This is a genomic window from Acetivibrio mesophilus (assembly GCF_004102745.1).
Taxonomy (GTDB): Bacteria; Bacillota; Clostridia; order Acetivibrionales; family Acetivibrionaceae; genus Hungateiclostridium; species Hungateiclostridium mesophilum.
This window is the reverse complement of sequence record NZ_RLII01000004.1, coordinates 1-57,671: the sequence shown is the minus strand read 5'-3', so window position 1 is coordinate 57,671 and position 57,671 is coordinate 1. Positions and strand designations below refer to the sequence as shown.

The following is a 57,671-nucleotide window of genomic DNA, read 5'->3' as shown; positions in this document are numbered from 1 at the left end:
TTCATCTGGTTCTTCTTTCTTTCATAGTCACCGATAGAATGAGTAATATTTCCCATTTCGTCATTGCTCTGTCTGTAGCGGACGAAACCTTCGGCTTTCTTGCCGTCAAGATGATTCCATCCCTTATTTATATGGATATAAAGATCCTGATATATGTCATCGTAATGCATGTTGTATGGAACATTGATGTCAACTCCTCCAAAAAGGTCTACAATTTGAGCGAAACCTTCGGTGTTTACCCTAACATAATCATGAACTTCAATATCAAAAATTTCTTTAATCAGTGCTGCTAGAAAATTCATTGAGTATGCACCGAATTTTCCATCATATTTCATATAGGGACCTATATTATAGGCGCAATTAATTTTATAAAAGTCCGGGTCGTTTACTTTATTGTTTGCTTCTAAGTAGTGTTTAACTTTGGCATTATAGTCTATGTATAAGTCACGGGGAATCATTATTATTTTTAGCTTCTGGTTTTTTTTATCAATACTTAATATACCTATAGTGTCGTACAGACCTGACAATTTGTCCTGACCGATAAACAATATATTCCTGCTGTTATTATCAACTAGGTTCTCCGGGTATTTCATACCGTTCGTAAGTCCCTGCATTTTACTTATATCAATTTCATCGTCAGATTTACCATACACATCGTCGGATACCGAAAAGTCAATAGGCTTAAAGCTTGAGACAGGAGGATATATAATATCATTGTCTACCTCAGAACTATCGTTGCCATCACTTAGAACATATCTGCCTAGAAGAAATATCAGTACCCCTATGAATAAAAAACTGCTCAGCCAAATAAGCAAGGTTTTTTTAAAAGTTAAATTCTTTTTCTTAGAAAAAATCTTTTTTTGCGCCATTACAAAAACCCCTTAATAATTAACTGTATTACTGTTTTTTTAACAATGATTTATATGCACTACTTATATTTTAGTATACATTTAATTGTAACACATAATTAAGTACAGGGGGGAGAAAAAATTTTTTTTTTAAGAGAGATTTAAAATATTTGTAATATTAAGATGTTAAAATTGTAAAATTTTGCAAAGGGGTATTTGTCGAATTGCAGAAGTTTCGTTACGGTTTAAAGAGTTGCTTTAATTTCTGGAATTGTGATAGAATTAGTATTGTTACATACTAATTACACTTTAATTAAGGAGGTACCAAATGAAGAGTCTTAAAAACACAAAAACAATGGAAAATCTTATGAAAGCATTTGCCGGGGAATCTCAAGCACGTACAAGGTACAACTTCTATGCTTCTGTTGCCAATAAGGAAGGTTATAAGCAGATTGAGGCTATTTTTATTGAAACTGCCGATAATGAAAAGGAGCATGCAAAAAGATTCTACAAATTTCTTCTTGAAGGTTTAGAAGGTGAACTGCCTGCTTCAATTATGATAAACGCAGATTATCCTGTAGCTCAAGGAAATACTTTAGAAAACCTCAAGGCAGCAGCAGAAGGAGAGAATGAAGAGTGGACAAAGCTTTATCCTGAGTTTGCAAAGGTTGCAAAGGAGGAAGGCTTTGATGAAATAGCGGCAGCTTTCAGGAAGATAGCTGAAGTTGAAGAAAGACATGAAGCAAGGTATAAGAAACTCGCAGAAAACATTGAAAATAATAAGGTATTTAATAAAGACGAAAAAGTTTACTGGAAATGTAGAAACTGCGGTTATGTACATGAAGGAAACAATGCACCGGAAAAATGTCCGGCATGTATTCATCCAAAAGCATATTTTGAGTTGTTGGCGGAAAATTACTAATAAATATATAGCAATTGTCACAAAAAAGAAGTAAATTTAGGAATTTACCTGAATTTACTTCTTTTTTATTTAGCCTCTTTAATTTCACTGTAATTGCTGTCGAACATGCAATCCCCAATATATTATCTGCCTCTTCTAAGTGATCTGGGTTTACCCAGAATCTCTGAGAAAACTATTCCACGCAGTATGTCACTCTCTGTAATCTCAGAGAAATCAAGATTGTGAGTGTCGGAAAGTGTAGGTTGATGAGAAGGCTCTGTTGTTATGATTCTATTCTTTTGGGATTTGGCATTACCTTTCGAACCCAAGGAACCTTTCCGGCCATGAGAGCCTTCAAAACTCACTTCACCTTCAGGGCTGAGGTAGTTTAAAGAGCCCTGACCTTCGCCTTCGGGGCTGAGGTAGTTAAATGAACCTTGGCCCTCACCTTCAAAGCTTGAACTGCCATTAGGGTTGAGACCTCCACTTGTAGCAGGTCTGCCATTTGGGCTTGGTTTTCCTCCTGTACCCAAATTGTAAGGAGGTCTTTGAACAGGCCTCATCACATTTCTATTGGGATTTCTGTTTGCTGGGTTGTACTGCTGCGTTTTACCGCTATTCAAATTTTGAGATGATTCTTCAAGCAGTTCCAGTATAGTTAACAATAAATTACTCATAATTTAAACAGCTCCTTTTTATTAGGCCCAGACCGCAAGATAGTGATTAAACTTAGGGTTGTTTTTTCTCAATTGAAGGACCATCCTGCTTGCCTATTTTTGAAATGCTGTCTCTCATCTGGGTGTCTGCTATTACGTTTTGCATATTGTAGTAATCAAGAACCCCAAGTTTTCCCTCGCGAAGAGCTGCAGCCATCGCTTTTGGCACTTCCGCTTCTGCTTCTACAACCTTAGCTCTCATTTCCTGTACCATAGCTTTCATTTCCTGCTCTTTTGCAACAGCCATAGCTCTTCTTTCCTCAGCTTTTGCCTGAGCAATACGCTTATCTGCTTCTGCCTGATCTGTCTGAAGCTGAGCACCGATATTTCTTCCAACATCAATATCTGCAATATCAATAGAAAGTATTTCAAAAGCAGTACCTGCGTCAAGACCTTTGCTTAGCACTGTTTTGGATATGGCATCAGGGTTCTCGAGAACCTGTTTGTGGTCTATTGAGGAACCAACTGTTGTAACAACACCTTCACCGACACGGGCAATGATGGTCTGTTCACCGGCACCTCCGACAAGACGGTCAATATTTGCTCTAACAGTAACCCTAGCTTTTGCTCGAAGCTCGATACCGTCTTTTGCTATTGCTGCGATAACCGGTGTTTCAATTACTCTCGGATTAACGCTCATTTGAACAGCCTCAAGAACATTTCTTCCTGCTAGGTCAATAGCAGCAGCCCTTTCAAATTCCAGAGGAATATTAGCTCTTTGAGCGGCAATAAGAGCGTTTACAACTCTATCCACATTACCGCCTGCAAGATAGTGGGCTTCAAGCTTATTGATTGACACATTGATACCTGCTTTTGTAGCTTTAATTAATGGGTTTACAACTCTAGAAGGAACAACTCTTCTAAGACGCATTCCTACGAGAGTGAATATATTTACCCTGACGTTTGCAGCGAAGGCTGAAATCCAAAGTCCTACCGGAAAGACTGCAAAGAATAATGAGATAAATACAATTACAGCACCTACAATAAGAATAAAAGCTATACCATCCATAACAAAACTCTCCCTTCATATCTTTATAATAATATTGCTACATTATATAACTCTAAGAGATATATAACAAGGCAAAACAAGATTAATACACTAATCGATTTTACTTACTACTATACGGCGTCCTTCGACTTTAACAATTTTCACTTTAGAGCCTTTATCAATAAAATCGAACTCTGACACAACATCAATCTTTACTCCGTCGAACTCTGCAGTACCTGCCGGGCGAAGGACTGTTAAAGCTACACCTTTCTTGCCAAGAAAACCGCTTAGATCTTCGGTTCCCTCAAAGCCGCTTTCCTTTTCTAATGAATCGCTAAGTACCAGTGTTTTTGAAAGTCGTCCTTTGGTGGCAGAACGAAGTATTATTGCTAGGGCAATACCTAGTACAACAAGAATTATAGCCAGCATGATTAGGACATCTGTGAGTGTTTCGGCCGTTACCAGAATACCTAAAAAAAGAAAAATTATACCTGTAATACCGGGTGCACCGAAACCTGGGAAAAACATTTCAATTATGACTAGAGTAAATCCTAGTATAAAGAAGATTGCTGCCCAGATATCAATGTTGTAAATAAAATCAAACAATTGGAAAACCCCCTTCCTCTTAATTAAGAGTAATATTGATTTGATTGTAACTTGCTTTTGGCAATAAAACCAATAAGCGAATAAGCACATTTTACTTTATATATAATTAATATTATATACCATAGCGAACATTTATCACAATAATATTCTTGGTTATTTCTTTTTACTTAGGATAAAAAAAGCAGATGGAAAACCACCTGCTTTAATAAAATAAATATGGCTTTTATTTCACTTCAACAACCCATCCGAAGGTATCTTCTTTCTTGCCGCTTTGAATACCTGTGATAGTGTCGTAAACCATCATGGATGTTTCTCCGATTTTTCCATCATTTATTTTTATAACATTATCATTCCAGGACAATTCGCCGATAGGTGAAATTACTGCAGCAGTTCCGGTTCCGAAAGCTTCTTTGAGAGTTCCTGCCGCATGGGCATCGTAAATTTCTTGTATGGTTATTCTTCTTTCAGTTACTTTTATGCCGGATGCCCTAAGAAGTTCAATTGTAGATTGACGGGTTATTCCTGCCAAAATACTGCCTTCTAAGGAAGGGGTGATAACCTCATCATTAATTTTAAAGAATACATTCATGGTACCGACTTCTTCAATGTACTTTTTCTCAACTCCATCAAGCCATAGTACTTGGGTATAACCTTTTTCCTTTGCTTCAACCTGTGCTATAAGGCTTGCGGCGTAGTTGCCCGGAGTCTTCGAATAACCTATACCTCCCTTTACGGCACGGACATAATTAGTTTCAACATATATTTTTACTGGATTAATTCCTTCTTTATAATAAGCTCCTACTGGAGAAAGAATGATAATGAACTTGTATGTTGATGACGGTTTTACCCCAAGGAATGGGTCGGTAGAAATAATAAACGGACGTATATAAAGAGAAGTTCCTTCAGCCTCGGGAATCCAATCTTTATCAACACTTACAAGAGTTTTGCAGGCCTCAACGGCTAGATCAACGTCTATATGAGGTATGCATAGCCTGTCATTTGAAATATTAATCCTCTCCATATTCTTTCTGGGCCTGAAAAGAAGAATTTTTCCTTCCGGTGTTTTGTAAGCTTTTAAGCCTTCAAAGACTGCCTGTCCATAATGGAATACCATTGTACTCGGGTCCATGGAAAGAGGTCCGTAAGGAACAATTCTCGGATCGTGCCAGCCTTTTCCTTCTGTATAATCCATTATAAACATATGATCAGTAAAGATTTGGCCAAAGCCCAATTTATTCTGGTCAGGTTTGCTTTTTGGATTTTGTGTTTTTTGAATACTAATTTGATAGGACATATTTATTAACCCCTTTCAATAATAACATTAAAATAAAATATTTGGAATAATGAATATTCCAATATTACTTTGCGCATATGATATACTGAACTGATTCTTTAATCCGGAATCTTATTCTATTATGCTACTTTTTTAACTAAAAATCCAGTACTTTTAAGTATTGAGGGAAAAATAATTGACCATAACGCAACGTTTTTATTGATATGCTGTTACATTATTGCTATTATAGTTATAGCTTATTGATTGATATGTTTATCATATTTTTATAAATTGTATAATGACTTGGAGGAGAAAAATGCTGGAAAAATTTTATCCTAATTTACAGGCACACAGAGTACATGATATTGATCTGGATTTCTTAATTAAAAACAATATTAAAGGACTCATTCTTGATATAGACAATACGCTCGTACCTGATCATGTGGAAGAGGCAGACGAAAATACAATAGCTTGGATTAACAAAGTTAAAAAAATGGGATTTAAGGTTTGTATTGTGTCAAATGCTTCAGAAAAGCGTGTAGTCAAATTTAATAATAAGCTTAAGGTTGATATCATCCATAGGGCTTCAAAGCCCAACAGCAAGTCATTTCTAAAGGCTATGGAAATAATGAATACCAAAGCTTCAGAAACAGCTGTAATTGGAGACCAGATTTTTACCGATATATATGGGGGAAACAAGGTTAATATGTTTACCATACTGGTTAGTCCAATAGATAAAAGAGAGTATTTTTTTGTTAGATTAAAAAGAATACCTGAAAAATTTGTTCTTGCGAAAATGAAAAATAAAAGACAAACATAAGTAAAAAATAAGCAGAGTGATAAGAGAGGATAAACTATGGATATCGATGTTAGGGTAACAGGAAAAACACGATTATTAGGACTTGTTGGAAATCCGGTTGAGCATTCCATTTCACCCGAGCTTCATAATTCATTGAGCACGCTCCTTGGGCTGGATATTGTCTATATACCTCTGGGGGTCCAGAAGGCTGACCTTGAGACAGTCGTGAAGGCGCTAAAGTCTTTGGATTTTGTGGGTTTCAACGTTACAATCCCTTACAAGAGGGATATAATGAAGTATATTGATGAAAATACAAAGGAAGCCATACTGATGGGAGCGGTAAATACGGTAAAGAAGATTGAGGGCCGTCTTTATGGCTATAATACTGATGCTGAAGGTTTTTTGAGGTCATTTAAAGAAGAAGCGGGGGCGGGCTTTAAGGGCAAAAAGGTTGTGCTAATAGGGGCAGGAGGAGTGGCTAGGGCAATTGCTGTTAAAATTGCCAGCGAAGGTGCAGAAAAAATCAGTCTTGTAAACCGCACCACCGAAAGGTCCATTGAACTTGCCGACGTCGTGAATGAAAATGTAAAAGAGATCGTTCAGGTGTATAATTTTGAAGACAGAACCTTCAGAATGGCTTTTGAGGAAAGCGATATTATTATTAACACTACTTCGGTGGGGATGTCTCCAAAAAATCGGGAAACCCCGATTAAATTCAGTGAATGCTTCAATAAAAATCAAATTGTGTATGATGTTATTTACAATCCGATAAAAACCAAATTTCTCAAGGACGCAGAAAAAATGGGTGCAAAGACCATTAACGGACTTGGGATGCTTTTCTATCAAGGGATAAGTGCCTATGAAATCTGGACAGGTGTCAAGTTCACCGAGGATAAACTCAAAGATATTTATGATTCTTTTAAAAAACACCTAAAGGTTAAGTCATCCAAATGATTGAGCGGACATAAGCAATTATTTGTCTACATAAAGTCTCGAGGATTAGAGTCCAAGGGGGAATTTTATGCAAAGGCAGGAGAGAAAGAGGCTTGGCGACCTTTTGATGGAAGCTGGGCTTATTTCAAAAGAACAACTGGATAGTGCTCTGAAACTTCAGAAAACTACCGGCAAAAAGCTTGGATTTCTGTTGGCTTCTGAAGGAATTGTAGCTCAGGAGGATATAATGCGGGTTTTGGAGAGTAAGATGGGTATTTCCCGTGTAGTACTGGAGGAATACAGCATTGACTCTGCCGCTTGCGACTTAATTCCCGAAAAGCTTGCCAGAAGGTACGAGCTGATTCCAATATCCCAGCAAGATGGTATCCTTACAGTTGCCATGAGTGATCCTTTAAATATGTTTGCCATTGACGATATTGAAGTATATACAGGTATGGAGGTTGTGCCTGTAATTGATTCGGTCTCGTCAATAAAGAATGCCATAGAAAAGTATTACGCAATACAGCATGTCTTAGAGGAGCCTATAAAAGAAAAAGGAATTTCATTCAAAATTGCGGATGAAACAATAGAACTCGAAAGTATTGAGGCAGATAATGAACCGGTGGCAAAACTTGTAGATTCCATAATAGAGCAGGCGATAAGAAGCCAATCAAGCGATATACATATTGAACCATCGTCTAATATCCTAAAAGTCAGGTTTAGAACCGATGGACAGATGCATGAAGCCATCAGAACCGAAATGGATATGCTAAGTGGCATTGCAGCAAGGATAAAGGCCATCTGTGGCATGAATATAAACGAAAAAAAGGCCCCGCAAGATGGAAGGGGTGCTGTAAGTCTTGACGGAAAGGATTATTATCTTAAGGTATCGATTCTTCCCACTGTTTTTGGAGAGAAAATAGCAATACGTATTGTAGAAAAAAGGGTTTCTGTTATTCCTAAAGACCAGCTTGGCTTTACTCAAAAAGACCTTGTAAGATTTGAAAAAATGATCAAAAGCCCTCAGGGCATGGTTTTGGTAGCAGGTCCGGCAGGAAGCGGAAAAACTACAACTTTGTATACCGCTATAAATGAGATTAACAGTCCGAATATTCATATAATTACTATTGAAGATACTGTTGAGTCCATCATTGAAGGATTAAACCAGGTACAGGTTAACAGCAATACGGGTTTAACCTATGCCAAGGGGCTTAGATCAATTTTAAGGCAAGGACCGGATGTAATCATGATTGGTGAGATAAGAGACGCTGAAGCGGCCCAAATTGCTGTAAAAGCTGCTATCGAGGGACATCTCGTGTTGGGGGCTCTTAATGCCGATGATCCTAAGGATGCGGTAATAAGGCTGATGGAGATGGGCATAGAACCGTTTTTTATTGCATCTTCACTGGTCGGAATAATATCTCAAAGACTTGTACGAAGAATTTGCTCTAACTGCAAGAAGAAGCATATTGCAACGGATGAGGAGCTTTCTCTTCTGGAGCTTGATATTCCTGTAGAGCTGTATTCGGGCAGTGGATGTGCAGAATGCTCAGGCACCGGATACAAAGGTAGAGTGGGCGTTTTTGAGATAATGGATGCAAGCAAGAGTTTTAGGGAGATTATAAAGGGTAGCTGCACAGAGGCAGAATTAAAGGAGCTTTCTACTTTGAAGAGCATGAAGACTTTGAAGGAGAATGCAAAGATACTTGTCCTTGAAGGGACAACTACTGTTGAAGAAATGACAAGAATATTGTTTTCTGCAGAAGATATATAAAATACTTTAAAATTGTCTTATCTTACTATATAATAAATATATTAAAATTATATAAATATAAAATACAAAAGAGGAATATAAAATGAATACACTTACTTTATTTGAACAGGGAATTTTGTACGAAACGGGATTCATGGCTTTTTTCTACATTTTAGCAGCTCTTGTCGGGCTACTAATCGGTTCATTTCTAAATGTTTGTATTTATAGAATACCAAATAATGAATCTATTGTTATGCCCCCGTCCCACTGTATGAAATGTGGGCACAGGCTTACTGTGTTGGATCTTGTGCCTGTTTTTAGTTATGTATTTTTAAGGGGCAGATGCAGACACTGCGGCGAAAAGATTTCTCCGAGATATGCTCTGGTTGAAATGATGACGTCCGTTGTTTATGTGCTTTTGTTTCACAAGTATGGGCTGTCTGTGGACTTTTTGGCATCGGCTTATCTTATGTCCATACTCTTAGTTGTCTTCTTTATTGATTTGGATCATATGATTATTCCCAACCAGCTTGTAATAGCAGCTCTAATCGGTGGGATTCCTATTTTTATCTATAATATTTTCAGACCTATTGAGATTTATGGGGATCGCAACTGGTGGAATCCACTATTGGGGGCGCTTATAGGATTTGGCTTTCTGCTATTGATAGCAATTTTAGGCTATATAGTTTACAAAACCGATGAGGCAATGGGTGGCGGTGATATCAAGCTGTTTGCGCCAATAGGCCTTTTCCTCGGTTGGAAGATGACTATTATGTCGCTGTTTATATCCTTTGTCACGGCCGGAGTTATTAGCATTATATTGCTGTTGCTCAAAAAGAAAGATAGAAAGAGTACGTTTGTTTTTGGTCCCTTTATTGTAATTGGCACTTTTGCGACCTACCTTTTTGGATGGGAATTTTTTAACTGGTATATAGGTACTTTGCAAATGTATTAATAAAAACAGCTTATTAGAACAGCAATAGAGCGAAATCAGGCATCATAAAAAAGACTAAAATTATTGTCTGCTTGTCCGATATTTATTATGAAATGAAGCTTGAAAGGTGCGTTTTTAACATTTCGAAGACTTAAAATATACCCTATTGAAAAGCATTATATAGTGCCAAAACAACAAATTGAGGGAGGAAATCAAAATGACTCAAATAAAGAATTATATGGAAGAGATAGTTTTTTCGCTGATGAAGGAAGTGCTTGCTGACATTAATGTATGCAGCTGCGAAAAGTGTAAAATGGATATAGCCGCTATTGCACTCAATGATTTGCCTCCAAAATACATTGTGAGTGATAAAGGGGAGCTATATTCAAAAGTGAATTCTCTAAAACAGCAGTTTGAAGTAGATGTGATTTCTGCCGTAACTAAGGCGGCGGTGATGGTAAAGAGAAATCCAAGGCACGATTGAGTTAGCCAAATTTATACTCATATTATGAAATATACTATAAAATAATTGAGGAAAAAATGAATATTGGTTTTAAAACAGTAAATCATTAGTTATAATAATATTATGCTTTGATCTATAGATTGGAGCATAATATTTTTTATGGGTGATTATTATTGATAAGATTTGGACCTTCCGGCAATTCTGAGAGCTTCTATAAAGAAGGGCACAAATCCTCTGTTGAAATGCCGGCATGGCTTTGTGAAAAGGGTCTTGATGCATACGAGTATCAGTGCAACAGAGGTGTAAATATTAGTAAGGATATGGCTCAAAAAATCGGGGAAGAGGCACAAAAAAGCAATATATTTTTGAGCATCCATGCTCCTTATTATATAAATATGGCAAGCCCCGAAGAGGAAAAGAGGATTAACTCCAAAAGATATATAATTGAGTGTATGACGGTTGCAAAATGGATGGGCGCTAGGAGGATAGTGGTCCACACGGGCTCGTATAGCAAGGTTGATAAAAAATGGGCGCTTGAAACATCCGCCAGATTGTTTGATGAGGTATTAAGAGAGGCAGATAATCTTGGGCTTGGAAGTATAATGATTTGTCCGGAGGTTTTAGGAAAGAACAACCAGATTGGCTCTTTGGAGGAAATAATTGGAATATGCAAAGCAAATGAAAGGCTTTCTCCGACAATTGACTTTGCCCATATTCATGCAAGAGGACAGGGAAGTCTTAACTCTGCCGAGGATTTTGAAAGGGTGATAAATACTCTTGAAAACTCTTTGGGAGTGGAAAGAGTAAGGGAGCTTCACTGCCACTTCAGCAGGGTTGAATTTACTAAAGGTGGTGAGAAGAAGCATTGGAATATTGACGATACACAGTTTGGTCCCGAATTTGAATACCTGGCCGAAGTGATTCTGAAAAAGGGAATGAAGCCGGTTATTATTTGCGAGTCAAGGGCCAATATGGCTGAAGATGCCTTAAAGCTTAAGAAAATATATAATCAAATTGCAAAGGGGATGCAAAATGAAAAAAGTACTTGTGATTAACGGCCCTAACTTAAATCTTTTGGGGACTAGGGAAAAGGATATTTACGGTGAGGAAACATTAGAGGACATCGCTATAAAAATGAATACCGAAGCAATAAAATTAAATGTGGATTTAAGCTTTATTCAGACTAATCACGAGGGTGAGATAATTGACAAGATACATGAGGCAAAGGGAAGGATTGATACTATAATAATTAATCCCGGAGCGTATACTCACTACAGCATTGCTATAAGAGATGCCATAAAAGCTGTTGAAATTCCTGCAATTGAGCTCCATCTGTCAAACATACATGCAAGGGAAGAGTTTAGAAGTAAGTCGGTAATTGCTCCTGTGTGTGTCGGGCAGATCTGTGGATTTGGAAGTTTGGGCTACATACTTGCACTTAATGCTGCTGTAATGATATAGTATGTTTTTTTTAAAGCGTGCGAACTGTATTAGGAAAGGTGATTTTATGCAAAATCAGATAGAAAACAGACTTCACAGATTTAGATTAAAGCTGAAAGAAAAGGAAATTGATGCTGCGATAATTACAAAAAATGCAAATTATTTTTATCTTTCGGGATTTACGGGGACTTTTGCGTACCTTGTGATTACCCAAAAAGATGCTGTACTGGTGACGGATTTTAGATACAGGGAACAGGCCAAAAGTCAGGCTCCTCTTTTTGAAATAATGGAGTACAGTGATAGTATTTATTCTTTGCTAAATAAGATAGTAAAGTCAAAAGGCATAGAAATACTTGGATTTGAGGAAGACTATATAACATATAAAAAGTTCAAAGAGTTTGAGGAAAAGCTTTCAGTAAAAGAGTTTAAGCCCCTTGAAGGCATAGTGGATCTGCTGAGGATGAAGAAGGATCCAAAGGAGCTGGACATTATTAAAAGAGCTGTAAAAATTGCAGATGATGCTTTCGAACATGTGCTAAGTTTTATAAAACCCGGGCTAAAAGAGATTGAAATAGCTGCGGAGCTGGAGTATTTTATGAAAAAGGCAGGGGCAAAGGGCACATCTTTTGATACTATAGTTGCATCAGGAAAGCGCTCGGCACTTCCCCATGGAGTTGCCACGGAAAAGGTGATTCGGCTGGGAGATGCTGTAACGATGGATTTTGGAGCGGTATTTGAAGGCTATTGCTCGGATATGACAAGAACGGTTTTTGTCGGAAGACCTAAGGAAGAGCTTTCAAAAATATATTATACTGTTCTAACTGCCCAAAAAGCGGCCTTAGAAGGTGCCGTCAGGGGACTTGAAGGCAAAAAAATTGATTCTATAGCAAGAGAAATAATTAGTAAGAATGGTTTTGGATATAATTTTGGTCATGGATTGGGCCATGGAGTTGGGATCGAAATCCATGAAGAACCAAGATTATCACCTTCGGGTAACATAATAATGGATGACGGAATGGTTGTTACAGTTGAGCCCGGTATTTATGTCGAAGGTCTTGGTGGTGTTAGAATTGAGGATATGATAGTGATTAATGGAAATAACCCGGATGTGTTAACATCATCAAAAAAGGAAATGATAGTATTGTAAGAACATAAAGCTTATATTTTTACTATAAAAGAAAATTTTATCTTGAAATAGTTGCGATTTTAATTTAATATTAACTATAGGTTTGTAATAATAGATTTATTATGAGAATAGTAAAAATATGCATAAGTTGGAATAAAGCTCAATTATACTGATATAAGTATTCATAGGGCCTGTGACTTATGTTATATAAAGAAATATTTTTGGAGGGATTTTAAATGATTTCAGCTGGCGATTTTAGAAATGGAGCAACTTTTGAGCTCGATGGACAGATATTTCAAGTTGTTGAGTTCCAGCACGTTAAACCAGGTAAGGGAGCTGCTTTTGTTAGGACTAAATTAAAAAACATAGTGACAGGTGCTACTGTTGAAAGAACTTTTAACCCAACTGACAAGATGCCAAAAGCGCATATTGAAAGAAAGGACATGCAATATTTATATAACGATGGAGACCTGTATTATTTCATGGATGTTGAAACCTTTGAGCAAACACCGTTAGGACAGGATAAGATCGGTGATGCACTTAAGTTTGTAAAAGAGAATGTGGTTGTAAAAATTCTTTCTCATAAAGGTAATGTTTTTGGAATAGAGCCTCCAAACTTTGTTGAGCTTGAAGTAACCGAAACAGAACCTGGCTTTAAGGGTGATACGGCTACTGGTGCAACAAAGCCTGCTACTGTTGAGACGGGAGCTTCTATCAAGGTTCCGCTGTTTGTTAACGTAGGTGACGTTATAAGAATTGACACCAGAACCGGAGAGTATATGGAAAGAGTATAGTGGTTATAATATACTAGGGTTGGAAGTAAAGACAATGCAAGAGGTCACTTCCAACTTAATTTGTATTGAAGGCAGACCTCGGTATATTTTTGCTTTTAAAGTATACAGGTTAATTAAATATAACATACGGGAGGTATTTTATGAGCTTCATAAAGGAAAGAGTCTCATATTTAAAGGGACTTGCAGAGGGTATGAAAATCGATGATTCAGCTAATGAAGGAAAGCTTTTAAGGGCAATGATTGAAGTACTTGATGATATTGCATTGGCTGTAGAAGATATCGAAGAAGTTCAGGAGCAGTTGGAAGAACAGGTTGATAGCATTGATGAGGATTTGGAAGAGTTTGCGAGAATCTTATTTGATGAGGAAGAAGATGATGACGATGACGTTATTGCTCAGATAGAGTGCCCTCATTGCAACGAAGTATTTGATCTTACTGAGGATATGATAAGTTGTGATTGCGATACATTTGATTGCCCTCATTGCAATCAAGAAATAGCTTTCGAATGGGATTGCGATTGTGAAGATTGTGCTCATGAGGAAGAAGACAAATAATAGATTTCAGTTTACTTATAAAAAGAATGGACATGGAAATTTTTATTCCGTGTCCATTCTTTTTATTTGGTCTCTTGGAGTGAAATGAAAGAGGCATAAGGGAAAGGACTTGATGTCCCGAGCTTTTTTGTCATAAAATTGGACAAATCCTAATATTAATAAATAAGAGGCAGAATTAATTGAATAGGAATTGATATGTTTCATATATTACAAGCGTTAGTAGGAGTTATGTGAAAGCAGGGGGGCTTTTATGGTTACAAAAGAAAATTGGGTTTTTAGTGTTGAGGAAGTACAGAGCTTTGAGAAGGACATATTAAGAATGATATGTCCGCAGATAAGAGAGGTCTTAAAAAGGATTGCAGTGACAGAATTGATGACCGCAGAAGAGATAAGGCTTAGGGCAAATAAGCCTTTGATGGTCCAAAGCAAAATGGGAAGTTTTTTTGTTAATCTGGACGGCAAACTTACAACAAGCAGGATAAATCTGTTTTATGTAAGCCAGGAACAGATAATAAAGACCCTGGAGCTTATAAGCGAGAACTCGATTTATGCTTTTCAGGATGAAATAAGGAACGGGTTTTTGACTATAAGGGGAGGCCATAGAGTAGGTATTGCCGGACGCGTTGTGTTAAATGGAGATATCATAAAAAACATTAAGGATGTTTCCGGACTAAATATAAGAATAGCCAGGGAAGTAAACGGATGCTCCTCAAAAGTTCTGAAATATATCATCAGCAATGAAAAGCATGTATACAACACTTTAATTGTATCTCCCCCCCAATGTGGGAAAACAACCTTGTTGAGAGACATAACGAGGGTTATTAGTGATGGTATTGACGAAATTGGTTTTAAGGGACTTAAGGTAGGAGTTATAGATGAACGATCGGAAATTGCAGCATGTTATAAGGGAGTGCCTCAGAACAGGGTCGGAACAAGGACGGATGTACTCGATGCATGTCCTAAGCAAATTGGAATGATAATGATGCTACGCTCCATGTCGCCCGATGTGATAGTAACGGATGAAATAGGAAGCAAGGGGGATAAGGATGCTTTAAGTCAGGTACTAAATGCAGGGGTAAAGGTAATATCCACAGCGCACGGATACAATATTTCCGAATTAAAGAGCCGGAAGGAGGTCTTGAGCCTAATGGACGAAAATATGTTTGAAAGATATATAGTCTTGAGTGCGAGAAAGGGCCCCGGGACGGTTGAAGAGATAATTGACGGAACCAATATGAGTATTTTATACAAAGGAGAATAAATATGTTGCTTAAAATCATTGGGAGTTTGATTGTTCTTGTATCGAGTACTCTCTTAGGATATATGTACTCGAGGCGATGCTCTAAAAGACCCGGGGAACTAAGAACCCTGCAAGGGTTTCTTCAGATATTTGAGAATGAAATAAGCTTTATGTCTAATGTTCTCAAGGATGCTTTCTTAAAAATATACATGTATGACGATAGTGGTGTTTCGGCTTTTTTCAAGGGAACGGTGGATGCTCTTGAGAACGAGGCAGGGCTTAATGCCAGTGAAGCCTGGACCAAGGCTGTGAAGGAAAATATAAAAAATACATCCTTAAATAGTGAAGATGAGGAAATAATTATTTCCTTTGGGAAAATGCTCGGAAGCTCCGATGTTGAGGGACAGATAAAAAACATTAGGCTTACGATTAATCAGTTGAAGCTTCAGGAGCAAAAGGCAGAAGAGCTGAGAATAAAGAATGAAGCCATGTACAGAAATTTGGGGATACTCGGTGGTTTGGCAATAATCATTATATTGTTCTAATTTTGAAGTGGTTGTGAATATACTTGTACTATAAGAGGCAAACTTGATTCCAATTTGGGAGAGGGTCGCTTATAAAAGTAAAATACGGAGGAGAAAAACAGATATGAATATAGATTTGATTTTTAGAATAGCGGCAATAGGAATTTTGGTATCTGTTTTGAATGCATTGCTAAACAAATCCGGAAGAGAAGAACAGGCCATGATGACTACTTTGGCAGGATTGGTTGTAGTCTTAATGATGATAGTTAAGGAAATAGCGAATCTGTTTGATACAGTAAAAACGCTATTTCAGTTTTAAGACTTCTTAGAGGCGGATGATAAAAATGGAAATATTTCAGATTATCGGCTTGGCCTTGGTTGCTACAATAATTGCTTTGCTCCTTAAATCCCACAGGCCCGAGATGGCATTGCAAATCAGTCTGGTTACGGGAATAATTATATTTCTGGTTATACTGGGGAAGATTACAGCTGTTGTGGACTTATTAAATAGCTATGCCGAAAGAGTGAACATTGATATGGTTTATATCAATACCCTTTTGAAAATTGTGGGTATTGCCTATATCGCTGAATTCGGTGCTGAGGTATGCAGGGATGCGGGAGAGGGGGCAATTGCATCCAAAGTAGAGCTGGCAGGAAAAGTAATTATTGTTGTTATGGCAGTACCCATAATAACCTCGCTTTTAGATCTCATAATCAGTGTTATGCCTTAAAGAAAGTAAACAAGCTCCTTAAGGATATTTATATTTGTTGGCTTTCTTTGTGGAAAGTTGCACTTATTAGAATTATGTGAATGGGGAAAAGGTGTATGAAAAACAAAAGATATTATACGAAATGCATTTTACTATTCATCCTGTTTATTGTATTGACATGTGCATATTCTAACCCTTTGCCGGTATATGCCAATAACGAAGGTGAAGTAAACGTTCAGGACGAGAATATAGAGGACAGAATTATTGATGAACAGATTGAGATGGATGAAATTGGTTCCATTGAGAAAGAGCTTCAAAAGTATAAGGATGAAAATATTGATGAAATCATGCCGGGCTACGATCCGGAGAAGATAATCCGGGATGTGGCTAAGGGGCGGTTTGAATTTGATGTACCGAATACGGCGAACAGGATTTTAGGCTATCTCTTTGAAGAGATTTATTTGAACATGGACATATTGATAAAACTTATAGTTTTGGTAGCGCTGTGCGCAGTCCTTAATAATCTTCAGACATCTTTTTTAAATAAGGGTGTGGGAGAGCTAGCTTTTTATGTGTGCTATATAGTGCTGGTATCCATCCTATTAATAAGCTTCAGCTCTGTGGTAAAGGCTGGAACAGAAATAATAGACCGAATGGTAAACTTTATGTATTCATCGATACCGGTTTTGATAACACTGATTATATCATCTGGAAATATTTCATCGGGAGGTGTATTGCAGCCGGTACTCATAATGATAGTACAGGTTAGTGCCACAATAATAAAGAATTTACTAATACCTCTTATCATACTGTCCACCGTTATATCCATAGTGGACAATATATCCGATAAGGTTCAGATATCAAGACTCGCTGGTTTCTTAAAACATGTAACGCAATGGACTTTAGGGCTTATTCTTACGCTCTTTGTGGCAATTGTCTCGATTCAAGGCTCTTTGGGAGCGGTTGTTGATGGAGTAACAAGCAAAACTGCAAAATTTGCTATAAGTGCATTTATTCCTGTGGCAGGAAAATATTTGGCTGATGCTGCTGACGCAGTAATTGGCTGTACTCTTCTGATTAAGAATGCCGTGGGAGTGGCGATTATGATAGGAATTATAGTAATATGCCTTCTACCGTTGGTGAAAATGCTTGCAATCATCCTCTTATATAGAATGACCTGTGTACTTTTGGAGCCTTTGGCAGAAGGGCGAATTATAAAGTGTATAAGTGATGTTACCAATTCCATGACCTATATTTTAGGGATTGCAGCTTCTGTGGCATTTATGTTTCTAATAACCGTTACAGCCCTAATATTGGCTAGCAACATCAGTACAATGATAAGATAATTTGAATTATTTTTCTAATATACGGAGGAAAAAATGATAGACTTTTTAAAAAACTGGGTTCTAAATGTCGTGACTCTTGTAGTATTCATTATGTTGATAGAGATGTTGATACCTTCGGGCAAAACAAAAAAGATTGTAAATCTGGTTACCGGATTTATTCTGGTAATCGGTCTTATAAATCCACTTCTAAAATTGGTTGGAAGTGGAATTGCCCTTGGTGAATTTCAGATGGCGGGCAGTAATTACATAGATAAGAAGGAGGTGATGATAAACAGTGAGGTCTTGGAGGAAAAGCAAATAAGGCAGATAACAAATGTATATAGAGAAAAGATTATAGCGCAACTCAAGTCAATAACACAGAATATTGAAGGAATAAAAGATGCAAAGGCCGATATCATAATCAATGAAGACTATACATCCGAGAGGTTTGGAGAAGTGAAAAAGGTTTATTTGTATCTGTCTTTGGAAGATGAGGACGAAGGAATAAAACGTGTTTTAAGTGTAAAGAAGGTGGAAATTGACCTTGGTCAATCCGAGGATATTGAACAGCAACACGAAAAACAGCTTGATGAGAAAATAAGATTTGAGCTGGAAGATAAAGTAGCCAGGCTTTTGAATGTACAAAAAGAGGATATTGTGATTTCTCTTGAAGAGGATTAAGGAGGATAAAATGGGCAAAATAAAAGAAACTATAGATCGTCTTAAGAGCATGTTGGATAAAGATAAAAACAGTAAATGGGGCGAAAATCTGGTCATACTTATTATAATTGGTGTGATTATAATAATCGCCGGAGGAACTCTGTTTGGTGGTAATAATAAGAAAAAAGACGAGAGCAACGTCATAAATAGTGAAGGTTTGGGAGATACTCAGGAAGTTTTAAATGTGGATGTCAGTGATGGGAAATCTGAGATGGAAAAAGATATAGAAAATATACTGGCTAAAATTCACGGCGTGGGTAAAGTCACTGTAATGATCACTTATGCGTCGGGAAAAGAGATAGTTCCTTATACCAATACGAGGAGAAATGACAACAGTACAGATGAGAAGGACAGTTCGGGAGGTACACGAAAGGCTGTTCAAAGCAGTTATGAAAGCAGTGTTGTGTATGAGGAGAGTGATAAAGGTGTAAAAAAGCCCATTATTGCAAAGGAGCTTATGCCGGAGGTGAAAGGTGTACTGATAGTTGCGGAAGGTGCATCGGATGCAACAGTGAGAGAGAATCTTATAAACTCGGTCAAAGTTTTGTTGGATATTCCTATTCACAAGATACAGGTTGTGGAAGGGGGAAAATAAATTTATCAAATGCGATTTATATAGATATAAAATCCTTGGAAATATAATATATATTTACTAAAAAACAGTTTACTATAAATCATATGCCATAAAGGGGGATTATTAATGATGGTTTTAAAGAGAAAACAAATTGTTGTATTGTCTTTGGTTCTTATGATTGTTGTAGCAGGATATTTACAGTACAGCTACAATAAAAGCGGTGTGTCTGTAAGTGACTCGGATGACATAGCGGTGAGTCAATCTGATGATGAAACCGCACGTTTGGGGGAAGCATTATATGTTGATAACACAATGGTTTTGGAAGAGGAAAAAAAGGAGGAAAAGAAGCAGGATAAGAAGGAAGATAGAAAAGAGGAAAACAACAAGGATAAGAATAAACAGGAAAACAAGGCGGTTCAGGCTTCAAAGGAAGCAAATGAGTTTTTTGCACAGGCGAAGATGGATAAGGATGTAACAAGGGCAAGAGACAAGGAGGAATTAGAAAAGATTACTAATGATTCGAATGCCACAGAAGATCAAAAATCTCAGGCTTATGAGCAAATGTTGAAGATTCTGGACAATTCCGATAGGGAAATGAGAATTGAAACATTGATAAAAAATAAAGGGTTTAGTGATGTGGTAGTATTCTTTGGGGATGATGGCAGCGTAGATGTGGTGGTAAAAGCTCCGAGTATTTCATCGGTAGACGTGGCACAAATTGCAGAAATAGCTTCACGGCAGGCTGGAGTGGATATAGCTGATGTTCATGTAACCAGTAAGTTCTAAAAATTTGTGTTTCCCAAAGTTGATAATATAATTTCATGGTGTTATAATATTTGATGTTGGCAAAACCTAACGGTTAAATTGCAGCAAAGGAGGTATGTATAAAGTGGACGATTTGAGCCAGAGTAGCTTGAGTGACAGAGGGACACTAAAAATTTCAGAAGAGGTTGTTGCTATTATTGCCGGCATTGCTGCAATGGAGGTTCCGGGAGTTGCTGGCATGAGCGGCGGAATTGCCGGTGGAATTGCTGAGATGCTGGGGAGAAAGAACCTATCTAAGGGAGTAAAGGTTGAAGTTGGAGATAAGGAAGCTGCAATAGATTTATATATAATTGTTGAATACGGGTGCAGAATACCGGATGTATCATGGAATATACAGGAAAAGGTCAAAAAGGCCATTGAGACCATGACTGGTCTTGATGTAATTGAGGTGAACATCCATATTCAAGGGGTAAATATTGAAAAGGAACATAAGAAGGATACGGACGAGGAACAGGTTAGGGTAAGATAGGTATATTGGAAATAAGTATTGGAAAAAATTAAATTAATAACCCGTGAGGGTTTATTTTTTTGGTAAAATGAAATATAATGTATATGTGATTTTGTGTTTGGATTAGCATACCAGTAAAATGTATAATTTGAATTAAAATATGTAATTTGAATTATGAATAGGTAACAGAAGACAAAACAAGAGAGGTGATTAGTGGTATATGAATATTATTTTCAGGTGTTTGCTGGCATTCTATGCATTTTGCCTGACGGTCATTTCGCTTATAACCATGATTGTTACATTAAGGCCCGAAATGCTTGACGGTGCCTTGGCGTTTCTTATGACAAATATTTTGGCCGATCGGGGTTTGACGGTTTTGCTCTTTATTATTGAGCTTATCTTTTTTGGCCTCAGTCTCATGTTTCTATTATCGGGAGTAAAAAGTGACAAGGATAAAAAATCTATCAGCAAATATAATAATGTTGGAGAGATAAGAATATCATTAAATACAATTGAAAGCATAGCCCTTGCTGCTTCAAGAAAGCTTGGAGGTGTTAAGGATAACAAGGCCTATGTGACAAAGCACGGGGATAATGTTGTGATATGTATAAAGACAATAGTGATGCCCGATATAAATATTCCCGCTCTTCTTGAGGATATTCAGCTGAAGGTTAAAAAGTCTGTTGAAGAAACTACTGGTATTGGAGTAAGTGAAGTAAAGGTATCGGTGGAAAATACATATATCGGTTATAGGTCCAGAGTTGAGTGATGGAGGTTTTTTTATGACAAATAAAGAGAAAGTGATTGAGTTTTACAAATCCCATTATGGGGAGATAAATGGAGCACTCACGGGCTTTATTTTAGCCGTTTGTATTTTAATTATAGGTTTCTTCCAGACGGCATTTATTGCAATATGTGTTGGGATAGGTTATTATATTGGGAAAAAGATTTCACAGGACAAGGATTATATAAAAAATCTTCTAGACAGGATTTTGCCGCCGGGTACATACAGATAACTATGAAATAAACTGCACAGGAATTTTTAGGAGGAAAGAATTAATGGGAAGAAGAGCATCCAGGGAAATTGCCATGAAGCTTTTATATCAGCTTGAAATACAGAAAGATTCAAAGGAAGAACAGGTAAGTAACACCCTGGAACAACACGATTTAAATGATAAAGACAGGGAGTACACTCTGGATATTGTGGACGGAGTTTTTGATAATCGAGAGGAGATAGACAGGACCATTGAAAAGTATTCAAAAGGATGGAGACTGTCGAGGATTTCTAAAGTAGATTTAGCAATTTTAAGACTTGGTATATATGAGATATGCTATAGAAAAGATATACCGTTTACCGTGTCCATAAATGAGGCTGTGGAGCTGGCGAAAAATTATAGCGGGGAAGAAAGCGGTTCCTTTGTAAACGGGATTTTAGGAAAGGTTGCTAAAGTAAAATTATTGCCTGTAGACGGAAATGAAGATAATGGGTAATAAGATAAAGGATAGTATTTTAAGAATAATGTTTAAGGTGGAAATCCATGGGGGAACTTCCGGGCAACAATTGCGAGAATATATTAACAGTTTCAGCGGTTAACAAGTATATCAAAGAGAGCATGTCAAGGGATCTGATCCTGTCAAATCTCTGGGTTAGGGGAGAAATATCAAATTTTAAGAATCATTCCTCGGGACATATGTATTTTACGCTTAAGGATGAGAACTGTTTACTTAAATGTGTAATGTTTAGAACGCATAACTTACATCTTAGATTTATGCCCGAAAATGGCATGAAGGTAATAATAAAGGGCTATATTTCGGTGTTTGAAAGGGATGGGCAGTATCAGCTTTATGCAGAGGAAATGCAAAACGATGGAATAGGAAATCTTTATATTGCTTTTGAACAGCTAAAGACGAAGCTTTCAAGTGAGGGTCTCTTTGACCCGGCATATAAGAAAAAGATTCCGTTTATGCCAAGATCGATAGGAGTGGTCACGTCTGCTACCGGCTCGGTTATCAGAGATATTATGAATGTTTTGGACAGACGGTTCTATAATTCATGTATAAAGATATTTCCCGTCCGGGTTCAGGGGGAATCTGCTTCTTTAGAAATAAGCCATGCGATAAATAAATTAAATGAAATTGGCGGTGTGGAGGTCATTATTCTCGCTAGAGGCGGAGGGTCTTTAGAAGAATTATGGCCGTTTAATGAAGAAATAGTGGCAAGAAGCATATTTAATTCTGCCATACCGATAATATCGGCCGTAGGTCATGAGACGGATTATACAATTGCGGATTTCGTTGCAGATTTGAGGGCACCTACTCCTTCGGCAGCTGCAGAGCTGGTAATGCCTGAAAAACTGGCTATTATTAATAGGATAAGGGAGCTTAATCTGAGGCTCGTAAGTTCATTATTGAGAAATGTCAAGCATAAAAGGGAAACACTCGTAAAGTTGGCTGATTCTGCAGCTTTTAGACAGCCCTATGATAGAATATATCAGGAAAGAATGAAGCTTGATGTTTTGAACAGGGATTTGAAAAAGAGCATGCTTACTACGCATGAAAGGGCAAAAGCGAAGCTTGGATTTTTGATAGGAAAGCTTGACGCATTAAGTCCGCTTACTATATTATCAAGAGGGTATGGGATTATAAAGTCCGAAAAAGACGGTACCCTTGTAAAATCCGTTAACGACGTTGATGTTGGCACGGAAGTTGAAGTAAGTATAGAAGATGGCAGGCTTTACTGTACGGTAATGAATAAGACATCATATAAATAAATTTTCGCCTGAAAGAAAGGCAGGTAAAGGTAATGAAAAAAGGTTTTGAAGAATCGTTAAAAGAGCTTGAGTCAATAGTGAAACAGCTCGAAAGAGGGGAGTTACCCTTAGACGAATCTATTGAAATGTTTCAAAAGGGTATTACTCTTTCAAAAGATCTTAGCAAAATGCTTGATGATATGGAAAAGAGAGTGTCTATCTTGATAGAGGATGAAAATGGGATGATAAAGGAAGAAAATTTTATAGGGGCGGGTGACGATAAGAGTGGACTTTAAACAGCAGCTTGATAAATATGTTGATAAAATAAATGAATATCTTGATAGGTGTATTACGGAAAAAGAACTTCCTGAGAAGCCTTTATACAGCGCAATGAAATATAGCATCATGGCAGGAGGAAAGCGACTTCGGCCGGTTCTATCCCTTGCAGTCTGCGATATGCTGGATGGAAACGTGGAAGAAGTGCTTCCTTTTGCATGTGCTGTTGAGATGATTCATACATATTCTCTGATACATGATGACCTTCCGGCCATGGACAACGATGATTTCAGGAGAGGGAGACCTACAAACCATAAGGTATATGGGGAGGCATTGGCAATACTTGCCGGTGACGGGCTTTTAAACCTGGCGTTTGAGACAATGCTGGAGAGTATAATAAAAAGCGGCGATAAGGAGCAAGCGGCAAGGGCAGCAGGGGTAATTGCAACGGCTTCCGGATCAAAGGGCATGATTTCCGGGCAGGTTATTGACCTTGAGTCGGAAGGAAAGCAGGTGGATACAGACATTCTTAATCGTATGCATAGATTCAAAACCGGAGCACTGATAAAAGCACCGGTGGTTTCAGCGGCGATCCTGTGTAAAGCAGAGGCAGACGATATAGAAAAACTGGATAGCTTTGCTGAAAACTTAGGTCTCGCATTTCAGATTAAGGATGACATACTGGATGTAGAAGGTAATACTGAGAAGCTTGGCAAGAAGGTTGGCAGCGATGCTGACAATAATAAATCTACATATGTCAGCCTATATGGATTGGAAAGATCAAAGGAAATACTATCGGATGTTACCAAGAAAGCTATTGCTTCTCTTGAAAAATTCGGAGAAAAAGCAGTTTTTCTTAAAAGTCTTGCAGATTATCTGCTAGTGAGAGAAAATTGATACCATTATTAGTTAATTAGTTGGCGGGGGTGTGCCAGTGACAATAGTATATAGTATCTTGTCTAACAAGACGATTACTGTGCCCGTATTTGCATGGTTTATAGCACAATTTTTAAAGGTAATTAATGTTATTGTTGTTGAAAGGAAATTGGATTTTACCAGATTTATCGGTTCCGGTGGCATGCCGAGTTCACATTCATCATTTATTGTTTCTCTTTCAACAGTGGTTGGCAAAATCAATGGAGTAAGTTCCGTAGAATTTGGAATATCTGTGGCGGTGGCTGCAATTGTTATGTATGATGCTGCAGGAGTTAGAAGAGCTGCCGGAAAGCAGGCAAAGGTATTGAATAAGCTTATATTTTCCCAAAAAGAGGAAGATAGGAAGAATTTCGATGAAAACCTAAAAGAGCTTATAGGGCATTCGCCATTTGAGGTCTTTATGGGGGCTTTGCTTGGTATACTGATGGGGCTTTGTTTCGCATAAGCGAGCATAAGTAAAATATTTAACGTATAATTAGATATGAGTAAAGTAAAAGCCTTAATTAATGTTATTGCAATGTTTTTAACTGAATGTGATTCTTTAAACGTTTGTTTTTATGTGATATAATTTTAAACCATGGGAGCTTAAATGCAACCGAGAAAAAGTTAATAAAAATGCTAATAAAACAGGGTGGTGCAGTATTCTAGTCAGTACTGCCGGTTCTGAAGACGGGCCTAAAAATCCGTTTAAGGGCACATCGATGAAGTTCCTGGTGCTGGCTTGTTACGCCCAGTAGTGGGCTGGTGCTGGGAGTTAAGGTTTAGGGGCGATCCGCAATGGCATGCGGGCGTTGACCCCTCTACCGTGGAGACCCTACCTTGTGGAAGTAAGGTACACTGTAAACATAATAACCTTGTTTATGTGTAAACCCTTCTACGAGCCGGGAGTAAACCTGTTATGCGATACCGATCAAAGGTGTTGTGAACAGAGTAGCCTGCCTTGAGTGGGATTGGTGGATAATGGTCAGGTGTAGAAGTATTGGCCAATACATATACACTATAGCAGTTTGAAACCAATTTTGCAAAAGAGGCTAGGAATCGGATAGACTGTTGGGGAAAACCCCTAGACTGTTCGATAACGAGTTATGCTGGGGATTGCAGTGTGGACTAAGTGGTAATCAGGCCCCGCTTTCTATGAAGAAGCGGCTGAAGGTTTAAAGGGAAACCGCTGATTTGGCGACATTCAGTACCTTCTGTGGAAATCATGCCTGACCTAAGCCGCAAAATTTACTCAGTATATATCCACCCTGTGTTATAGTATATTAATGGATTTGAATTTTTTTGCTTTTACTTATTTTACGTCTTTAGGAGGAAGACTTTAAGTGGATGATAATTATAGACATCCTTTAAATGAGAAAAAAATGAAGTTTCGCTCCAATGTTTTGGGCACAAAAAACGGAAATACCCGATGGGTTGTACTTATAACAATATGCGCTTTTTTATTGTCTTCAAGTCTTTCATTTGTATCATCAAGTTTGCTTGAGGATGTTAATATTTTTTTTTCAATTTTGATCGTACTTATTATCGTTTTAATCGGAATTGTTTTTGATATTATCGGAATTGCAGTAACATCAGCGGATGAATCTCCGTTTCATGCTATGGCTTCAAGAAGATATTATGGTGCAAAGCAGGCCATAAGGCTAATAAGAAATGCAAACAAGGTATCGAGTGTTTGCAATGATGTAGTGGGAGATATATGTGGAGTAATAAGCGGTACTGCAAGTGCATTTATAGTTTTTAAGGTCGCACGGTCAGCCAGCGGAATTGCTGTTACTTTGGTGGAATTAAGCTTTGCAGGCTTTGTTGCAGCTCTTACTATAGGCGGAAAAGCTATTGGAAAAACTATTGCTATTGAGAATAGTAACTATATTGTTTATAAAGTCGGTGTTGTTGCAAAGTTTGTAATGGATAGACTCGGTTTTGGCAAGAAAAAAAAGAAGAAATCATGAAAATATGCTATTATAAGAAAAGAAAGCATATCATGGCTAAAAATATATTGGCTAAAGAATAAAATGGAAATAACAAAGGAAATAGATTGAAAGAGAGTTGATTCCAGGTTGGAATATATATTGGATAATATTAATTCATCTGATGATATAAAAAAACTGAATTTAGAGCAGATAAAGGAGCTCGGAAATGAGATTAGGTCTTTTCTTATTGAAAAGGTCTCGAAAACGGGTGGACATCTTGCTTCCAACTTGGGAGTTGTAGAGTTGACGCTCGCGCTTCATAGGGTATTTAACACTCCGGAGGATAAAATTATATGGGATGTAGGACATCAATCCTATGTTCATAAGATTATTACCGGCAGGAAGGATAAATTTGATACTATAAGAAAGCTTGGGGGTCTATCCGGTTTTCCGAAGTCAATGGAGAGTGAACACGATGCCTTTAATACGGGACATAGCAGCACTTCCATATCTGCAGCCTTAGGTATTGCAAAAGCAAGGGATCTTAAGAAGGAGAAGCATTCGGTTATTGCTGTTATCGGGGACGGTGCTCTTACCGGGGGAATGGCTTTTGAAGCATTAAATGATGCCGGAAGTTCACCGAATAATCTTATTGTTGTATTGAATGATAATGAAATGTCAATCTCCAGGAATGTAGGGGGGCTATCCTGCTATTTGAGCAAGATTCGAACAGAGCCGTTCTACTTCAAAGTTAAGGAAGATATCGACATTATTTTAAACAAAATACCGGCAATAGGAAAAAGCGCTGTCAAAGCTCTTGACAGGGTAAAAGGTACAATAAAATATATGATAATGCCGGGGATATTGTTTGAGGAATTGGGATTTAAGTATTTGGGGCCAATTGACGGACATAATATTGCGGAGCTGGAAAATGTCCTTACGAGGGCAAAAAACACCAAAGGTCCTGTATTGGTGCATGTGTGTACCCAAAAGGGAAGGGGCTATACCTACGCTGAAGAAAACCCTGCTGTTTTTCATGGTATCTCACCCTTTGAGATTGAGACGGGAGAGGTCATCGCCCACAAGGTTCCGGGGTATTCAGATGCGTTTGGAAGGGAAATTGTCAGAATTGCTCAGAAGGATGAAAGGGTTGTTGCCCTTACAGCGGCAATGCCCCATGGGACAGGCCTTGACAAGTTCTCAAAGACATTTCCTGAAAGGTTTTTTGATGTGGGCATAGCCGAACAGCATGCGGTAACCTTTGGTGCCGGACTTGCTAAGAATGGGATGATTCCGGTTATAGCTCTCTATTCATCTTTTCTCCAGAGGGCTTATGATCAGGTGGTGCATGATGTGGCTCTTCAAAATTTGCATGTGGTTTTTGCGATAGACAGAGCTGGAATAGTCGGTGAGGATGGGGAGACCCATCAAGGTATTTATGATATATCTTTCTTGAGGCATATTCCCAATATGGCTGTTGTTGCACCTTGTGATTATAATGAATTGGCCAAGATCCTTGAGTATGCTGTGTTGGAGCATGACGGTCCGATAGCGATAAGGTATCCGAGAGGTGCGGGAGCAGAAAAGCTTTTTGATACACCTGATGTAAAGTTGGGACAATCCCTTCTTATAGGAGAAGGCGGTGATGTTACTATCGCGGCCGTGGGCAATAAGGTGGGGGTAGCTCTGGAAGTCGCCGAAAAGCTTAAAAAGGTGGGTTTGTCTGCGGATGTAATTTACTGCAGGTTTATAAAGCCCCTTGACTCAAATACGATTATAAACTCAATACAGAAGACAAAAAGACTTGTAACAATAGAGGATAATACCATTGAGGGCGGATTTGGAAGCAGGATTCTGGAAACAATAAATCAGAAGGGTATAAACGTTAAGACAAGGATGTTTGGATATCCGGATGCTTTTATTCCCCATGGTTCAACTAAAGAGCTTACGCATATATATAGACTTGACCCGGATTCTATTTTTAATGATATTTTGAAAGAAATAAGCAAAAGCAGGATATAAAAATCAGGTTATAAATAAGATGATTGGAAAATTCGGAGGAAAGTTTTTTGAAAAAGGAAAGACTGGATGTCCTTTTAGTTAGCAAAGGACTTTTTGAAAGCAGAGAAAAGGCAAAGAGCTCCATAATGGCAGGAGTAGTATTTGTAAACGATAAAAAAGAAGACAAGCCGGGTGTCAAGGTGGATGTGGATTCTGTTATCAGGATAAAGGAGAACATTCATCCTTATGTGAGCCGGGGAGGACTTAAACTGGAAAAAGCGATAAAAACCTTTGGAATTGTTCTTAAAGACAAGACAGCAATTGATATAGGAGCATCGACTGGCGGCTTTACCGATTGTATGCTAAAAAACGGGGCAAAAAAGGTTTTTGCAATAGACGTGGGTTATGGACAGCTTGCATGGGAGCTTAGGAATGATGAACGTGTTGTATGTATGGAGAGAACGAATATTAGGTATGTAAAGCCGGAAGACCTTGGTGTTCTTGCGGATTTTTCATCGATAGATGTTTCTTTTATATCGCTAAAAAAGGTTATTCCCGTTGCAATGAACCTTACAAACGATGATGGAGAGCTTTTATGCCTTATTAAGCCTCAGTTCGAAGCCGGACGTGAAAAGGTTGGAAAGCATGGAGTTGTTCGTGATAAAAAAGTGCATGAGGAAGTAATAAAAGATATTATTGATTTTTGCCTAAAATCAGGACTAAAGGTACGAGGACTTGACTTTTCACCTATTAAAGGACCGGAAGGCAATATTGAGTATCTTGTTTATTTGTCCAAAAAAGAGGGCAGCATAGAAGAAGAGGATCTTTTTGCACTTGCAGATAAAGTTGTTGATGATTCTCACATGGAACTATCCTCATAAAGGGGAGTTTATCGAATCTGAGATTTATGAAATACAGGAGGCTTGGAATTCAATGAAGAAGGGCTTGCTAAGACAATTTCCAAAGCAAATTAGAGAAAAAATAATTGACTATACTATTGAGAGCTATGAGTTAAGAGATGTGATACTAAAGCTTATTGAAAACAATCCTAAGTTCATAATAAGAATGTATTTAAATGACGATGGCCTTAGGGATATATTGGAAGAGAAAGATTTGGAAATGATTAAGAATAGGCTGAAGTCTGTCTTGACCTATGAATGGTTTTATTTTGAGTTCAAAAAAGCTGTGAAAGAGAACATGGATTTATTTTTACGGGACATAGCCGAGAGCTTTGCTTTTTCAATACTTTATGAGAATAAGTATGAATATGATGAGGCCAGTGGAAAAATAAAGGATTGCGGCAAGTATAATCTTGCTGATTACAACAAGCTGGGTGACTTTTTGTGCGATTATGGACTTATGACATGCAAAAATGACAGTTATATTGATATGGACCCGGATAATGACACATCACATTTTGACGCAATTGCTCAAAACTATTTGCACCAAACACTAAAACAACTCTTAATGGATATATATAACGCACGTCGAGATGACTTTCTAAAGTTCTTTGGTATTGACCGAAATCAGGTACTGAGTGATATGGACTTTGAAGAACTTGAATATGAGCTTTTTGAATTCTTTGATACAGATTTTCCAATGCTTGATTTGAATAATCCGGTAGGCATTGCGGCAGAATTGGTATCCCAAGTTGAGGAAATGGATGTGAAAATGCTATTTGATATGGGAAAAGATGCAGTAATATCGAAAGGGAAATAGCAAGGTAGTAATATTATTTAGAGATATATTGCGTCGGTTATTGAACTATTTTAGATTTGCAGGTATAATTAAATTAAACCAATAGTATTCTTTTTGATTACGATTTACTTTGTGTTCTTTACTAAAATTCCTATCTAATATTTTAGCTAAGTATCAGCAAATTATTAATATCTTAGTACCAGCAATTATCTGTATTAAAATATCCGGATTTTATACTCAGATTTATAATACCTGAAGATAATAAATAATTAAACTTGTAGAAGAAGGGAGGGCTCGTAGTATTGCAGTTTAAATTATATTGACTCAGGTATTTTGTAATTTAATAGAAAAGGGGATGTGGGTAAAAAAATGAGTAGAATTGCGTTAAAAAACAGCATGAGGAAACGCATTTTGTCATTGGCCATTGCGGTGGTGATGTTGAGCTTGACCGGAATACTATCTCCGGGATTAATTGAGTCCGAAGTGTTGGCCCAAAAAGTGACAGAGAATTATCAATTTGATTCACGAGTTCGCCTAAACTCGATAGGCTTTATACCGAATCAGAATAAGAAGGCGACTATTGCTGCAAACTGTTCAACCTTTTATGTTGTTAAGGAAGATGGTACAATAGTGTATACTGGAACAGCATCTTCAATGTTTGATAATGACACTAATGAAACTGTTTACATAGCTGATTTTTCACCTGTCAATGAAGAAGGGACCTATTATCTGGCAGTGCCGGGAGTGGGGAAAAGTGTAAACTTCAAAATTACATTGGACGTATATGAAGACGCCTTTAAGACTGCAATGCTGGGAATGTATTTGCTGCGTTGCGGTACTAGCGTATCGGCTACCTATAATGGAATACACTATTCCCATGGGGTATGCCATACTAATGATGCCTATCTTGACTACATAACCGGACAACATACGCTCAAGGACAGCAAAAAAGGCTGGCATGATGCGGGCGATTACAACAAATATGTGGTAAATGCCGGTATTACTGTTGGCTCAATGTTTTTGGCTTGGGAGCATTTCAAGGATCAGTTGGAGCCTATAGCTCTGGAAATCCCGGAGAAATCAAATTCAATACCGGATTATCTCGATGAAATAAAATACGAGATAGATTGGCTTTTTACCATGCAATACCCTGATGGAAGCGGAAAAGTGGCACATAAAGTTTCCACAAGGAATTTTGGCGGTTTTATTATGCCTGAAAATGAACATGACGAAAGATTTTTTGTGCCTTGGAGCAGTGCCGCAACAGCAGACTTTGTTGCCATGATGGCCATGGCTGCAAGAATATTCAGACCCTATGACCCTGACTATGCGGATAAATGTATAAATGCGGCAAAAGTTAGCTATGAGTTCTTAAAAGCAAATCCTGCAAATGTCCTTGCGAACCAAAACGGATTTACAACGGGGGAATATGCAACTGTCAGTGATGCCGATGACAGATTGTGGGCAGCTGCAGAAATGTGGCAGACTTTGGGGGATGAGGAATATCTTAAGGATTTCGAAACTAGGGCAACTCAAGTATCAAAAAAAATTGAAGATGACTTTGACTGGGATAATGTTGGGAATTTGGGTATGTTCACCTATCTACTATCGAAAAGAACGGGCAAGAACCCTACATTGGAGCAGTCAATAAGGAATAGTCTTATTTCGACAGCAGATTCCATTGTTAGGACCAGCCAAAACCATGGATATGGCAGGACTCTGGGTACAAAATACTACTGGGGATGCAACGGTACGGTTGTAAGACAGACCATGGTATTGCAGATGGCGAATAAAGTTTCTCCTAACAGCGACTATGTAAATGCAGCTCTTGATGCGATTGGACATGTATTTGGAAGAAACTATTACAATAGGTCCTATGTGACTGGACTTGGTATAAATCCGCCTATGAACCCACATGACAGACGTTCCGGAGCAGATGGAATAAGGGAACCATGGCCGGGTTACCTTGTAGGAGGCGGATGGCCTGGAGCAAAGAACTGGGTAGATATTGAGGACAGCTATGAAACTAACGAAGTTGCCATAAACTGGAATGGAGCATTGATTTATGCGCTTGCAGGCTTTGTTAACTATGACTCTACTGAACCTGAGATAATGTACGGAGATGTAAATGACGACGGAAAAGTAAACTCCACCGATTTAACTTTACTAAAAAGATATGTGCTTAAATCTGTTTCGGTCTTGCCTTCTACTGAGGCAGAAAAAGCCGCAGATGTAAATCGTGACGGAAAGATTAATTCCAGTGACATTACAGTGCTCAAAAGGCATTTGTTAAAAATAATTGTTCAACTACCACTATAACAAGGTGACAAATGTGCACCTACTTCTTGGGTTATAATGGGTAAAGCCCTGCAGTAAAAAGTAGCTGCAGGGCTTTTAGTTGGCCTCTTAGAATGAAATGAAAGAGGCCAAAGCGAAGGGACTCGATGTCCCGAACTTTTAGTTATCAATTACTGAAAAAGTCCAGTATCAATTCTTGTACGGAATTTTCTATATCTCTTGCATATCTAAAACCGCATATCATCTGAGAACTGTCTTTGATTTTTAGGACGGAATCAAAATCTGTTACTTCTGCAACATTAGAATCATAGTCAAAAATCCCAAGCTCGTTTTTTGAGGATTGACCGACTTCGGAAATGCTATTGGATTTTACGTTGTTTTTATAGGCCTCGGATTTGGTTTTTCTCAATATGTATTTCAGTTCTTCTTCACTTAGCAATCGGAATCCTCCATTGTGTTCGAAGATGGTGGAGGTGCCGTAGTTGTTTTTCTTGAAGGAATAATACTCTTCGATCCCCTGACTTTTACTTTTCTCATTACAGAACATATAAAGATCCAAACTGTTCTTTATTTCGACTGTGCCATATTTTTCTTGTGTCTCAAATACTGCCGGGTAATCTTCGGATTTAATATTTAGATTGTATTTGGAGTTATATTGTTTGATATCAATTTTATTCTTTGAGAGGCTATTCCACTCCCTGATTGTCACTAGATTTTTGCTCACATAGAAGGGCTTTACGGTTATTTTTTTGCCGTTATCATCGATGAAGGTTCCACCTTCGATTCTGACTAAGTTTGAAAGGTCGAATCCTTGCGGAAAGTACTTTTTTATGAGACGAGCTTCATTTTCTTTTAAAGTCATTTTCTTTGTATAAGTAGCTTTTGACAGCAAAATATCTTCAACTGTGGCGTTTTTACCGGAAGTGGACGACTTTTTTAGATTGATTTTGGTACCGTTTATTTCGATGGAATTGATAATGCTGTCCATAATATCTTCATTCAGATACTTGATTTCCATAGGGTCATAAATAAATGAAAAGACGTATAAATTTCTGTCATTATATATAAAGAGCTTTTTATTCATTAGGTTATAGCCTGTTTCTTTGATTTGATAAGGCCTAAACCCCTTTGTGGTTACAAAGGTAAAGCCGCTTTTTTCAATAACCATAAGATCTTCCGGCTTTAAGTCCGAGAAATATATGTATTGGCCGATAAGCTGTTTGTTTGTTCTTGTCACATTCTTGAAAATCTGTACAGAGAATGAATCGACCGTCTCCAGATTATATGGTGAAAAAATAACGCCACCCTTTGACAACTCAAGGAGGGACTGGCCTTTGAACATATTTTCTTCTGTAAAGTTGAGATTATTAACAGTGCCGTCTTCCTTAAAGGTATAATGTGCGAATTGCTCTATAGCAGAGCCTTTCATGCCTTTTGGTACAAAGGTAAACAGATTATAAAGTTCATTGTAATAGCTTGACTCGGGCATTTTCCCAGTTTCATTTCCGCTTGATGATTCGGTTGTAATTGTAACAACTTTGCTTTTATCGTCCCATCCTACGGAAGCGCCAAAAGCTTCTCCGATAAACCGTAAGGGAACAAAAGTCCTGCCTCCGACAATAACTGAGGAGGTATCAAGCTTTATTTCCTTATTATTCACTTTAGCGGTTTTCATGCCTACAACCAATGAGATCTCGACCCCTTGTTTTTTTACTACTACCTTACGCTCTTTTTCAACCCAATCAACTTCGGCATTAAGGGATTCGGAAATAAATCTGATGGGCACCATTGTTCTTGAGTTGCTGTCAATATAGGGTTTTTGATCAACAAAATTAACTTTTTCTCCATTTACAATAATTGAGATATTTGCATTGGCCCAAGCAGCCATCGGAAAACATAGAGTAAGAATACATATCACTGTGAATAACAGCTTTTTCACCATATAATCAGCTCCTCGCAATTTAGAATGTTATATATTTTTATATATGAAATGTAAGCAGCTTTTGGAAATGGGCTACTAAACAGAATTATACTATAAATAAAGCAAAAATAATACAAGCTTAATCTATTTTTAATAAATTTTTCTAAAGTTAAGTTTATATAATTTCTATTATATAGATGGAAGATAAGAAGTTGATGATATATTTTTTATATTACAAATTGCAAAAATAAAGTTACAAAATAGATTATTTTCTCTTTTATTTGAAAGAAATATGTGGTAATATATATTTGGAAAATATATTTTTTTAGAGATATTATCTCATAAATCAATATTTGTAGATTTTTTCAATGAAGCCATTACATAGCAACTCTTCGCGGATAAAAATTGATCATACCAAATAAACAGCCTTAATACAAGCAAGTAATATTACCATTTGTTTTATAACTACACTGGTAGAAGTCCTCCGATAAGTAAATGGAGGAGGAATTCATAGAAATAATATTTAAATTTTCAAAGGGAGGAATGGTAATGAAAAAAAGGATATGCATCCTTTTGGCAGTTATTATTGTGATGACTGTCAGCCTGCCTCTGGTGACATGGGGGGCAGATGATATTTATCCGGGATTTAGAGTCCAGGGTAGATTTTTGTACGACAAAAACGGAGAAAAGGTAGTACTGTATGGAGTAAATGAAATGTCGATCTGGGGCGACATTGACGGTGATGTAGCACTTCCTGAGATTAGAAAAACAGGAGCTAATGCAGTAAGGCTTGTATGGTCAATTACAGGACCTGCAAGAAAACTGGATATTTTGCTTTACAACTGCCGCTTGAACAATATGATACCGATTATTGAGCTCCATGATGCTACCGGTGAGTGGCAGAAACTCCCGACTCTTGTTGACTATTGGACAAGACCTGATGTAGTTGAAGTGTTAAAGAAGCATGAGGAATATCTCATTATCAATATCGGTAATGAAGTAGGTGCACAGGTCTCGGAGTCGGATTTCAAAATAGGATATGAAACGGAGATAAAGAGAATGAGAGCTGCCGGAATTCATGTTCCTCTTATGATTGACGGTGGTGACTGGGGTAAGGATATTAATATTCTTCAGGCAACTGGTCCATACCTGATAAATGCTGACCCCGATAAAAACCTTTTATTCTCGGTACATATGTGGTGGCCCTATATGTGGGGATACAGTGAAGAGAAGGTAATTGATGAAATAAAAGAATCTGTTGAAATGGATTTGCCACTTGTTGTAGGGGAGTTTGGACACCAATGGGAAGAACACGACAATGGCAAAATCCCTTATAAAACTATATTGGAACAATGTTATAAGAATGAAGTGGGATATCTGGCATGGTCATGGGGGCCGGGTAACCAACCTCAGACTTTTTTGGATATGACCACCGATGGAACTTTTGATACATTAAGAGGATGGGGATTGGAGGTTTGCATTACAGACCCTTACAGCATAAAGAATATTGCAGTTCGTCCTGCTTCAATGCTTGCAGAACCTACAACCGAGCCTCCGGTAACAAACATCCCTAAAGGAAGTATTGCCCATAACAAGCCTGTATTTGTATCTTCGACAGAATCGGGTTACGGTAATATACCGGAGAATGCAGTCGACGGAAATATAGCAACCAGGTGGTCATCGGAGTATAGCGACCCCCAGTACATATATGTTGACTTGGAAGATGAGTATGAAATTGAAAGGGTATATATTGAATGGGAGACTGCATATGCCAGTCAATATAAAATCCAAGTATCCAATGATGCAAGCACATGGACCGATGTGTATACCGAGTACAATGGAGATGGAGATATTGATGATATTTCCATTGATGCAAAGGGAAGGTATATAAGAATCTATTGTCTGCAGAGGGCAACTCAATATGGAAACTCTATATTTGAGTTGGGAGTTTATCCAAAGGGTGGAGCTCCTGAGCCTACTCCTACAGGTGTTGAGATTTTAGTGGGAGATGTCAATATGGATGGTAAGATTAACTCAACGGACTTGACAAGGATAAAAAGACATATATTGAAGATGATTACACTTACAGATTTGGAGTTGGCGGCAGCAGATGTTGACGGAAATGGAGTTGTAAATTCTACAGATCTTACAATGATAAAGAGGTATTTACTGAAAATAATACCCGGATTTCCGGGCGGAGATAGAAGAATTGTGCCTCCAGGCCCTATATTTTACTAATAGGTATTAAAGTTTGAGGGGGTCTTTAGCCCCCTGATTTTTTTTAGTTTTGTCCTTTTGGTTTATGGCATTGATAAAATGCCGGATATGACGTTCCCTAAAGTACCGAGAAAGTTCAATTCATTAAAGCCGTATTCTTTTCGGTTGATGGGGCAGGAAAGGTATAGAACCCCTTTGATGTCCTTTCCCTTTAATATGGGTTCAACCACAATTGAGTGAAGTATTGGCTCACCGGTTTGAGAATCAAGTACATTCACATTGTCCCAATCCACCAGATAAGTTCCGGTTTTTTGCTTTATTACCTTATCTACGATTTTTCTATTGTAGCTTTCTTCCTCAACCCATCCCGGTACAGTACTTTTTCTTGCATAGACTTTTAAAACTTTGTAGCTTTGTTCCTGACAGGTTATGAGAATGCCGTATTCCGAATCAAAGGTATCTATTATCGTACCAAGCACTCGGTATATTTTATCCTCAAGGGGCATTATTTCGTTGGACAACCGGACGATTTCTATCAAAGAAAGAACATTTCTTTGGTCGTGCATAACATTACCGGATATTATGCCGGCCAGCTTATCCATTCTTTTAGATAGTTTCCGCATCCTTGTGTTCCAGAGAGAGACGCGGTTTCGTCCCGATTCTTTTGCATGATAAAGAGCCTGGTCGGCTTTGGCTATAAGCTCATTACGGATGCTGCCGTGCTTTGGATAGCAGGATATACCGAGGCTGATGGTAAGATTATTTCCCTGACCCATTAAGCGGGCTTTTTCCACCGTACTTCTCAGCCTTTCAGCAAGAGATTCGGCTTCACTGGAACTGGTATCCGGTAGTATAATTACAAATTCTTCGCCTCCGTACCTGCAGCAAATATCTGTTGGCCTAATATTTTTGAGTAAAATATTTCCAACATTTGAGAGGATTTCATCCCCCTTTTGATGTCCATAGTTATCATTTACGCTCTTAAACTTATCAATATCAATCATGACTATAGACAACTGACTTTTTTCTCTGACAGCCTTCTTGATTTGAGTTTCGATAGCACTTTCGAAGAATTTTCTTGTGTAAGCTCCCGTCAATTTGTCAATGGATGAAATTATTCTTAGGTCGTAATTCTCTATTTGAAGAGCAGCAATTTTTGAGAGAAGCTTAACCATACCGAAGCTATGCCAAGAAAATTGATTAAATACATTTCTAGTTGAAAGATAAATATATCCTTTAATATTATAATCGCTGGATTCCCGGTGTTTTCTTTTTGTCTGTTTGATAGACGTGCATTTGTCACTGGGATCATGACCGTATATAGGAATACAGATAACAGCCTTGACACCTCCGGGAAGGAATATATCGGTATTACCTATTTTTTTATCAAAACTGTTAGCGACAAGTATTCCATCAATATTTTCATTAACACGCTCGATTATATAGTTATAATAATCGGGCTCTGTATTGTCAGTACGTACAACAAAGGCATCCAGCTCGTTATTATCGTTGTACCGGAGTATATAGCCTGTTTCTGCCGACGTTAGGTTGCATGCGGCTTCAAGGATCATCTTAAGGTTATTAAGGTAATCGGAAGTAGAATTCATTATCAAATTTTCTATGATTCCGATTTTTTCCTCATCCAATTTCGAAGGAGAGTTTTCACCGGCATCCGAAGTTATACTGTTTCCAGACTGTTGAAATATGAATTCATAGTTTATTCCGTCAAAAAAATGTTGGATAATACTTTTACTGTTATTGATTTTATTGCGCATCTGTCGTTGGACTAAGAGTTCCTGTTCCTTTAGATTATCTGCTTTTAGGGATAGGAGTCTAGCCCTGGGTTCCTCGTGGTTATGGGAAAACAAAAATGAATTGTGAAATTCAACGGGAACTTTTTGCACAAGATGATACAGTGCATCTAAGGCCTTTATATAGTTTATGCCGGATAAACTTTTTTCCTTAATGGAATAATAAATATTACCGATTGCGCGGTAGCCTTTCCATCTTAAACGCAGACTTTTATATTCCTCATTTAACTCTAAAGACTTATTAATGATTTCAATTCCAGGGTTGCCACCTTCGCAGGTCCCATAGAGTATAAGATACTCAATTTCCAGCTTTTTTGTATTAACAGTCGTGCTGAGTTCTAGGCTTTTTCTCAGAAGACAGCGGGATGCCTCTATGTTATCGAAAGCAATTAATGCCTCCGCAAGCTGGTGGAGCACATCTCTTCGCTCCTTGATGGTGGAACAGCATTCGTAGTTTTTCAGTAAAGTCAGGGCATTTTGGAAAAGAAGCTCTGAATCATTCCGGCTTGAGGTATAATGTTCCGATAGAAGGACAAGGCAATTTAGAGTCAAGCTCTCTTTGGTGCTTGACTTTTTGCATGTGTTTATTCCTTTTAGTGCCATGGCCTTTGCTTCCTCAAAGCATCCTATTTCAAAGTAGTATCTTGCGGCATATTCATAGAAAATTTGAAGGTCATGACCGCGATCTGAATTCTTTTCCATTTCCTGAGTTACCTTAAGTAGATATTCATAGGATTTTTGATATTCGTCCACCTCAAGGTAGGCAAGCATAATATTTTTATTGACAGTAAACAGCAGAGAATTAAGCTCACTTTCCCTTGCTTGTTCTTCACACTTAAAGTAGTATTCCAGTGCTTGGGTATAATTGTCTTCCAATCGGTGAGTTTCCCCAAGGTTGTCATAACAGCTTGATATTCCTTCAACCATATTGTTTGCAAGATTTATCTGAAGGGATTTTTCAAAATATTCTCGGGCTTTTGCATTATCGTTTAAAAATTCGGCAAATACTGTGGCAATGTTGTTGAGGGGATAGGCTATTTCAACATTTTCATTGATTTTTTGATAAAGCTCTATACTTTTGTTATAGCAATTCAAAGCCTCGTTTATATTTGACTGTTCCAGGTAATGGGTACCGAGAACATTATAAAGCGAGGCATGGTAGAAGGAGTATTTTTCGTCACTATATTCCGAAAGTACCTTGTTAATCATATCTATTGCTTCTTCGTTTTTTCGCTTAAATATATATACCCAGCATATGCGTCGGACGGCTTCAAGATAGCCCTCCACATAGCCTGTTTCTTTGGACAACATTAAGGACTCGTTTAGTGAGACCAGTGCTCGGTCAAAATCATTTTTTCTTGTGTACAGGGCACCAATCATTTCCTTGACTTTTGCAATTGCAACTTTATCATCGAACTCCACCGCATATTTCAAAGCCTCATTGTAGCAGTCAGAGGCCTTTCGGTTTTCTCCTTTCCTGCGATAAAGTTCACCCATCATCAGGAGAATCTTTATGGTGTCTTTTATAGAGGAAATATCCTTCGCTATCTGACGTCCTTTTTTCAGATAGGCCATGGTTTGGGCATTGATGTGGAGTTTTAACATTCTGTCTGCCGATTCTATAATAAGATTTAAAGCCTTTTGCTTTTCACCGGTTTTTATATAATGATAAATAAGCTCATCCTTATTTACTCTGTTCTCGTCTTTATACATTTCCTCTAAAATTTCGGAGCATTTTTTATGAAGGGCTTTTTTTCTAGAGGGTTCAATCTTTTTGTATATTTCATTTTTAATTTTTTTCGAGTGGAAATCATAGGTGTAGCCCCAGTCCGCAAGTCTTTGCTCTACTATCTGGTGGGAAATAAGCTCCGCAAGTATATCCCTTATGTCATCGTGGGAAGCGTCCAATATTGACTCAATTACCTCAAAGGATACTGGCATATTGAAAGCTGAAATTGTTTCTAAAGCTTTATATGAAATCTCATCCAAACTATTTATATGCTTCCACACAGCTTCATGCATGCTTGGGGGGATATAGAGCCTGGAGTAATCGGCATCTTCATCGAATTCGGTGCTCCATTGTCCGTTGTTGTCAATGTAGAGCTTTCCCTCTTTAAACAATGCTGTAATAGCATCAATTATAAAGCCTGGGTTTCCTTCGGTATAACGGAACATTTCTGTGCAGAAGGCAACAGGACAACTTGTTATTGCAAGGACGTTTTTTATAAATTCGCAGGTTTCTTCGAAGTCAAATCTGGTAAGGCTGACCTCATTGGCAATAGATGAGCTTAACCATTTGTGAATATATTTTTGTCCTGCCTTGTTTTTGAGCATAGGTTCTTTCTGGTAGGACAGAATTATGCAAAGTGGAGTCTTTTTTGAGCTTGAAAGATAGTCAATAAGCTCTAAAGTAGCCTCGTCCAGCCATTGGGCATTGTCAAATATCAGAACAGATACTTCCTTTTCCAAAACATTGGATATAAAGTTGGATAATCTCACTTTAAGTCTCAGCTTTTCCTTTTCGTCAGGCAGAGCTGGACTTGGAATCGCCCCTTTTAAGCTTTTTTCATCCGGCAGGATTTTTACAAGCTCGGATTTAAAGCTTTCCAATATTTCAGACGGCGAAAAGGGTATTAGCTGTTCCAGTATCTGTTTTACCGGTTCATAGGTGTTTTCCTCGTTCTCGGAAGACACACCGTGTAATACCCTTATTTTGTCAAGAGACATAGAAAACAGAAATTCGCTTAAGAGTCTTGTTTTACCAATACCAGCTTCACCGGTTATACAGGTTATTTTTTGCTTGCATGTATTGTTTGAAACTTCATTTACCCATAGATTTAGCTGGTTTATGTTTTCATCTCTTCCTATGAGCTTAGTTTTAGTTATAATTTTTTCAAAATATTTATTGTGAAAATGGGTCTTCTTAATATTGCATATTTCTTCAATTTCCTTAATAACAGAGTATACGTCTGTGTATTGGTCTGCAGGATTGATGGAAGTAAGTCTATTGATAACGTCGAGTATTCTTTTCCTATCGACATTATCCGGTACGGATTTTAAGGATGAAGGATTGTTTCGGTACTGCTCCCAGATATTTAAGAAGTTATTTCTGTTGGGGTTCTTACCTGTTAGAAGGTAAAAAATCAAAACTCCCAGAGAATAGAGATCCCCAAGATCATTTTTCTTTTTGGACTTTATTTCTTCAGGCAATTTAAACTGGTTGGATATTTTCTTTAACCGGAAAACTGTCTTTTCCATATCTTCATTTCCGGGCATGCCAATCAGTTTTGCGCAAGGCTTGCCATCGACTTCGGTTATAATGATACTTTTATGGTCAAGATTTTTAAAGGAAAACCCTCTTCGGTGCAAATAGGCTAGAGCATTGCATATTTGAAGAAGAATGTCGATCTTTTTTTCAAAGCACATGTTTGAAACGGCATTAATTATATTTTTGCCTTTTATATATTCATAGGTGCAATAGTACTGTTTGGATGACGTCAGGGTACCATCAATGGATTGTATCGCTCCAAAGCCATAAATTTGCATAAGGTTAGGATGAGATAAAGAAGAAAGAGTGACAAACTCCCTTCTAAAATTCTCCATGGTTTTTAAAGGTATCAGCTCCGGATTGATGAACTTAAGAGCCATTCTTTTATTATCATTTATCATGTCTGAAACAAGATATAATGTATTTGATAAGTCTTCATTAATAATTGTGATTACCTTATATCTGTTGTTGAGTATGTTCATATTTATTATCAACTCCTGAAATCATGCAATCTGTATAAAAGATGTATACAAATGCGACACAGTATAAAAAAACCAAAGAATATTTGTACAAATCAAAATATGGAAATGCAATGGGGTACAGCTGAAAAAACAGCATTATACCACTTATTATTTATTATCGAATAAAACTAAAGAAATAATTATAATTAATAATTATATTTAATAATTAAGTATTATTAATTGTTGTGCTTTTACAATTTATTGTATATAATTATTGCGAAAAGACCCTTTTAGATTTATATATTAAGTGTATGGGATTATTTAGGGATGATCATAATACAGAATATTAGCTTTGAGGGATTGTAACTTTTTAGAATTAGAGGGATATAATGTTGAAGATAGGAATAATACCTAATGAAGATAAAGACGAGGGTCTTAAATATACAAGGATCCTTATGGACAGTATAAGAAAATGGGGCGGGACGGCCCTTGTATGCGACGATGTTGCATCAAAGACCGGGGATAAAGAGTTGAATATTAATGAAGACAAGATGGTTGATATGTCGGATGTGATGGTGTGTCTTGGTGGGGATGGTACCTTTCTTAAGGCTGCTAGGACAATTGTAGCAAAACGCAAGCCTCTTTTGGGGGTCAATCTTGGAAAGCTGGGCTTTTTGGCCGATGTTGATAAAAACGACATTGAAAAAGCGGCAAAGCATCTGGTTGAAGGTGAATTCACTATTGATGAAAGAATGATGCTAGATACCGCTATTGTGAGGGATGGAAAGGTTGTAGCCGAGGATATTGTACTCAATGATGTTGTTATTTCCAGAGGAGCGATATCTAGGATTTTACACCTCAAGACATACATTAATGATGCATTTATGGACCTCTATCCTGGGGATGGACTGATTATTTCAACACCGACTGGCTCAACAGCCTATTCTCTTTCCGCTGGGGGGCCCTTAGTGGAGCCGGACGTAGATTTAATTATTTCTACTCCTATATGTCCGCATCTTTTGTATTCAAGATCCTTTATAACTACGGCTGACAGGGTGATAAAGGTGGTAGTTGCCGAGAGTAGTCACCACGAAGCAATGGTTACCGTAGATGGACAGAATGGATATGAGGTCAGAGGAGGGGACATAATCATAACGAAGAAATCCCAGGTAAGAATGCCTATGGTAAGGTTTAATGAGAAAAACTTTTTCGATGTGTTAAGGGGTAAAATTTATGATAGAGGAGAGAGTATGAAGTAATATGAAATACAGCAGGCAGGCGAAAATACTTGAGATTATTGATAAAGAGGTCATCGAGACTCAGGAGGAGATTGCTGACAGACTGAAGAAAGCAGGGATGGAAGTTACCCAGGCTACGATATCAAGAGATATAAAGGAGCTAAGGCTCATCAAAGTGATGACAGCAGATGGACGGTACAAGTATGCACCTTTTTCCAATACTGACAATACTGTGTTAAATAGGCTTATGACAATATTTTCAGAGTCTTATGTTTCAAGTGATTATGCAAACAATATAGTGGTGGTTAAAACATTACCGGGTATGGCACAGGCATCGGCATCGGCAATTGACTCCATGAACCGCTCGGAGATAGTTGGCTCAATAGCTGGAGATGATACTGTAATTATTGTTTGCAGGACTGAAAAGATTGCCAAGGAGCTTGTTGAAAAGCTGAGCAAACTTGTAAAATTCGATGATAGATGATGGATGTCGGTATTCCTCTTACATTGTTGTTTAGATGGATTAAATATCATTTCTTATAAATTATTAATTCTGAAAGAAGTGAGGGTTTGGTCATGCTTCAACGATTGGAAATTCAGAATGTAGCTATAATTGATAGGGTTGGAATTGAGTTGGGAGAAGGGCTTAATGTGTTGACCGGCGAAACGGGAGCGGGTAAGTCCATTATAATTGACTCAATAAATGCAATTCTGGGTCAAAGGCTGTCTAAAGAGCTTATAAGGACAGGCAGGGATAAGGCTGTTGTTGAAGCTGTTTTTCAAGTTGATAAGGACAGACTTTCGGATCTTTTTGAGGGGTTTGGAATTGAATGGGAAGAAGATGGTACACTGGTTGTATCAAGGGAGTTTACCACCTCAGGAAAGAATACCTGCAGAATTAACGGCAGAATTGCAACGGTTTCAATGCTAAAGCAAATAGGCGAGAGACTCATTGATGTGCATGGACAGCATGACAATCAGTCCCTTCTTAGAATCGAAAGCCATATTGACCTTTTGGACTCCTTTGCCTCATCCAAGCTTCAGGGCCTGAAAGATGAGTATTTGAAGCATCTTGAGGAATATCGAAAGATTAAGAGCAAATTGAAGAGCTTGGTCGGTGACAGAAATGAAAGGGAGCGTAAAATAGATATTCTCAAATTTCAAATTGATGAAATAAAAAAGGCAAAGCTAAAGACCGGTGAAGAAGAGGAACTTTCAAGACAAAGGGAAGTATTGGTTAATTCTGAAAAAATTACAAACACCCTCTCGACCGCATATGAGTTTTTGGGCACCGGAAGCAAATTTGGAGAGTCGGCCCTGGATATAATAAATAAGTCAGTGCTGGATTTTGGTAATATTGAGGGATTTGATGATAAATACGGCTCATTGAAAAAGAGAATTGAAGCAGTTGCTATTGAACTTGACGATATTGTTTCCGAAATCCGTAGCTTCAGGGACGATGTGGAATATGACCCAAACCTTCTTATGCAGATTGAAGAAAGACTTGATGTACTATATAGGCTTAAAAAGAAATATGGAGATTCGGTAGAAGAGATTCTGGAGTATAAGGCTGAAGTACAGAAGGAATTGAACGAAATTTTAAATAATGAAGATTTGGTGAAGGAGCTAAATGAAAACCTTCTAGAAGAAGATAAAGAGCTATACCGATTGGCAAAGGAAATAAGCAATGAGAGAGTCAAAGCGTCGAAGCTTCTTGAAGAAAGGATAGGAGAAGAGCTTAAGGACCTGGAAATGAAAAGTACCAGCCTTAAGGTAAAAATAGATTTTGACGATTCAATGGATAAGGCTGAAAGAAAATATAATAACAATGGTCTTGACCGGGTTGAGTTTATGATTTCTACCAATGTGGGTGAGCCCTTAAAGCCCCTGGCAAAGATAGCCTCCGGGGGAGAAATGTCAAGGGTAATGCTTGCCATAAAGACAATTCTTGCAAAAGTAGATAAAATGCCTACAATGATATTTGACGAGATTGACATTGGGATAAGCGGTATTGCTGCCCAGAAGGTGGGAGAGAAGCTTTGCTACATCTCGAAGACCCATCAGGTTATATCCGTTACCCATCTGGCACAAATAGCTTGTATGGCAGACAATAACTATTATATTGACAAGATGACCGAAAACGGCAATACAAAGACAGTAGTTAAAAAGCTCGATGAAAAAGGAAAGAGGGATGAGATTGCTAGGATTATCGGGGGAGCAAGTATTACCGATATCACATTAAAGCATGCAGAAGAAATGCTTGACAATGCAAGAGAATTTAAAAACAAGAGAATCTAATAAATAGATTTTTCAAATAGCCATAAAAAAGCTTAGGAGAAGGATAATCCTAAGCTTTTTTTCTTTTATTTTATTTAGATCACGCTGCCTATTTTTTAACATTATTTCAGTACTGTTTTTGGTGAATAAATAAAGTTATTATAGGTTAATTTAATGTTAGTAATCGAGGGCAAAAATAATCAATGTCGCAATGATTATGTAAATAAATTTTTTAGAATTTTTGCTTTCCAAAACAAGACACCAGGAGGTGATCGGTTTGAAATTTATAAAACCCACAAAAAGAAAGTTAATAGTTTTTTTTAGCGTTTGTGCTGCAGTATTGACTATAACATATATAAGAATAATTTTTATTTTTCCGAATCAGTTAACATTATTCGAAGATCAAGAATATACTTATAAATTCACAAACCCATTTCTTGTAAACCTTGTAAATTTCAAATCAGATAATAATGATATATTAATATTTGACAGTGAAGACTCAAAAGTGAATAATGGTTATAAGGGAGCTGGAAACAGGGTAATGTTTAAAGCCAGCAAGCTGGGCAGAACAAGCTTGAGCTTAAAGCTTTTAGGACTCATTCCTCTAAAAACCATGTATGTTGACGTTGTACCGTATAAAGAGGTTGTAGCCTGTGGAAATACTGTAGGTGTAAAAATAAAGGTAGACGGAATATTGGTTATCGGATTGTCGGATGTTGAAACCAATGATGGGAAGAAGCTGCTTCCGGCCAGGGATTCGGGGCTAAAACCGGGAGATCTCATTTTTGAAATAAACAACAACCGGATTGATACTGCCTATGATTTGATAAGTGAAGTAGAAAAAAGCATGGGTGAAAACATATGGGTAAAATATAAGAGAGGAAACAGCTACAACAATGCAAAAATGACACCGGTCAAATCGGTTGAGGATAATAAGTACCGTGTGGGGATGTGGGTGAGAGACAGCACAGCAGGTATTGGTACTCTGACATTCTATGACCCGGGGACAAAAGGTTTTGGAGCACTGGGACACGGAATCACTGATATTGATACGGGGTCCATTATGCCTGTTGAAAGAGGAGAACTCATTGAATCAAATATTCTGACTATAAAAAGAGGTACAAAGGGCAATCCTGGAGAACTTAAGGGTGTACTGATAGAAGATAGCGGTAGCTTGGGAAAAATAATTAAAAACAGCCATTATGGCATATATGGAACTTTAAACGATACGGCTTTGGACAAATTCTCAAACGTCAGGTATCCAATAGCATTAAGAAATGATATAAAGGAGGGGCCTGCTACCATACTTGCCAACATAGACGGAAAAAATGTTGAAGAGTATAGTATTGAGATTGAGAAGGTTTCAAGGAAAAGTGCCAATGGTTTGAAGGGAATGATTATTAGGGTGACTGACGACAGACTTCTTGAAGCAACGGGAGGAATTGTTCAGGGTATGTCAGGAAGTCCTATCTTACAGGATGGTAAGCTGGTAGGAGCTGTAACTCATGTACTGGTGAATGACCCTACAAGAGGGTATGGCATACTAATTGAGTGGATGATTAAGAATATGGCTGATGCCAATTTGCAAAATCTTGAAATGGCCAATGCTTCTTAAGGGAAATTATTACTTCATCAATAGTTTTCGTGGGGCATTAAAATATGTGTATTTTCGTAGGGAGGATACACATATTTTACATAAACTGCATATTTCCCGGAATTTTGCATATTTCCGAGGAATTTTAAGATATTCCTTTTAGATTGACAAATTTAATAAAAGATTTGTTCGCGTTACAAAATCCATAAATACCAGTGATTACAGGAAATGAATGAGCGCTATTATATATGTAAAATGAGCAGTATAAAAAGCAATTTAATTACCCAGTATATTGAAATTTTGTCGAATAGACAATATAATAATGCTATAAATTTACTAACAGTCTTTTACAAAAAGTTAAGGGGGAGTCAATTTGTCGTCAAATAAGATTCGGGTTGTAATTGCGGATGATAATAGGGAGTTTGGTGATATTTTATATGAATATCTTAACAATCAGGAAGATATTGAGGTGGTTGGTGTAGCAAGAGACGGTATCGAAGCCTATGACCTTATAGTTGAGAAGCTTCCTGACATTGCGATACTTGATATTATTATGCCACATTTAGATGGATTGGGCGTTTTGGAGAAAATAGGGGCAACTGCAATCGCCAAGAGACCTCTGTTTATTATTCTCTCTGCGGTAGGCCAGGATAAGATAACACAAAGAGCGCTGGCACTTGGAGCGGAATACTATGTTGTAAAACCTTTTGATATGGAGGTTTTGATTTCAAGAATAAGGCAGCTGAAGAACGTAAACCAATCTAACGTTATAAGACAGGAGCATATCGCCAGTGAAATCAAAGCATCCTATCACCTGCCTCAGCCAAAGAATCTTGAAGCAGAGGTAACAAACATTATGCATGAAATAGGCGTACCGGCACATATAAAAGGTTATCAGTACTTAAGGGATGCTATAATAATGGTTGTTAAGGACCTTGACGTGATAAACTCAATTACTAAGCAGTTATATCCTTCGATAGCAAAGGAATACAATACGACACCCAGCAGAGTTGAAAGGGCAATAAGACACGCTATTGAAGTGGCATGGAGCAGAGGACAGATTGATACAATAGATTCATTGTTTGGCTATACTATAAATATCGGGAAGGGTAAACCAACAAACTCAGAGTTTATAGCAATGGTAGCCGACAAGCTGAGATTGGAAATGAAGATAGCTACATAATGCCAAAGGGAAATATGAAAAAGGTATAGAGGCGGTAATAGATTTTAAGGCATAGACTTAGGATTTATTACTGCTTCGACTACATTAAAGCCCAGCTTTAATGCCTCATCTCTGGCGAATTTGGGGTCAATGTGCATGCAATAGACCTTATGCCGAAGCTCCGGCTTTATCATTTTTGCAAGCCTTCCAAGGTAAAAATGAGGATTTTCGTTATAGTCAATTCCACAGGTATCCTGATATAAAAAATGAATGGTACCTTTTTCCAAGCCTTCCAGCACGAAATTGTCAATGGAATTGGAATCGCCGCTGTAATATAATGTGGAACCGTCAAATTTGAAGATAAATCCATAAGACGGAATTAAATCTACATGGGTACACTTGTGGAATGAAATTTCCATACAAAAATCATTATTATTAATTATAGTATTCTGAGAGCTTAAAACTTCATAATAATCGCTTTTTACGCCCATACTGCCCAGAATCGTGTCAATAAAATTCTTTTCGGGAAAAAGAATCTTTGGTTTTATGTTTCGAATATAGTGGGAATAAAAAACCAGTTCACCGAGACTTCCTATATGATCGGGATGAGTATGAGTTATAATAATATATAGTTCTGAAACATCATCTATAAGATTTAGGCTGCGAAGTCTGCCAAATACGGTACTGCCGCAGTCGAACAGAATAAAGCATTTGTCTTTCTTTATGTAAGCACTGTTATTGCCCAGTTGGGTATTAAAAGCACTACCTATTCCGAGAAAATTTATCATCCATCCAACCTCGCCTCGACCTAAGTATTTATAATATAATAAAAATTTACTGTTAATAATAGTATAATAGAATTCGATATAAACATCAAATGAATATTTTTTTACTTGATAAAATTGAAAACAAATGTCATAATATTTACATAACATATTTATTCTGACTTTAAATACATATCTTTGTTTTATTCATAAATATAAGGAAACGCAAGTCTGTAATTATTTAATCTGAATTTCCAGAATGCAAGGGGAAGTAATTTAGCTCTAATCCATGGTATTGAGTATGCAATAAACTAAAAAACATGGGAGTGTGAAGAAATGAAAAGAATCTTAATAGTTGACGATGCAGGATTTATGAGGACATCCCTCAAGATGATGCTGGAGAGACATGGACATGAGGTGGTTGGAGAAGCCGAAAACGGTATAATTGCTGTCACCAAGTATAAGGAAATGAAGCCGGATATAGTTACTATGGATATAACTATGCCAGTATGCGACGGGATAAAGGCAGTGAAGTTGATTAAAGAGTTTGATCCCAATGCAAAAGTTATAATGATTTCCTCAATGGGTCAGGAGTGCTTTGTAAAGGATGCAATTTTAGCAGGTGCCAAAGGATTCATTGTAAAACCCTTTAAGGAAGATTATGTTATACAGGCTATCGAAAAGTTGTAATAGCACAAAAAAAATAAATAGTCAACAATAAAAACACGGGGGTGATAGAAATTGGCTGATAGCATTAGTCGTGAGCCGATGCTGGAAATGTTTATATTTGAAACGCTCCAGTTATTGGATCAATTAGAACAGTCACTTATTAGCAGTGAGAAGGAAAGCGGGTTTGAATCTTCAATTGATGAGATTTTCAGAATCATGCACACTATAAAGGGCTCAGCAGCCATGATGCTCTTTGATGATATATCAAAACTTGCCCATTCTATTGAAGACCTGTTCTTTTATCTGCGTGAGGAAAAGCCTGGGAATATTAATTCAACAGAAATCACAGATATTGTGTTAAATGGAGTTGACTTTATTAAGAATGAGACTGCAAAGATTGAAAATGGGCAGGAACCCGATGGAGATGCTACTGACTTTATAAAAGAAATAAGGGAATACTTAAGCAATTTGAAGAATGTGAGCAACGAGGGAACCAAATCAAATGATTCTGACTCATATCAGACATTAGAGGTTGAGAAGGATCAAAAGTACTATATAAGCTCAAATAAAATGGGATCAAGCCCAAAGAGTCATAAATATGAGGCTGTACTTAAATTTGAGGACCAGTGTGGTATGGAAAACATCAGGGCATTTTCTGTAATTCATGATTTAAAGGAAATAGCTGATGTAAATTATTTCTACCCTGAGGATGTTGTTGAGGGTAGCGGAGATAGTGAGATTATCCAGAAGGAAGGCTTCAGGATAGTGTTCAGTACTGATTTGGGACTTGATGATGTAAAGGACAGATTATCCCATACCCTTCTTCTTAAGAGTCTCGAAGTCTATGTGATAAATGAAGATCTCGAAGATGTAATAGAGAGCATGAAAGATACTAAGGAAGACGAACCGAAAGAAGAGGAGCAAAAGTTTGCAAAGGATATTGTTTTGAACGATCCTTTGGTTGATTCGGAACAAAGCGAACATTCTTCCGACAGGCACCATCTACAAGAGAAAAAAGCAAGTTCTTCGGGAGAGAATGTTGCAACCTCAAGCAAGCAAAGTGTTATAAGTGTTAACATAGCAAAACTTGACAAACTGATGGATTTGGTTGGTGAAATAGTTATTTCCGAAGCTATGGTAACGCAGAATCCCGACCTTGAGGGACTTCAACTGGATAATTTTCACAAGGCTGCAAGGCAGCTCAATAAATTGACAAATGAGCTGCAGGATGTGGTGATGTCAATCCGTATGGTTCCGCTGTCAATGACTTTCCAGAAGATGAACAGGATAGTTAGGGATATGGGCAAAAAACTGAATAAGTCAATAGAGCTCGAGATAATAGGAGAGGAAACCGAGGTTGACAAAAATATTATTGAACGCATATCCGATCCACTTATTCACCTTATAAGAAATGCTGTAGACCACGGACTTGAAGATACTCAAGAGAGAGTGGCAAAGGGAAAACCGCCGGAAGGAAAGATTACTCTTGAAGCTAAAAATGCCGGAGGGGATGTATGGATATTTGTAAAGGATGACGGAAGAGGGCTTAACCGGGAAAAAATTCTTAAGAAAGCAAGAAACGTGGGTCTTATACATAGGCCGGAGAACGAGCTTACGGATAAAGAAATATATTCATTTATTTTTATGCCCGGCTTTTCAACAAAGGAAAATGTAACTGAATTTTCCGGGCGTGGTGTGGGAATGGATATCGTAAGCAAAAACATCTCTATGGTGGGCGGAACAATTTTTGTTGACAGTATTCCGGATAATGGAACGATAATTTCAATCAAGTTACCTTTGACACTGGCCATTATTAACGGTATGAGTATTAAAGTCGGAAAATCCAGATATACAATACCGACAATATCAATTAAAGAGTCCTTTAAAGTAAAAAATGAAGCTATCATCAGAGATGCCGAAGGCAATGAAATGATCATGGTTAGAGGTGAAGTTTATCCTGTATTAAGACTTCACAAGTTCTATAAAATCGATACCGAAGTTAATGATATTAATGACGGAATAATTATTATGGTTGAAAATGACTCCAAGGTAATATGCATATTTGCAGATGAATTGCTAGGAGAGCAACAGGTAGTCGTCAAGGCACTTCCGAAGTATATAAGCAAGGTAAAGGGTATCGGAGGCTGTACACTTTTAGGCGACGGAAGCATAAGTCTTATATTTGATATTGCCGGATTAGTTAATTAGAAGGGGGTTTAGTCATGAGTGAAGTTTTGGAAAATGTTTTGGAATACGAAGAAGATACTCAAAAGGGCAAATACCTTACCTTTGTTATAGGGAAAGAGGTATACGGCATAGAGATTAAGTATGTTACCGAGATAATCGGTATACAGCAGATAACTGAAGTTCCTGAGCTGCCGCAATATATTAAAGGCATAATAAATCTAAGAGGAAAGATTATACCTGTTTTAGATGTAAGGCTAAGGTTTAAAAAGGAACCGATGGAGTATAATGACAGGACATGTATTGTGGTTGTTGACATTAAGGATATTTCCGTTGGTCTTATTGTGGACAGCGTTGCAGAAGTGGTATCTATCCCGGAAAATAATATAGTACCTCCTCCGGAGGCGAACACTGGTTTTAGCAACCACTACATTAAGGAAATCGGTAAGGTCGGTGATGAAGTTAAGCTGCTGCTTGACTGCAATAAGCTGTTGAATGACGAAGAGTGTGAAAATTTAAGTAATATCTGAAAAAATTATATTTAACTGGTGAGGTTAGATGTTGAATATTACTAAAAAAGAGTTTGATAGGCTTGCTGAATATGTCAAGAGCAACTATGGCATAAACTTGACGGAAAAGAAAAAGACATTGGTTGTAGGAAGGCTCCAAAATATTTTGCAGCAGAAGAATTTCAAAAGTTTTTCGGACTACTATGAATATGTGGTATCCGATACAACCGGCGAAGCGCTAACAACCCTTATAAACAAGATAACCACAAATCATACCTTTTTTATGAGGGAGCCGGATCACTTTGAATTTTTTGCTTCAAATGTTTTGCCGTACCTTTCGGCTACTATAAAGGGATCTATGGACCTTAGAATATGGAGTGCAGGATGCTCGAGCGGTGAGGAGCCCTACACTCTTGCAATGATAATCGCAGACTTTTTTGGTGCGCAAAAAGCATTCTGGGATACGCGGGTTTTGGCAACAGATATCTCCATGAATGTGATTCAAAAAGCTACCTGCGGCATTTATTCAAATGAACGCATTGAAGGGGTACCGGCAGCATGGAAAAGAAAGTATTTCAGAAAGGTAGATGAGGAAAATTGGGCTGTGGTGGATAGTATTCGAAATGAGGTTATATTCAGGATTTTTAACCTTATGAATACTTCCTTTCCCTTCAAAAAAAAGTTTCACGTTATCTTTTGTAGAAATGTAATGATATATTTTGATCAGCAGACCAAAACGGAACTGGTAAACAGATTCTATGAGTTTACTGAGCCGGGAGGATATTTGTTTATTGGACATTCAGAGTCTTTAAACCGAGAAGAAACCAGGTACAAATATATAATGCCAGCAGTCTATAGAAAGGAATAGATAGAGCTTGGATACTAAGAGAATCAGCATTAAAAGAAAAATTAGAGTCCTGGTAGTTGATGACTCGCTCTTGTTTAGAGAAAAAATTTCAAAGGGAATAGCACAGGATGCAGCAATCGAGGTGGTGGCAACAGCATCGGATCCCTATGCTGCTAGAGACAGGATTATTGAGTTTAAGCCGGATGTTATGACCTTGGATGTTGAAATGCCGAGAATGAATGGAATTGAGTTCTTAAAGCGGCTTATGCCTCAGTATCCTATTCCTGTTGTTGTGGTAAGTGCTGCAAGTCAGAATGTATTTGATGCTTTAAATGCCGGTGCTGTTGATTTTGTGACAAAGCCGGATTTGTCGAGCCAAAAAGGATTTGACTTCTTAATAAACGAGTTGATAATAAAAATTAAAATTGCTTCAACGGCAAAGGTGGGGCACTGGAAAAAAGAATATACCGTTTCAAAAGCCGTTGGAAGCTTAAACAGCGGAGCTTCAAATAAAATCATTGCTATTGGTGCATCTACCGGAGGTACTGAAGCAATATTCAACCTGCTGAAATTACTTCCTAGGGATATACCGGGAACTGTTATTGTTCAGCATATGCCCCCGGTATTTACCAGAATGTATGCAGAAAGACTAAATAACTCGTGCGTTATGGAAGTCAGGGAAGCGAAAAACGGAGATAGGGTTTGCCCGGGGACGGTATTGATTGCACCGGGGGATTATCATATGACACTCAAAAAAAGCGGAACAGGCTACATAGTAGAGTGTGTTAAAGGTGAAAAGGTCAGCGGGCATTGCCCGTCAGTGGATGTGCTTTTTAATTCAGTTGCTCAGGTAGCCGGTAAAAATGCTGTAGGTATAATACTTACAGGCATGGGCCGGGACGGTGCAAGTGGTCTTTTAGCGATGAGACAAAAAGGCGCACGGACATTGGGGCAGGATGAAAAATCCTGTGTTGTATACGGAATGCCAAAAGTCGCCTTCGAAATAGGAGCCGTTGAAAAGCAGGCTTCTCTAGAAGCAATGCCGCAATTGGTATATTCAATGCTGTAATAAGCTGTAATAGAATTGCGGCTTAAGAAAAGTAAAAAAACCGAGGTGAAGGATAATTTGAATGAGGACCTCGAAGTACTGGTAGCAGGAGAAGACCTGGGTCTTATAGCTACTATAGAAAATGCGTTGTTGGATATGGGGTACAAGTGTTTCATAAGAATTGTGAGGACACGTAATGAATTCAAGTATTATTTAGTGAAGAATACCTTTGATATTGTGTTTGTTGACTATTGCAAAGATCTTTCTTTTGCTGATGCAATAGAGTTATTGCATGGGCTTAATGCAGAGGTACCGATTATTGTGCTTTTAGAAGAGGATAATAGTGAACAAGGGTACGAAATGGCGAAATTAGGAGCTGACGACTACTGCATTAAGGGAGATATTACAAGGTTAAAATCCATTGTATTTAAGAAGTGCCTAGAGTATGAACAGAAAAGAGCGCAAAAAAGATTTGAAACTGAGCTAATTGAGGAAAATGAAAGATTAGTAGTAACCTTAGAGAGTATAGGAGACGGCGTAATTGTCACTGACGAAAAGGGAACTGTAATTATGATGAACAAAGCAGCCCAGGAGCTGACAGGCTATTCTTCTAGTTGTTCAATTGGGAAACCTCTCTCTGAAGTTTTTGAGATAATAAATGGCGTTAGCTGTGAGCCTGAACCAAACCCCTATGAAAGGGTGTTGGTGGAGCGAAAAACTGTGGGGCTTAGGAAAAATACTATGCTAGTCTCAAAAGATGGGACACTAAGATATGTCTCGGCAAGCACTGCCCCCATAAAGAATTCTGACAGAAGAATAATGGGCGTGGTTGTGGTTTTCAGGGACATAACAAGAATAAGAAAAGCGGAGGAGAAACTTCATAAGTTGTCTCAGGCGGTGGAGCAAAGTCCCGGTATTATTGTGATGGCTGACACCCATGGAAATATTGAATACGTAAATCGCCGGTTTACTCAGGTAACGGGATACAGCTTTAATGAAGCAGTGGGAAAAAGTCTTTTCTTTATGGAGATGCAAGCGGGCACTAAAGAAAAATATAGTGAAATGATTGAGGCGATAGCTTCAGGTAAAGAATGGAGAGGAGAAATTAAGCATAAGTCAAAAGACGACATAATATTTTGGGAATACGCATGCTATTATCCCATAATTGACTCCGAAGGTGTCATAACGAATTACCTGAAAGTTTCAGAAGATATTACTGAAAGGAAGTTAATGTCGGAAAACCTTTTTAAGGCAAAGGAGGCAGCGGAGGCTGCAAACCGAGCAAAGAGCGAATTCCTTGCAAACATGAGTCATGAAATACGGACTCCGTTAAATGGAATAATCGGGATGACCAATCTCACTTTGCAGACGGAATTGACAGGTGATCAGAGGGAGAACCTCAATATTATAAACTCCTGTGCAGACCTGCTTCTTAGGGTTATAAACGACATTTTGGACTATTCAAAGATAGAAGCAGGAAAAATGACTTTGGAAAATGTCAAGTTTGACCTTTTGAACCTACTGGAAAGGACATACAAGTCTCATGTTGCACAATTAAAGGAAAAAGGGCTAAAGCTCAGCTACAGTGTGCAAAAGGGAATACCTAGAATTTTGGTAGGTGATCCCGGACGGCTACAGCAGGTTTTGAACAACCTGATTTCCAATGCTGTAAAATTCACTGATGTTGGCGAGGTAAGAATATCTGCGGATATTGTTGATAAAAGAGATGATTCCATAAAGTTAAAATTTAGTGTATCGGACACAGGAATAGGTATAGATAGTGATAAAATCGGGCTATTGTTTAAAAGCTTCAGTCAGGTTGATAGTTCTATTACCAGAAAGTATGGAGGTACAGGCTTAGGACTTGCTATTTCAAAGCAGCTTGTTGAGATGATGAATGGCGAAATCTGGGTTGAGAGCAAAAAGGAAAAAGGAAGCACTTTCTATTTTACGGCAAGTTTTAAGCGAAAGGATAAAAGTAACGTTCCGACAGAAAACTCTGTAAATATCAAGACGGGATTACCTGAACGAAGACTCAATATATTAGTCGCTGAGGATGATAAAGTTAATCAGCTGGTGGTATTGGGTATGTTGAAAAATGAGCAGTATTCTATCACAATTGCAGAGAATGGTATAGAAGCAATTAAGCTATTCGAAGAAAATGAGTTTGACCTTATACTGATGGATATTCAGATGCCGCAACTGGATGGTATCGAAGCGACGAAGAGAATAAGAAAGATGGAGGAAGGAACTTTCAGACACATTCCTATTATTGCAGTTACTGCGTACGCTCTTCAGGATGATAGGGAAAAGTTTTTAGAAGCGGGAATGGATGATTATATTCCCAAGCCCTTTTCCTTTGATGACTTTTATGCAGCAGTAAACAGGGTAGTATACCATGATGAACAACCCGGCGGCAAAATACAGAAAATGAAAAAGAGTGAAGATGAAGATATAGAGCAAAGCGAAGAAACTATTGAGTCTATAGCTATAAATAAGACTGAAATGGATTTGAGTTTTGAAGATATAATGAATAGACTGAATCTTTCCATATTGAATGAAAACTTTGTTGCGATTGATAAAAGTGCTCTAATGGTAAAAGAGTTTGCCCAGAGCAAGGGTTTTGAGAAAGTAAAAAGTCTTGCTTTCAGGATACAACTTCTTGCGAGGAAAAATCAGCTTGAGAATGTTAAACAGCTTTATGAGGAACTGAAACAGGAGGTTGACAAACTTTAGTAAGTAAGAATGAAACAAATATAATAATATCTATGGAAAGGGGTAATAAAATGAGGATACTAATTGCAGAAGACGATTTTGCCAGCAGGAAGTTTTTGTACAAGTTTCTTTCTTCTTACGGGGAATGTGACATTACTATAGACGGAATTGAAGCTGTTGACGCTTTTATGCTTGCCCTTGACGAAGGAAAACCCTATGACTTGGTATGCCTTGACATTATGATGCCAAAGCTTGACGGAACAAAGGCTTTAAAGGCAATAAGAGATGTGGAAAAGCAAAAGGGGATTAAAGGTGATGATCGGGTGAAGGTTGTAATGACCACAGCTTTGAATGATACGACAAATGTATATACTGCATTTGAATCGGGATGTGAAGCCTATGCAGCAAAGCCTATAGACACAGAAAAGTTTGTGGATGTTTTGAAGAGAATAGGATTAATCGGCGGCAGTGAAGTATAATAGAATGCAAAAACAAAGAGAATGTTGAAAATTTTGTGTATAAGAGAATGAAAAGACTCCTTCTTGGCAAGAATTACAAAATAATATCCAAGGAGGAGATTTTTTATGTCAACATTATCAAAAGAGCAAGTGAAAGAAATAATT

53 protein-coding genes (1 of these 53 running past the window's edge) are annotated in these 57,671 nt (G+C 37.8%); 45 read left to right on the top strand and 8 right to left on the bottom strand.

The features are described 5' to 3' along the window. Positions 1-869 carry the 5' portion of an LCP family protein gene (locus tag EFD62_RS05090; RefSeq protein WP_069193613.1) on the bottom strand. 265 nt of this gene lie to the left of the window's left edge, so only the first 869 of its 1,134 coding nucleotides appear in the window; it begins with the start codon at positions 867-869; its stop codon lies beyond the left edge, outside the window. Positions 870-1,176: 307 nt separating this feature from the next. Between EFD62_RS05090 and rbr the strand changes: the two genes are divergently transcribed. Next, positions 1,177-1,770, top strand: coding sequence for a rubrerythrin (rbr, locus tag EFD62_RS05085; protein ID WP_069193614.1), 594 nt, complete (start codon positions 1,177-1,179; stop codon positions 1,768-1,770). 122 nt (positions 1,771-1,892) lie between these two features. Here rbr and EFD62_RS05080 read toward each other — a convergent pair whose 3' ends face one another. The 4 genes from EFD62_RS05080 to EFD62_RS05065 all read right to left on the bottom strand — a co-directional run bounded on the left by EFD62_RS05080 (position 1,893) and on the right by EFD62_RS05065 (position 5,353). Then, positions 1,893-2,426 (bottom strand): hypothetical protein, encoded by a 534-nt coding sequence (locus EFD62_RS05080; protein WP_128705819.1) that lies wholly within the window; start codon positions 2,424-2,426, stop codon positions 1,893-1,895. Between the two features lie 52 nt (positions 2,427-2,478). Beyond that, a complete protein-coding gene (floA, locus tag EFD62_RS05075) occupies positions 2,479-3,474 on the bottom strand; it encodes a flotillin-like protein FloA (protein ID WP_069193616.1) in 996 nt (331 codons plus the stop codon). A 90-nt stretch (positions 3,475-3,564) separates the two neighbouring features. After that, positions 3,565-4,059: an NfeD family protein gene (locus tag EFD62_RS05070; protein WP_069193617.1), complete on the bottom strand. Its 495-nt coding sequence runs from the start codon at positions 4,057-4,059 to the stop codon at positions 3,565-3,567. A gap of 223 nt (positions 4,060-4,282) precedes the next feature. Further along, positions 4,283-5,353: a branched-chain amino acid aminotransferase gene (locus EFD62_RS05065; RefSeq protein WP_069193618.1), complete on the bottom strand. Its 1,071-nt coding sequence runs from the start codon at positions 5,351-5,353 to the stop codon at positions 4,283-4,285. 295 nt (positions 5,354-5,648) lie between these two features. Here EFD62_RS05065 and EFD62_RS05060 point away from each other — a divergent pair, with 295 nt between their 5' ends. The 31 genes from EFD62_RS05060 (at position 5,649) to EFD62_RS04910 (ending at position 32,384) form a co-directional block, all read left to right on the top strand. Further along, a complete protein-coding gene (locus EFD62_RS05060) occupies positions 5,649-6,152 on the top strand; it encodes a YqeG family HAD IIIA-type phosphatase (RefSeq protein WP_069193619.1) in 504 nt (167 codons plus the stop codon). Between the two features lie 36 nt (positions 6,153-6,188). After that, positions 6,189-7,085: a shikimate dehydrogenase gene (locus EFD62_RS05055; protein WP_069193620.1), complete on the top strand. Its 897-nt coding sequence runs from the start codon at positions 6,189-6,191 to the stop codon at positions 7,083-7,085. 67 nt (positions 7,086-7,152) lie between these two features. Beyond that, positions 7,153-8,838, top strand: a complete 1,686-nt coding sequence (locus tag EFD62_RS05050; RefSeq protein ID WP_128705818.1) for a GspE/PulE family protein — start codon at positions 7,153-7,155, stop codon at positions 8,836-8,838. Positions 8,839-8,920: 82 nt separating this feature from the next. After that, the gene (locus tag EFD62_RS05045; RefSeq protein WP_235832568.1) at positions 8,921-9,772 is read left to right on the top strand and encodes a prepilin peptidase; all 852 of its coding nucleotides are present in this window, start codon (positions 8,921-8,923) and stop codon (positions 9,770-9,772) included. Between the two features lie 196 nt (positions 9,773-9,968). Then, positions 9,969-10,235: a late competence development ComFB family protein gene (locus EFD62_RS05040; protein ID WP_069193622.1), complete on the top strand. Its 267-nt coding sequence runs from the start codon at positions 9,969-9,971 to the stop codon at positions 10,233-10,235. A 152-nt stretch (positions 10,236-10,387) separates the two neighbouring features. Then, a complete protein-coding gene (locus EFD62_RS05035) occupies positions 10,388-11,269 on the top strand; it encodes a TIM barrel protein (RefSeq protein WP_069193623.1) in 882 nt (293 codons plus the stop codon). Further along, complete coding sequence (gene aroQ / locus EFD62_RS05030) at positions 11,247-11,675, top strand: type II 3-dehydroquinate dehydratase (RefSeq protein WP_069193624.1); 429 nt, start codon at positions 11,247-11,249, stop codon at positions 11,673-11,675. The genes EFD62_RS05035 and aroQ overlap by 23 nt, the downstream gene beginning before the upstream one ends. Positions 11,676-11,721: 46 nt before the next feature. Next, positions 11,722-12,801: a M24 family metallopeptidase gene (locus EFD62_RS05025; protein ID WP_069193625.1), complete on the top strand. Its 1,080-nt coding sequence runs from the start codon at positions 11,722-11,724 to the stop codon at positions 12,799-12,801. 215 nt (positions 12,802-13,016) lie between these two features. Further along, positions 13,017-13,574, top strand: coding sequence for an elongation factor P (efp, locus tag EFD62_RS05020; protein ID WP_069193626.1), 558 nt, complete (start codon positions 13,017-13,019; stop codon positions 13,572-13,574). Between the two features lie 140 nt (positions 13,575-13,714). After that, positions 13,715-14,128 carry a CD1247 N-terminal domain-containing protein gene (locus tag EFD62_RS05015; protein ID WP_069193627.1) on the top strand — a complete coding sequence of 138 codons (414 nt, stop codon included), beginning with the start codon at positions 13,715-13,717 and terminating at the stop codon, positions 14,126-14,128. 250 nt (positions 14,129-14,378) lie between these two features. After that, a complete protein-coding gene (gene spoIIIAA, locus EFD62_RS05010) occupies positions 14,379-15,389 on the top strand; it encodes a stage III sporulation protein AA (RefSeq protein WP_069193628.1) in 1,011 nt (336 codons plus the stop codon). 2 nt (positions 15,390-15,391) lie between these two features. After that, the gene (spoIIIAB, locus tag EFD62_RS05005) at positions 15,392-15,913 is read left to right on the top strand and encodes a stage III sporulation protein SpoIIIAB (RefSeq protein WP_069193629.1); all 522 of its coding nucleotides are present in this window, start codon (positions 15,392-15,394) and stop codon (positions 15,911-15,913) included. Between the two features lie 103 nt (positions 15,914-16,016). Then, a complete protein-coding gene (spoIIIAC, locus tag EFD62_RS05000; protein WP_069193630.1) occupies positions 16,017-16,211 on the top strand; it encodes a stage III sporulation protein AC in 195 nt (64 codons plus the stop codon). 25 nt (positions 16,212-16,236) lie between these two features. Beyond that, positions 16,237-16,623 carry a stage III sporulation protein AD gene (spoIIIAD, locus tag EFD62_RS04995; RefSeq protein ID WP_069193631.1) on the top strand — a complete coding sequence of 129 codons (387 nt, stop codon included), beginning with the start codon at positions 16,237-16,239 and terminating at the stop codon, positions 16,621-16,623. Between the two features lie 95 nt (positions 16,624-16,718). Continuing rightward, positions 16,719-17,948 carry a stage III sporulation protein AE gene (gene spoIIIAE, locus EFD62_RS04990; protein WP_128705817.1) on the top strand — a complete coding sequence of 410 codons (1,230 nt, stop codon included), beginning with the start codon at positions 16,719-16,721 and terminating at the stop codon, positions 17,946-17,948. A gap of 33 nt (positions 17,949-17,981) precedes the next feature. Continuing rightward, positions 17,982-18,608: a stage III sporulation protein AF gene (gene spoIIIAF, locus EFD62_RS04985; RefSeq protein WP_069193633.1), complete on the top strand. Its 627-nt coding sequence runs from the start codon at positions 17,982-17,984 to the stop codon at positions 18,606-18,608. 10 nt (positions 18,609-18,618) lie between these two features. Continuing rightward, positions 18,619-19,242, top strand: coding sequence for a stage III sporulation protein AG (locus EFD62_RS04980; RefSeq protein WP_069193634.1), 624 nt, complete (start codon positions 18,619-18,621; stop codon positions 19,240-19,242). A gap of 105 nt (positions 19,243-19,347) precedes the next feature. Then, complete coding sequence (locus EFD62_RS04975; protein ID WP_069193635.1) at positions 19,348-20,007, top strand: SpoIIIAH-like family protein; 660 nt, start codon at positions 19,348-19,350, stop codon at positions 20,005-20,007. Between the two features lie 94 nt (positions 20,008-20,101). After that, complete coding sequence (locus tag EFD62_RS04970) at positions 20,102-20,515, top strand: Asp23/Gls24 family envelope stress response protein (RefSeq protein ID WP_069193636.1); 414 nt, start codon at positions 20,102-20,104, stop codon at positions 20,513-20,515. A gap of 199 nt (positions 20,516-20,714) precedes the next feature. Further along, positions 20,715-21,263 (top strand): alkaline shock response membrane anchor protein AmaP, encoded by a 549-nt coding sequence (amaP, locus tag EFD62_RS04965; RefSeq protein WP_069193637.1) that lies wholly within the window; start codon positions 20,715-20,717, stop codon positions 21,261-21,263. A gap of 13 nt (positions 21,264-21,276) precedes the next feature. After that, positions 21,277-21,510 (top strand): DUF2273 domain-containing protein, encoded by a 234-nt coding sequence (locus EFD62_RS04960; protein ID WP_069193638.1) that lies wholly within the window; start codon positions 21,277-21,279, stop codon positions 21,508-21,510. A gap of 43 nt (positions 21,511-21,553) precedes the next feature. Further along, positions 21,554-21,985: a transcription antitermination factor NusB gene (nusB, locus tag EFD62_RS04955; protein ID WP_069193639.1), complete on the top strand. Its 432-nt coding sequence runs from the start codon at positions 21,554-21,556 to the stop codon at positions 21,983-21,985. A 47-nt stretch (positions 21,986-22,032) separates the two neighbouring features. Next, complete coding sequence (gene xseA / locus EFD62_RS04950; RefSeq protein ID WP_069193640.1) at positions 22,033-23,265, top strand: exodeoxyribonuclease VII large subunit; 1,233 nt, start codon at positions 22,033-22,035, stop codon at positions 23,263-23,265. 32 nt (positions 23,266-23,297) lie between these two features. Next, positions 23,298-23,540, top strand: coding sequence for an exodeoxyribonuclease VII small subunit (gene xseB / locus EFD62_RS04945; protein ID WP_069193641.1), 243 nt, complete (start codon positions 23,298-23,300; stop codon positions 23,538-23,540). Further along, positions 23,530-24,417: a polyprenyl synthetase family protein gene (locus EFD62_RS04940; RefSeq protein WP_069193642.1), complete on the top strand. Its 888-nt coding sequence runs from the start codon at positions 23,530-23,532 to the stop codon at positions 24,415-24,417. The genes xseB and EFD62_RS04940 overlap by 11 nt, the downstream gene beginning before the upstream one ends. A 37-nt stretch (positions 24,418-24,454) precedes the next feature. After that, entirely contained in the window at positions 24,455-24,901 is a 447-nt protein-coding gene (locus EFD62_RS04935; protein WP_069193643.1) for a divergent PAP2 family protein, read from the top strand. A gap of 877 nt (positions 24,902-25,778) precedes the next feature. Next, entirely contained in the window at positions 25,779-26,405 is a 627-nt protein-coding gene (locus tag EFD62_RS04930; RefSeq protein WP_069193644.1) for an Mg2+ and Co2+ transporter CorB, read from the top strand. A gap of 120 nt (positions 26,406-26,525) precedes the next feature. Further along, a complete protein-coding gene (gene dxs / locus EFD62_RS04925) occupies positions 26,526-28,388 on the top strand; it encodes a 1-deoxy-D-xylulose-5-phosphate synthase (protein ID WP_128705850.1) in 1,863 nt (620 codons plus the stop codon). Positions 28,389-28,435: 47 nt separating this feature from the next. Continuing rightward, positions 28,436-29,248, top strand: a complete 813-nt coding sequence (locus EFD62_RS04920) for a TlyA family RNA methyltransferase (protein WP_069193645.1) — start codon at positions 28,436-28,438, stop codon at positions 29,246-29,248. A gap of 52 nt (positions 29,249-29,300) precedes the next feature. Then, complete coding sequence (locus EFD62_RS04915; RefSeq protein WP_069193646.1) at positions 29,301-30,086, top strand: hypothetical protein; 786 nt, start codon at positions 29,301-29,303, stop codon at positions 30,084-30,086. A 348-nt stretch (positions 30,087-30,434) separates the two neighbouring features. After that, positions 30,435-32,384, top strand: coding sequence for a glycoside hydrolase family 9 protein (locus EFD62_RS04910; RefSeq protein WP_069193647.1), 1,950 nt, complete (start codon positions 30,435-30,437; stop codon positions 32,382-32,384). 145 nt (positions 32,385-32,529) lie between these two features. Here the strand turns inward: EFD62_RS04910 and EFD62_RS04905 are convergent, their stop codons facing one another. Next, positions 32,530-34,305 (bottom strand): copper amine oxidase N-terminal domain-containing protein, encoded by a 1,776-nt coding sequence (locus EFD62_RS04905; protein WP_128705816.1) that lies wholly within the window; start codon positions 34,303-34,305, stop codon positions 32,530-32,532. A gap of 528 nt (positions 34,306-34,833) precedes the next feature. Here EFD62_RS04905 and EFD62_RS04900 point away from each other — a divergent pair. Continuing rightward, positions 34,834-36,522: a discoidin domain-containing protein gene (locus EFD62_RS04900; RefSeq protein WP_069193649.1), complete on the top strand. Its 1,689-nt coding sequence runs from the start codon at positions 34,834-34,836 to the stop codon at positions 36,520-36,522. A gap of 62 nt (positions 36,523-36,584) precedes the next feature. On the opposite strand, the gene EFD62_RS04895 is transcribed toward EFD62_RS04900, so the two are convergent. Continuing rightward, positions 36,585-42,062 carry a diguanylate cyclase gene (locus tag EFD62_RS04895; RefSeq protein ID WP_069193650.1) on the bottom strand — a complete coding sequence of 1,826 codons (5,478 nt, stop codon included), beginning with the start codon at positions 42,060-42,062 and terminating at the stop codon, positions 36,585-36,587. 368 nt (positions 42,063-42,430) lie between these two features. On the opposite strand from EFD62_RS04895, the gene EFD62_RS04890 reads away from it, so the two are divergent. The 5 genes from EFD62_RS04890 (at position 42,431) to spo0A (ending at position 48,333) form a co-directional block, all read left to right on the top strand. After that, entirely contained in the window at positions 42,431-43,300 is an 870-nt protein-coding gene (locus EFD62_RS04890; protein WP_069193651.1) for an NAD(+)/NADH kinase, read from the top strand. Position 43,301: 1 nt separating this feature from the next. Beyond that, positions 43,302-43,763 carry an arginine repressor gene (locus EFD62_RS04885; protein ID WP_069193652.1) on the top strand — a complete coding sequence of 154 codons (462 nt, stop codon included), beginning with the start codon at positions 43,302-43,304 and terminating at the stop codon, positions 43,761-43,763. Positions 43,764-43,855: 92 nt separating this feature from the next. Beyond that, on the top strand, positions 43,856-45,577 hold the full coding sequence (gene recN, locus EFD62_RS04880) for a DNA repair protein RecN (protein ID WP_069193653.1): 1,722 nt from the start codon (positions 43,856-43,858) through the stop codon (positions 45,575-45,577). Positions 45,578-45,833: 256 nt separating this feature from the next. After that, on the top strand, positions 45,834-47,171 hold the full coding sequence (gene spoIVB / locus EFD62_RS04875; protein WP_069193654.1) for a SpoIVB peptidase: 1,338 nt from the start codon (positions 45,834-45,836) through the stop codon (positions 47,169-47,171). Between the two features lie 352 nt (positions 47,172-47,523). Then, entirely contained in the window at positions 47,524-48,333 is an 810-nt protein-coding gene (gene spo0A / locus EFD62_RS04870; protein WP_069193655.1) for a sporulation transcription factor Spo0A, read from the top strand. Positions 48,334-48,377: 44 nt separating this feature from the next. Here spo0A and EFD62_RS04865 read toward each other — a convergent pair whose 3' ends face one another. Next, positions 48,378-49,100, bottom strand: coding sequence for an MBL fold metallo-hydrolase (locus EFD62_RS04865; RefSeq protein ID WP_069193656.1), 723 nt, complete (start codon positions 49,098-49,100; stop codon positions 48,378-48,380). Between the two features lie 312 nt (positions 49,101-49,412). Here EFD62_RS04865 and EFD62_RS04860 point away from each other — a divergent pair, with 312 nt between their 5' ends. The 7 genes from EFD62_RS04860 to EFD62_RS04830 are packed head-to-tail and all read left to right on the top strand — an operon-like array spanning position 49,413 to position 57,527. Continuing rightward, positions 49,413-49,766 carry a response regulator gene (locus EFD62_RS04860; RefSeq protein WP_069193657.1) on the top strand — a complete coding sequence of 118 codons (354 nt, stop codon included), beginning with the start codon at positions 49,413-49,415 and terminating at the stop codon, positions 49,764-49,766. Between the two features lie 51 nt (positions 49,767-49,817). Further along, positions 49,818-51,953: a chemotaxis protein CheA gene (locus tag EFD62_RS04855; protein WP_128705815.1), complete on the top strand. Its 2,136-nt coding sequence runs from the start codon at positions 49,818-49,820 to the stop codon at positions 51,951-51,953. Positions 51,954-51,967: 14 nt separating this feature from the next. Next, positions 51,968-52,459: a chemotaxis protein CheW gene (locus EFD62_RS04850; RefSeq protein WP_069193659.1), complete on the top strand. Its 492-nt coding sequence runs from the start codon at positions 51,968-51,970 to the stop codon at positions 52,457-52,459. Between the two features lie 28 nt (positions 52,460-52,487). Further along, positions 52,488-53,306, top strand: a complete 819-nt coding sequence (locus tag EFD62_RS04845; RefSeq protein WP_069193660.1) for a CheR family methyltransferase — start codon at positions 52,488-52,490, stop codon at positions 53,304-53,306. A 7-nt stretch (positions 53,307-53,313) separates the two neighbouring features. Then, positions 53,314-54,354 (top strand): protein-glutamate methylesterase/protein-glutamine glutaminase, encoded by a 1,041-nt coding sequence (locus tag EFD62_RS04840; protein ID WP_172406016.1) that lies wholly within the window; start codon positions 53,314-53,316, stop codon positions 54,352-54,354. A 15-nt stretch (positions 54,355-54,369) separates the two neighbouring features. Further along, positions 54,370-57,069 (top strand): PAS domain S-box protein, encoded by a 2,700-nt coding sequence (locus EFD62_RS04835; RefSeq protein WP_069193661.1) that lies wholly within the window; start codon positions 54,370-54,372, stop codon positions 57,067-57,069. Positions 57,070-57,119: 50 nt separating this feature from the next. After that, positions 57,120-57,527 (top strand): response regulator, encoded by a 408-nt coding sequence (locus EFD62_RS04830; protein ID WP_069193662.1) that lies wholly within the window; start codon positions 57,120-57,122, stop codon positions 57,525-57,527. Positions 57,528-57,671: the final 144 nt, after the last annotated feature.

Coding starts and splice junctions, on each gene's coding strand:
- rbr (WP_069193614.1), top strand. CDS start 1,177: ATGAAGAGTCTTAAAAACACAAAAACAATGGAAAATCTTATGAAAGCA.
- EFD62_RS05080 (WP_128705819.1), bottom strand. CDS start 2,426: ATGAGTAATTTATTGTTAACTATACTGGAACTGCTTGAAGAATCATCT.
- floA (WP_069193616.1), bottom strand. CDS start 3,474: ATGGATGGTATAGCTTTTATTCTTATTGTAGGTGCTGTAATTGTATTT.
- EFD62_RS05065 (WP_069193618.1), bottom strand. CDS start 5,353: ATGTCCTATCAAATTAGTATTCAAAAAACACAAAATCCAAAAAGCAAA.
- EFD62_RS05060 (WP_069193619.1), top strand. CDS start 5,649: ATGCTGGAAAAATTTTATCCTAATTTACAGGCACACAGAGTACATGAT.
- EFD62_RS05055 (WP_069193620.1), top strand. CDS start 6,189: ATGGATATCGATGTTAGGGTAACAGGAAAAACACGATTATTAGGACTT.
- EFD62_RS05050 (WP_128705818.1), top strand. CDS start 7,153: ATGCAAAGGCAGGAGAGAAAGAGGCTTGGCGACCTTTTGATGGAAGCT.
- EFD62_RS05045 (WP_235832568.1), top strand. CDS start 8,921: ATGAATACACTTACTTTATTTGAACAGGGAATTTTGTACGAAACGGGA.
- EFD62_RS05040 (WP_069193622.1), top strand. CDS start 9,969: ATGACTCAAATAAAGAATTATATGGAAGAGATAGTTTTTTCGCTGATG.
- aroQ (WP_069193624.1), top strand. CDS start 11,247: ATGAAAAAAGTACTTGTGATTAACGGCCCTAACTTAAATCTTTTGGGG.
- EFD62_RS05025 (WP_069193625.1), top strand. CDS start 11,722: ATGCAAAATCAGATAGAAAACAGACTTCACAGATTTAGATTAAAGCTG.
- efp (WP_069193626.1), top strand. CDS start 13,017: ATGATTTCAGCTGGCGATTTTAGAAATGGAGCAACTTTTGAGCTCGAT.
- EFD62_RS05015 (WP_069193627.1), top strand. CDS start 13,715: ATGAGCTTCATAAAGGAAAGAGTCTCATATTTAAAGGGACTTGCAGAG.
- spoIIIAA (WP_069193628.1), top strand. CDS start 14,379: ATGGTTACAAAAGAAAATTGGGTTTTTAGTGTTGAGGAAGTACAGAGC.
- spoIIIAB (WP_069193629.1), top strand. CDS start 15,392: ATGTTGCTTAAAATCATTGGGAGTTTGATTGTTCTTGTATCGAGTACT.
- spoIIIAC (WP_069193630.1), top strand. CDS start 16,017: ATGAATATAGATTTGATTTTTAGAATAGCGGCAATAGGAATTTTGGTA.
- spoIIIAD (WP_069193631.1), top strand. CDS start 16,237: ATGGAAATATTTCAGATTATCGGCTTGGCCTTGGTTGCTACAATAATT.
- spoIIIAE (WP_128705817.1), top strand. CDS start 16,719: ATGAAAAACAAAAGATATTATACGAAATGCATTTTACTATTCATCCTG.
- spoIIIAF (WP_069193633.1), top strand. CDS start 17,982: ATGATAGACTTTTTAAAAAACTGGGTTCTAAATGTCGTGACTCTTGTA.
- EFD62_RS04980 (WP_069193634.1), top strand. CDS start 18,619: ATGGGCAAAATAAAAGAAACTATAGATCGTCTTAAGAGCATGTTGGAT.
- EFD62_RS04975 (WP_069193635.1), top strand. CDS start 19,348: ATGATGGTTTTAAAGAGAAAACAAATTGTTGTATTGTCTTTGGTTCTT.
- EFD62_RS04970 (WP_069193636.1), top strand. CDS start 20,102: ATGTATAAAGTGGACGATTTGAGCCAGAGTAGCTTGAGTGACAGAGGG.
- amaP (WP_069193637.1), top strand. CDS start 20,715: ATGAATATTATTTTCAGGTGTTTGCTGGCATTCTATGCATTTTGCCTG.
- EFD62_RS04960 (WP_069193638.1), top strand. CDS start 21,277: ATGACAAATAAAGAGAAAGTGATTGAGTTTTACAAATCCCATTATGGG.
- nusB (WP_069193639.1), top strand. CDS start 21,554: ATGGGAAGAAGAGCATCCAGGGAAATTGCCATGAAGCTTTTATATCAG.
- xseA (WP_069193640.1), top strand. CDS start 22,033: ATGGGGGAACTTCCGGGCAACAATTGCGAGAATATATTAACAGTTTCA.
- xseB (WP_069193641.1), top strand. CDS start 23,298: ATGAAAAAAGGTTTTGAAGAATCGTTAAAAGAGCTTGAGTCAATAGTG.
- EFD62_RS04915 (WP_069193646.1), top strand. CDS start 29,301: ATGAAGAAGGGCTTGCTAAGACAATTTCCAAAGCAAATTAGAGAAAAA.
- EFD62_RS04910 (WP_069193647.1), top strand. CDS start 30,435: ATGAGTAGAATTGCGTTAAAAAACAGCATGAGGAAACGCATTTTGTCA.
- EFD62_RS04905 (WP_128705816.1), bottom strand. CDS start 34,305: ATGGTGAAAAAGCTGTTATTCACAGTGATATGTATTCTTACTCTATGT.
- EFD62_RS04900 (WP_069193649.1), top strand. CDS start 34,834: ATGAAAAAAAGGATATGCATCCTTTTGGCAGTTATTATTGTGATGACT.
- EFD62_RS04895 (WP_069193650.1), bottom strand. CDS start 42,062: ATGAACATACTCAACAACAGATATAAGGTAATCACAATTATTAATGAA.
- EFD62_RS04890 (WP_069193651.1), top strand. CDS start 42,431: ATGTTGAAGATAGGAATAATACCTAATGAAGATAAAGACGAGGGTCTT.
- EFD62_RS04885 (WP_069193652.1), top strand. CDS start 43,302: ATGAAATACAGCAGGCAGGCGAAAATACTTGAGATTATTGATAAAGAG.
- recN (WP_069193653.1), top strand. CDS start 43,856: ATGCTTCAACGATTGGAAATTCAGAATGTAGCTATAATTGATAGGGTT.
- EFD62_RS04865 (WP_069193656.1), bottom strand. CDS start 49,100: ATGATAAATTTTCTCGGAATAGGTAGTGCTTTTAATACCCAACTGGGC.
- EFD62_RS04860 (WP_069193657.1), top strand. CDS start 49,413: ATGAAAAGAATCTTAATAGTTGACGATGCAGGATTTATGAGGACATCC.
- EFD62_RS04850 (WP_069193659.1), top strand. CDS start 51,968: ATGAGTGAAGTTTTGGAAAATGTTTTGGAATACGAAGAAGATACTCAA.
- EFD62_RS04845 (WP_069193660.1), top strand. CDS start 52,488: ATGTTGAATATTACTAAAAAAGAGTTTGATAGGCTTGCTGAATATGTC.
- EFD62_RS04830 (WP_069193662.1), top strand. CDS start 57,120: ATGAGGATACTAATTGCAGAAGACGATTTTGCCAGCAGGAAGTTTTTG.